This window comes from Panacibacter ginsenosidivorans, from assembly GCF_007971225.1.
In the GTDB taxonomy this organism is placed as follows: domain Bacteria; phylum Bacteroidota; class Bacteroidia; order Chitinophagales; family Chitinophagaceae; genus Panacibacter; species Panacibacter ginsenosidivorans.
This window is the reverse complement of the sequence record NZ_CP042435.1, coordinates 807400-865070: the sequence shown is the minus strand read 5'-3', so window position 1 is coordinate 865070 and position 57671 is coordinate 807400. Positions and strand designations below refer to the sequence as shown.

The window sequence follows — 57671 nt, the reverse complement described above, 5'->3', positions numbered from 1 at the left end:
TCACTTCCCATATAATAAACAGGTACAAAATTGTATTCAGGTAATTGTTTTTTTAATGTTGCAGCAAGCTCTATTGTGTGCAGTATCTTGTAAATAAAGTATAGAGGACCGGTAAAAATATTCGGTTGGTGTGCTGTTGTAATAGTAAAAGTATTCTCATTGTTCAGCAATTCCATATTATTACCAAGCGCCTTTGTTTTTGGCAAAGCGTCATATTGCTTTTTCAGCTCCTGCACCAGTACAGCTCTTTGCTGGGGAAAAAGTCTCCTTGCTTCAATAGATTGTTTAATACCTGCCTTACTTACTCCATATCGGTAAAAGGGTTGCAGTTTTTCATCTGCATTCAGGTAATCAATGACTAAGTCTGAAAAATAGTTCGTTTGGCTATAAGCGAGATACGTACAATTTGCTTCCATGCAACAGAATTGGGCAGCAATTTAATCTCTTTCTTTTTTGTATGTACAACCTTTTAGCAATCTTTCACAATTCGAAAACAACTGTGCACTTTTTGAAGCCGGCATTCTGTATTGTTATGAAACTTTCGTTGCGTCGCACACTTCAATATTCTGTAGAAAGCCGGACAGTGAAAAAAGTGTACAAGAGTGCGACGCAACGACAGCCAAATAGTATTCCTGCCGGTGGGTACATAAAATTTTAATGGTTACAAAACCCATCCTTTGCGGTATTAATTGCAAGTGGCATAATTTTTATATAATTTATACACAAATAAACTTTATGCAAAACTGGTTAAGAACATTACTTGCAGGCTATGGCGCTTATAAATGGGGCGGTGGGTGCCTTGGAACAGTTGTAATTTTTTTGCTGATATATTGGGCGCTTGGTCATTGCTAAACTAAGCTTTGCATTGCAAGTGAGCATCGCTCTGAATTATTTCACCTTTTATCAATGATTATACTATTTGTCTTGCAATAAAAACAGCTATTTTCTTATCGAATGCAACACAAATGTTATTCCTTCTGTCATTTGATGCAGATACACTGCTAGAAAATTATTAGTCATCCGTACACAACTTAATCCCTTTTAATAACGTATTTATAAGTACAGGTGTAAACCTTTACGTGAATACCAAAATCCTATTTTATGATTATCATATTAATTATTGTGCTGACTGCCATCGTCCTTAATTCTATTAACTCCTACAGGAATTATTCTATTGCGGAAAAAAATAAAGCGAAACGGCTTCATGAGATTTATTCCGATTAGCCCGGATTCTTTATTGGATTTTTTAGCAGTAGGGTTGATTATCAGCCATTAGGTAAATACAAAAAAATAAACTTCTTATTTAAGGATGAAGTAATTATATGAGCCGCAGGCAATATAACGGGCTTTACATTTTTACATTGATTATTTGCAGCAAAATTCCGTACCTGCGATCAACTTTAGAATATTTTCCTATCTTCCATCGTTAATAAGATAAACCTGCGGAACTATTTTTATGACAGAAATTGAAAAAACGGCAATTGTTACAAATGCCAAACCCGTATATATGCTTGTAAATAAGCTTGGATTAAAAGATACGGACGTATTTGAACGTAATAAGATAATTAAAAAGTATAAGGCCTTTATTTATAAAAATTATGACGGCGGATTTAGAACTGCCACCGTTTACATGTATGAAAATGAATACTACTGCAACCTGTTTAGCCAACAATCACAACGGCCAAGGCCAGGAGGGAGGTATTAATAATTACCCCTTTATACTACCGGTAACTGTGTAACCTCTTATTTATAAAGTAGGTGGCTTTTGCAAAATCGAACGCTAAGCGACTATTTGTAGCCTGCTCATAGGCCAATATTAAATGTTTTGTATTAATTCTAATTAAACCGTAGCCAGGTGGATATGTTTTGACACGTGTACAAACAGGATGGCACAATTTAGCTATTTGCCGGGATAATTATCAGTATGATCAAATTCATATCCCTTTGCCTTTAAGAGGTCTACAAGCTGTTTAAGTTCACTAACCTCCCATGGCTTACGAAACATCTCGTCATGTGAAAGCAAAACAAAATGATTGGGTGTAAAACATCTCTGCGGGTCATTAATACGTTTCTCTATTTCTTCAAACATTTGCTGCACCGTTTGTACAGGCTTTCCACCTGCACTATGCTGCCATTCAAGATCCCATCCAAAAAGGTTGTACCCATTTTTGTGCAATAAGTCAGCCGCCTCTCTGCCGTTAGCAGATATATCGTCTTTTCCGCGGGTTCCTATACGCCATGTATTCCTGCCGGGCATACGTGCATCTTTATCTTTAAAGTTCAGCAGTTCTTGATTTTTATTAAAGTCCTCAAGCACTTTTTGAGGATCTTTATAATAAGCCTCATAATGATTATTTGCGTGAGAGAAACTGTGATTTGCTACTTCCAGCAGATTATCATTATATGCCATTTCAAACTTATTTTTCATTTCCGTATCTGCTTTCATATGCCGCCCAACCATAAACATGGTAGCAGGTATCTTTTCTTTATCCAGCGCGTCTAATATTCCTTCTGTGCCATTGAGAGGGCCATCATCGAAAGTTAGATAAATAACCTTGGCTGTATCAACTTTTTTTAGAGGCAGCGTATCAATAGCAATATCATTTTTTGAATTATTTTGCTGGTTAGTGCAGCCATCAAATAAACCAATTAATCCACACAGCAATAAAATTGTTGCCTGGTTGCCAAAAAAAATTGATTTGAACATAGACTTATTCAATGTTTAACGTATAATCACCTTAATAATTTTCAAATTTATAATGCCTTGTTCATAATCATTGTATAAAACACTATAGCTGTGTTAAATAACCTTTTGTACCTGGCTTAAGTACTTTGTGCATCTTACGTTGCGTCGCACTCTTGTGCTTTTAGTTTGCAATTGAGCGTGCAACGCTATAAATGTTTAATTGTTCATTAAAATTTCCTAACGTACAAGTGAGTGACACAACAGTCGATGCCATATGTTCCAAAGCCCGGTTCCAAAAAAATAATTTACTTTCAACTCCATAAAGTTTGCTATTTTACCGATACATCTTATTTTCGCACTCTTAATTGTTTAATTAAGAAGTTAACCTAATTATTTAAGCCTGTAAATTTCTATTTAAAATGGCAGTTAAAATCAGACTTCAGAGACACGGAAGTAAAAAAAGGCCTTTCTATTTTATTGTAGTAGCCGATGCCCGTGCACCCCGTGATGGAAAATTTATCCAGAAAATCGGAACTTACAACCCACTTACAGTACCAGCAACAATTCAGCTCGACAGGCAGAAAGCCCTTGAGTGGCTGCACAAAGGTGCACAGCCAACTGATACCGTAAGACGCATCCTTTCGTTTAAAGGTGTATTATACCTTAAGCACCTGCTGCGTGGCGTAAAGCTTGGTTTGTTTGATGAAGCTACCGCAATGGTTAAGTTTCAAAAGTGGCACGAAGAGCATGAAGCCAACGTAAGACGTCGTACAGACGAACACAGAAAGGCGCAGCGTTCAAGACGTCCTTATGGACAGTCCGAAAGACGTTATGAGCAAAAAGGTGAAAGTTCAGGTCAGTAAATCAGCCAACAACTTAATCTCTTTTATAATCCCGGTTAATTTTTGCCGGGATTTTTTTGTGTCCCGGTTTTTGTATTTAATGGCATCTTCGTTGCTTCGCACACTTCAGCTATCGAAATATTTAAAACTCACTTTAAAAAGTCCCCCACCGGGGATTTAGGGGGCTTTAAATTGGTTATTTTTAAAGCCTGCATATAAACCATAAGCCGCATGAAAATTTTAAAGAGCCTTTATGCACAGGTTATCATTGCCATATTTATAGGAATTATTCTGGGCATCTGGCTTCCCGATTTTGCTATATCGCTTAAACCCATGAGCGATGCTTTTATCAAGCTCATCAAAATGATGATCGTACCCATCATTTTCTGCACTATTGTTAACGGGATTGCGGGTATGGAAGATATGAAAACTACTGGCCGCGTTGGTTTAAAAGCATTGATCTACTTTGAGATACTGACTACCATTTCCCTTATCCTCGGTTTGGTCATCGTAAACTTTGTGCAGCCTGGCAGCGGTATGCATGTAAATCCCGCAAGTCTTGATGCAAGTGGTGTGCAAGGGTATATAAAACAGGGGCAAACCTCCGGTGGTTTTGTAGATTTCCTGATGCACATTATTCCTGAAAATTTTGTAAGTGCATTGGCAGAAGGAAATATATTGCAGGTATTGTTCTTTGCTGTTTTGTTTGGTGCAGGATTATCACAGATAGGAGATAAAGCTCAACCTATACTTAAAGGTTTGCATAGCTTAACAGATGGTTTGTTTGCAGTAATGCGTATAATAATGCGGCTGGCTCCCCTTGGAGCTTTAGGTGCCATGAGCTTTACGGTTGGTAAATATGGTTTTGAATCACTGGCATCATTAGGAAAACTGATGCTTTGTTTTTATGCTACCTGTGCTGTATTTATTGTAGTAATACTTGGTGGTATTCTTAAAATGTACGGCTTTAATATCTTCAGACTGCTGAAATATATAGGAGAGGAGTTATGGATCGTTTTAGGTACATCGTCGTCAGAAAGTGCATTACCTGCGCTCATTCAAAAATTAAAAAAGCTTGGCTGCAAAGATTCTGTTGTCGGTTTGGTGGTACCAACAGGTTATTCTTTTAACCTTGATGGCACCTGCATTTATCTTACAATGGCCGCCATATTCATCACTCAGGCCATTGATATGCCGCTTACGTTAGGTCAGCAAATTTATTTGTTGCTTGTGTTACTACTTACATCAAAAGGTGCAGCAGGCGTTACCGGCGCGGGATTTATAACCCTTGCAGCAACATTACCTGTTGTTGAGCATATTCCTGTTGCATCAGTTGCATTGATACTCGGCATTGATCGCTTTATGAGCGAATCAAGAGCTATCACCAATTTTATTGGCAATGCAGTGGCTACAATTGTTGTTGCCAAATGGGAAAAGAAAATAGATATGGAAGTTGCAAAAGAAGCAATTGGTTAATTACTTCTTTTCTAAAACGCGTTTCAGTTTATCAAGACTTTGCTCCATGATCGGTCCAAGAATTTTATCGTTGGCCATTGAACCAAAACGTTCCCACGGATACCAGCCTAACTGTTGCTCAAAGGACCATTGCGCAGTGGTAACATTACCTGTAGCATCTTTCATTATAGTAAAAACACTTTGCTGAATATTCCCCTCGCCACTTTTCCAGTTGCTGAAAATGCTGTCTGAAGTACTTCTTGTAAGTGTTACTTCACCACCGCTTCCAATTTTTACTACTGTTCCTACGCCTGCTGTTTTTGCAGAAAGAAAAACAATGGTGCTGCTATCAGCGCCGTCCATCCACAGCTTCCAGTATTTTACATCATTCAGGTATTTGTAAACAGTATCATATGGGGCACTAATATTTGTTGCCCTCGATACTTTAACTGTAGCAGGAAACAACAAACCAATTGCAGTAACTACTACAAACAGAATAAAAAAACTTACGAGTACTAATCTTAAAATGCGCATTTGTATTTTTTGTTTTTCAGCTTAATAACTTTTGGCATCGCCTGTTGTGTCACTCACTTGTACGTTCGGAACTTTATTTATCAGTGAAAAGTGAAAGGGCAAAAGTCAAATCATTTTCGCGATTTCACTTTTTATTTTGTCTATTCATCTGCTACTGTCCGCATAGCAGCACAAGAGTGCGACGCAACGAAAGATTCATGCCTATTCTAATGTTGGGCTCAAAAATATTTATTCCCATTTAAAAACTTTGATGGCTACTGCATATAACAGTACGCCCCAGATAAGCAACACACCTACATCTTTCCAAACATCGAATATAGTGGCGCCTTCAAAAGATATATCACGCATGGCATTGTTGAAATGTGTTAGTGGTAACAGATTACAAAAAAATTGCAACCATTTTGGAAACACATCTATTGGAAAGAATGTGCCCGATAGCAGGAATTGAGGAAATGTAAAAAGGTTTGCAAATGGTGGAATGGTGCTTTCGTTTTTTGCTACGTTACTTACAATAAATCCATAACCCATGAAGACAATAAGGCCAAGTAAAGACAGTAACATTAACTCAATAAACGTTACAACGCCATGCACCAGGGTAAAATGAAAACCAAATACACCTATTGTTACAATAACAACAGAAGCGATCATTTGAAATAAAACACGGCTCATCGCTTCACCCAAAACAATGTAGGTTCTTGTAATTGGTGTTGCAAAAAATCTTTTTAAAACTAACTGCTGCCGAAGATTAAAGAATAAAAAAGCAACCCCAAAAACACCGGCACTGAGCAATGAAAAACCAAGCTGTCCGGGAAGTATAAAATCTATTTGCCGGTAAACACGTCCGGGAACTTTTTGAACTTCTTTATCAACAGTCGCAATCGTTTCCGCGTTAGGATACACTGCATTATTGATGTTGCTGATAACTGAATTTAAAATCGATTGCAGTATTTGAAGATCCTGTGTTTTTACGGCTTCAGAAGTTTTAAGTTTTACTAAGTAAGCTGGGTTTCCAGTATTTTTTTTGATAGAAATGAATGCAGTAAGATTGCCTTTTTCAAGGTCTTCGTTTAACAGGCTATCGGGTTTGTCAACAAAATGAATTCCGGGTACATTACTGATAGCGGCGTAAACGGGGTTTGTAGTATCGCTGCTTTTATCCAGCGCCACATTTACAGAAAATCCTCCTCCTTCGCCAATAAAACCAAACACCAGAATAAAGATCATGGGAAATCCAATGCTAAAAATTACTGCTGATGGACTGCGAAAAGTTGCTTTAAGACTCGCTTTTGTAATGGAGAACATTGCTTTTGCCTGACTATATTTAACTTCCATATCCCTTGTTATTGAAGCGCAAAACTATTTTATAATCTAACCGGTACAAAAAAATATAAAAAAGAAATTTAAATTAAAAGACAAATGACGTATATTTGTACGACAATTGACGGTTATGGCAAAAAATATTAAACCTAAAAAATACAATACAGGTTCTCCTGCAGCCGTAAAGGTTGATGAACCTGTTGCAGAATACAGAGCAACTAAAAAGAGATTGCCTGTTGTAGCTGATTATCCTTATAGAAAATTTGAAAAAATTGCTGCGTTAATTCCTTTTACGCAAAAAGAGTGGTCTAATATATTGCACCTTTCTGAAAGAACTTTGCAAAGATATTCTAAAGATAACAGTAGTTTTGAAGGTATCTATGTAGATAGGATACTTCAGATTGAGCAAATGATACAGATGGGGCTTGAAACATTTACAGATGCTGAAGCCTTTTACAAGTGGTTGCACAGGGAGAAGAAGGTATTAGGGCAAGTACTCAATTTTGAATCGTTATACAGTACACAAGGGATACAAGATATTACAGACCAGCTTGGAAGAATTCAATACGGCGTTTATACATGATAGTTTACAGATTTTCGCATCCAAAATATGCTGATGATATTTCAGGAAATGGTGCCAGGCTTAAGGGTGGCAGATGGAATTTACCCGGTACGCCTGTAGTCTATACCAGTGAAAGCATATCTCTCGGTTTACTCGAAGTACTGGCGAATGCAAGTACTTTAGAGCAATTACAATTAATTCAATTAATAGAGATCGAAATTCCAGATAACATAGGCATTCACGAAATAGCTGTAGGGAAATTAAAAAAAGATTGGTGGAAAGATTTTGAATATACACAATGGATGGGAACTACGATTATGAAATCCAATGCGCCACTAATTATCAAATGTCCATCTGTAGTTGTAGAGCAGGAAAATAATTTTTTACTAAATCCTGCACATGAATCTTTTAAAAAGATAAAATTAAAGGCGAGAAATAATTTCAGGTTTGACGAAAGACTCTTTAAAGTTTAATTGACTGTTAGATCAAAAGGCAGCCTGGATTGAGGTGTTTTAATCATCTCTTTTATTTTGTTTACCTGTTGCAGCATGTTATATTGATCTTTCCCAATTTTATTTTCAATGGTTTTTTCGCTTGCTGATTCAGTATAAGAACTGACATTTGTTAATTCCTCCCAAAACGATTTCTTTTCAGGATATTCTTTTAACCAGTAGCTCTTACTTTTTGCCATTCTTGCTGCACAATTAACGGCATCCTGTAAAGTGCCTGTTCTGTCAACAAGTCTCAAAGAGATAGCACGTTGACCAGTATAAACATGACCCTGTGCTATACTGTCAATAAAATTAATATCAGTTTTTCTGCCATCAGCAACACGCTGTTTGAAAGTGCTATAAATTGAATCTATAGATAACTGCAAAAATCTTTTTTCCGGTTCGGTAAGTGGGCGGTTAATGCCGCCCATATCTGCATAAGGTGCAGTTTTAACGCCATCGAAAGTGATGCCGAGTTTATCGTTGAAAAGTTTCTGCATATTAGGGAGTAAACTAAATACACCAATTGAGCCGGTAATAGTGCTTGCATCTGCAAAAACAGAATCAGCATTGCAGCTAATATAATAACCTCCGGATGCGGCATAATCACCCATACTAACAACAACCGGTTTTTCTTTTTTTGCAAGCGTTATCTCTCTCCAGATCGCATCACTCGCTAACGAACTACCGCCTGGTGAATTAACACGAAATACGATCGCTTTTACATCATCATCCAATCTTGCTTTTCTGATAAGTTCCACGAAATTATCACTGCCTATTTCCCCATCCTGACCTTTACCACCTACTATATCTCCGGATGCATAAATTATTGCGATCTTGTCATCTCCTTTGCTATTTTTGAAATTTACTGCTTTTGCATATTTACCCAATGAAACAAAATTGATCTTATCGGCTTCTTTAATGTTTAGTTTTTTTATTAGTTCATCTTTTACTTCATCGTCATATTTTAATCCATCTACCAATTTATTTGCTAAAGCATCAGAAGCAGTTCTTATGGTGCCGTCAATAGAAAGCTGATGTAACGTAGCCGTATCAATTTTCCTGGCCTGAGCTGTTGTTTCGAGAAAAGTTGCGTACAGATCGTTAAGCATATCTGTGGTCTGAAGGCGATTAGGATCAGACATTTTTGTAAAACGGAAAGGTTCTGTAGCACTTTTAAATTTACCTGCATAAAATACCTGTGGCTCTACGCCAAGTTTATCCAACAAACCTTTCATGAACAAAAGTGTTACTGAAAACCCGTCCCAATCAATACCACCCTGAGGATGACAGTAAACTTTATCTGCTGCTGTAGAAACATAATATGACTTTTGGTCCAATGTTTCTCCATAAGCAATTACAAACTTTTTACTTTCCTTAAAATCAACTACAGCTTTACGTAACTCTTCACTGGAAGCAAAACCGTTAGCGTTATAACCACCTTTTATATAAAGACCCTTAATAGTACTATCTGTTTTTGCATAATGCAACATGCGCACTACATCATATAAACCGGGTGCATTACCAGATTCATTACCAGATAATGCAGAAAGTGGATTATCTTTTTCCTGCTCGTTATATGCAACATTCAGATCTAACACCAAAACACCTTTTGAGCCAACCTGCGGTTTATCTGGCTGTAAAACACTTGTCAGTATCCAGAAGCCAATAACGATTGCAAGTAAACTGAAAATGGTCAATGCCACGAACGAAGCAAAAAATATTTTTAGGAAACTCTTCATAGTTCTCTTTTGTGCATTTCAAAAATAAAGATATTTGAACCCTTTTACTATTTCTATTTATGAATAAAGCATACCTGCTGACAGGCGGCAATTTAGGCAACCGTTCGGACAATCTGTTAACGGCGTATAATTATATTAAACAATACTGTGGCGAAATAGTTCGTAAATCGTCTATATATGAAACAGCCGCATGGGGTTTGGAAAATCAGCCTGACTTTTATAACCAGGTACTACTTATTAATACAGAATTAAAGGCTCACAAACTTATTGAAACATTATTGCGTATAGAAAACATAATGGGACGGGAACGGGCAGTGAAGATGGGCCCACGCACCATTGATATTGACATTCTTTTTTTCAACAACGATATTATTAACGAGCCCAACCTTATAGTTCCCCATCCACGCATGCACCAAAGACGTTTTGTATTGATGCCACTTGCAGAAATTGCTCCCGATTTCGTACATCCTGTTTTTAATAAAAGCGTGGCCCAATTACTCGAAGAATGTGCAGATACCCTGAATGTGTATAAAATTGATTCCAACAACTGATTGCAGCACTTAATTTTGAATATCAGCCTTTTTGATGAAGACGACATTTTGTTAAGAGCAGTTATGAAAATAGGTTAGTTATATTTTGCTGCGTAAAGAAATAAAGCAGAAGAGTGCGACGCAAGGAACGAAGCACATTGATTTGTTGCCTGGTTCAAAAAAAGAAAAATCCGGTTCACTAATGAAATATCATTTCATAGCCATTGAAGGAAATATTGGAGCAGGTAAAACAACGCTGGCGCATTTGCTGTCGAAGAAACTGAATGCACGTTTGGTTTTAGAAGAGTTTGATGAAAACCCTTTTCTGCCAAAGTTTTACGAGAACCCGAAGCAATATGCTTTTCCGCTTGAATTATTTTTTATGGCAGAGCGTTATAAGCAATTGAAAGATATGCTGCGTACAAAAGATATGTTTCAATCGGTAACCGTTTCTGATTATTTGTTCACCAAATGTCTGTTGTTTGCAAAAGTAAATCTGCCTGAAGAAGAGTTCCGGTTGTATCAAAAGCTGTTTGATATTATGCACCAGCAGATCATTTTTCCCGATATAGTTATTTACCTGCATGCGCCTGTGGCTAAATTGCAAAAAAATATAAGGAAGCGCAACCGCAGTTACGAGCAAAGTATACCTGATGAATATCTCTTTAACATACAGGAAACATATACAGGTTATATAAAGCAGCACAACATAAAGACTATTTTCATTGATGCATCCAGCGCGGATTTTCTTGACAATGAAAAGCACCTGAAAGTAGTGCTGGATGCGTTAGAGAGCGATCTTGATGACGGGCAGCATTATTTTACATTACCGTGAATTTTTGTGAACCCGGCTTTTATTTTTCATAGCATCAACTGTTGCGTCGCACTCTTGTACATTTGCACTTTTATCTACAGAGCGGGTATTAATTTTTATTCATGTCATTAACCAGAAAGCAGGATCCTTTAGAAGCGGTAAAAATACCAGAGTACAGAAGCCTTATGGCCGGCCGTTTTATTTTCATTATGGGGCTACGTATGATGGGTACATTGGTTGGCTGGTGGATATACAATTTGACAAATGACCCGTTGGCAATTGGTTTGGTTGGTTTGTCTGAAGTAATTCCTGCCGTTTCGCTTGCACTATACGCCGGTCACGTAATTGATCTCAGCGAAAAAAGAAAAATGATATTACGCGGCGTGTTGATCTATGCACTATGTGCATTGATTTTATTAATGCTTTCTACAAAATTTACATCAGCACATTTAACTAATCACTGGATAGCGGTTTGTATATATGCAGTGATATTCTGCACAGGCATTACACGTGCATTTACAGGGCCCGTGTTTGGAGTACTTGTTGCGTATATCGTTCCAAAAAATATACTGCAGAATGCAACCACGTGGAACCAGGGTGTATGGCTTACTGCATCTGTAGTTGGCCATGCGATGGGAGGATTACTAATATCGTATGCAGGAATAACAGGAACATTAATAGTGATCTGCTCACTTATACTGGCAGCTTTTTTTGTAATGCTGCAACTAAAACCCAAACCAGCATTAAACGAACCCGGCGAGAAGAAAACATGGGATAGTGTAAAGGAAGGCCTGCGTTTTGTTTTCAAAACAAAAGAAGTGCTTGGCGCATTATCGCTCGATCTTTTTGCAGTGTTGTTTGGTGGTGCTGTTGCCATGGTGCCTGTGTATGCAAGAGATATATTAAAAGTTGGTGCAATAGGTTTTGGTTGGTTGAATGCAGCAATGGATATAGGTTCTATTTGTATTGTGGTAATGCTTACAGTATTTCCATTGCAACGGCAGCAAGGGAGAAAATTATTTTTTGCAGTAGGTGGTTTTGGTACCTGCATTATCATATTTGCATTGTCAAAATTTTTCTGGCTCTCATTTTTTGCATTAATGCTAAGCGGTATGCTCGATGGTATAAGCGTTGTAATTCGTGGTACTATTCTTCAATTGAAAACGCCGGACAATATGCGTGGCCGTGTCATGAGTGTCAACAGCATGTTCATTAATTCAAGCAACGAACTCGGTCAGTTTGAAAGTGGCGTTGCAGCAAAAATGCTTGGTGTTGTTCCTTCTGTGGTGTTTGGTGGATGTATGACCTTATTAGTTGTAATTACAACATGGTTTAAAGCGCCAAGTTTAAGAAAGATGGAATATTAGTTTGCAGGCTATTGTTTTTTATGGCATCACCGGTTGTGTCACTCACTTGTACTTTTATATTTTATGGCAACAGCTTTTCCAGCACATAATAAACAATAGGGCAGAAGGTGGAATTCTTCAAAGTAATATTTGGTCTTTTTAAAATCACATCTTCATCCGTATAAGGAAAGCGGTGACAGTCAGAAGGCCTTACATCGTAAATACTGCAATAATTATCTTCACCAAGAAATGGGCAGGGTTTGCTTTTTACTACGTAATCACCATCTTCATCAATTCTCAGGTAGGTTTCTATAAAATCACTTTCACGCATTTTTAAATGCTTGCTTATACGTTTTATATCAGGTGTTTTAAAACGCGGCGAGTAATTTCTGCAGCAGGCGGCACATTCCAGGCAATTTATTTTTTGAAAAGCTTCTTCATGCAGATCGGGTAATTGTTTCAAAACTTTATTCTTGTCGGCACGATTCAGGAATTGTCTGTATTGTTTCTGGTGGTCTGTAGACTTTTTTTGCCAATTATGTAAAATATCCTCTTTCATGCTTTCAGAAAGTTTTAAATTACTTTTTTGAAGATTTGTATTTCCTTTGCCCAGACAAATTTGAGGCTTTTCAGTTAATTAACTGCAGCCAACCCCTTACAACATGGAAAGTATAAGAGAGCAATGGCTCATTATTTTATCAACACCTCTATATCTCCTCATTATAGGAATAGAAATTCTATTGACGCATCTGCAGCACAGAAAGTCTTATACAGTTAAAGATACGGTTGCCAATGTTTACCTGATGCTGCTGAACGGAGGTTTAGATCTTATTTTCCGTATTGTTTCTTTAACAGTATTGAGTTGGTTTTACAGCAGATCGGCTATAACCTGGCAATCTGCAACTGCATATTGGTTATTACTTTTATTGTCAGAAGATTTTATTTATTACTGGTTGCACAGGTTTGATCATGAAGTACGATTTTTTTGGGCCACGCACGTTACGCATCACAGTTCGCAAAAAATGAATTTTACAGTTGGTTTCCGCTCTTCTGTATTTCAGCCTTTATATAGATTTATTTATTTTATTCCGCTTGCCTTGTGTGGGTTTAAACCACTGGATATAGCTTTTATTTATTCCGCCACACAGATATGGGGCATTTTTGTGCATACTGAGCTGATCAAAAAAATGGGTTGGATGGAATATATTTTTGTAACACCTTCTCATCACAGGGTACACCATGCTTCTAATCCTAAATATCTCGATATGAATATGGGTATGTTCCTGATAGTCTGGGATAAATTTTTTGGCACATTTCAACCTGAATTACCAGAAGAAGAATATGCTCCGTTAAAATATGGTCTTACAAAAAATGTGGAAGAACAAACTCCGGTCAATATTGTGTTTCATGAATGGAAACAATTATGGAAGGATGTAAGGATAAAGGATATAAGCTTTAAAGAAAAATGGAATTATATTTTTGGCCCGCCGGGCTGGAGCCATGATGGCAGCCGGCAAACAAGTGAACAGATGCGTGAAACAGAAAAGCAAGATTGGGGTTATAATAATATTACAGTCGAAGGCGATAATAGCGAAGATCTTCAAATAGCTACATTGTTTGCAAAGGAACCTACCCGTGAAAATAAATGATGACCATCTTGTTGCTGCATAAACAAATACAGTACAAGTGTGCGACGCAACAGGTGATGCTTTTAGATGTAATAGCCGGGTTCATAAATACAAAAACTATGAACTCTAAACTCTCCTTATCTTCGGTACGATAATAGAATAATGAAATACCTGCGAAGATTTTTTCAATACCTGTATTGTGTTTATGCATTAATAACTTTCGTTATTATTATGTTTACTGCATTGCCTTTCGTGGTGGTGTTTTCATTCTTTGGTATAAGAGGGGGCAATATTGTATATATAATTTGTAACATGTGGGCAAGGATCTGGTATGGTTTTATTTTTATAAGGCATAAGGAAATATATGAAACGGCACATGATAAAACAAAGCAATACATTTTTGTAGCAAATCATAGTTCATATATGGATATACCAGCACTTGTACGCTGCATGCACCAGCCTGTAAGGGTTTTAGGAAAACATGAAATGGTGCATTATCCTGTTTTTGGGTGGATATATCGCGCAGCTGCAATAATTGTTGACAGGAGCAGCCCGGAAAAAAGAGCCAAGAGTGTAAGAGCATTGAAGGCTGCTTTAAAACATGGTATTTCCATTTTTATTTTTCCTGAAGGAACTTTTAATGAAACAGAAGAGCCACTAAAAGATTTTTATGATGGTGCTTTTAAAATTGCCATTGAAACACAAACACCAATAAAGCCTTTGTTATTTGTAGATACGATTGACAGGATGCATTGGAGTGGTATTTTTGAATTAACACCTGGCAGGTCAAGAGTTGTGTACTTGAATGAAATTTCAGTGGATGGATACACAGTAAGAGATATGCAAATATTAAAAAGGCAAGTGTATGATAAAATAGAAGAGGGCCTGAGAAAGTATCGTAAATTTAAAACAACGGGTATAAGTGTAAAAGATATGGCCGGTGAAAAAGAGTAATAATGAGTGCAGCTGCAAATAAAATAAATAATAGTTCAGATCTTTTTTCGCAACGGCAAACGGGTGTGTTGTTTGCTGAAATAATTATTCCCCTTGCGTTACCACAGAATTATACATGGCTTATTCCATTCCACCTGCAATCATCTGTACAAACTGGTTCGAGAGTAGAAGTACAGTTAAGAAATAAAAAATATGCAGGAATCATCAAGACTTTGCATACAAATAAGCCTGCTGCATTTGAACCTAAGGAAATACTCAATGTGTTGGATACTGAGCCATTGGTATATCCCCGGCAATTACAATTATGGCAGTGGGTAGCTTCATATTACATGTGCAGTGAAGGTGAAGTAATGCATGCTGCAGTGCCTTCTAATCTTAAGCTTTCCAGCGAAAGTATATTGCTGTGGAACGAAGAGCACGGCCTTGATTTTAGTGATCTTAACGATGAAGAATATCTTGTTGCAGAAGCGCTGGAATTAAAGAAAGAATTACGTTTAAGTGAGGTGCAGCAGATATTGGATGCTTCTCATGTATATCCGGTTATAAAAAAACTGATCGATAAAAAAGTTTGTTATGTATGGGAAGAGCTTAAAGATAAGTACAAGCCCAAAACAGAAACATATATAGCACTCAATCCAATTTATTTCAATGAAGATAAATTAGCTGATCTGCTTAATAATTGGAGTAAAGCACCAAAGCAGCTAGAGTTGATGTTGGCCTATTTACATATCATTAAATCGGAAGGAGAAGTAACACAGACTGCGTTATTAAAAAAGGCAAATGCAAGTTCTGCACAATTGAAAGGCCTGATAGATAAAAATATTCTTATTGCAGAAAAGAAAGATGCCAGCAGACTGCCAATGCTGCCAAGAAATGTATCGGTTGAATTTGTTTTGTCACCAGCACAGGAAGAAGCTTTACAGAAAATAGAACAAACATTTATTGATAAACAAGTTTGTCTTTTGCATGGTATAACATCGAGTGGTAAAACACAATTGTATGTAAAGCTTATTGAACAATATATCAAGCAAGGTAGGCAGGTATTGTATATGCTGCCGGAGATCGCATTAACAGCGCAGATAATACGAAGACTGCAGAAACACTTTGGCGGCAATATAGCTATTTATCATTCTAAGTTTAATCCCAATGAACGTGTGGAGATATGGAATAAGGTAAAGCATGGTGAGGTAAAAGTAGTGTTAGGCGCAAGATCCGCGTTGCTGCTGCCCTTTAAAGATCCGGGACTTATAATTGTTGATGAGGAACATGATACTTCTTATAAGCAGCATGATCCTGCCCCACGCTACAATGCAAGGGATACAGCTATTTACTATGCTTCTTTGTTTAAAGCAAAAGTATTACTTGGCAGCGCCACGCCTTCAATGGAGACTTACCATAATGCTCAAAATAATAAATATGGTTTGGTAGAATTGAATGAACGTTTTGGTGAAGGAAAGCTTCCTGATATTGAGATCGTTGATCTTAAAACAGTTGTTACCAAAGATAAAAGCAAACCAATGTTTTCTTTGCAGATGAAAACTGCGATTGAAGCATCCTTACATGAAAAAAAGCAAGTTATAATTTTTCAAAACAGGCGTGGTTATACGCCTTATATGATATGCAGCGTATGCGGATGGATACCGCAATGCCAGCATTGTGATGTAACGCTTACCTATCATAAGTCTAAGAATAAACTTTCCTGTCACTATTGCGGCACCAATTATCCTGTTTTGCAAACATGTGCTGCATGTGGCAGCCACAACTTTATACAAAAGAATTTTGGTACTGAAAAAATTGAAGAAGCGATTGTTGAAGAATTTCCCTCAGCCCGTGTGGCACGCATGGATTACGATAGTGTAAAAGGAAAACATGATCATGATAACCTGATAAAAATTTTTGAACAACAGCGGCTGGATATTTTAGTGGGTACTCAAATGGTGGTAAAGGGGCTCGATTTTGAACATGTAAATCTTGTAGGCATTCTTGATGCAGATGCATTGCTCAGCTTTACAGATTTTCGTGTTAATGAAAGAGCTTACCAGTTAATGGAACAGGTAAGCGGACGAGCAGGTCGCAAAGATGACAAAGGGAAAGTCATTATACAGGTTACCAACACAAATCATCCTGTGTTAAAATTTGTGCAGGCTCATGATTACAAAGCGTTGTACGATTTTGAAATAGATAACCGTAAATTATTTTTTTATCCTCCTTTCTCCCGCCTGATTCATATTACATTTCGTCACAGAGAAACGCATCTTGCCGAAGAGGCTGCAAACCTGCTGGTGCAAGGTTTGCCAACATTGCATAAATATATTACAGGTCCTGCCGAGCCTGTTGTAAACCGTGTACGCAATCAGTATTTGTGGGATGTATTGTTTAAACTTCCTAAAGATGCTCATCTTATCAATCAATGCAAGATGCAATTACAGCAGCAGGTTGTAATTATTCAGAGCAATAAAAGATACAGGAGTGTAGATATTATTATTGATGTAGATCCGGTATGATTTTTATGAGCCAGACATAAGCAATGCTATTAAACTTTTGTTGCGTCGCACACTTGTGCACTTTAAACATTAGCCGGCAATATTTTTTGCTGTAATAATTCTACTACAACTGAGTTTATTTAATTGTTACAAACAAAGGGAGCTGCCATCTATTTTTATAACGACGGTATTGCTGTTCTTTTGCAGCTGTAACACATGATCAAGGACAAAGATCGGTATTACAAGTTTTCAAGAATTGGTTAAAGCCTGTCTATTCCTGGACGGGCTTGTTTTTTATTTGCTCATTTGTTTATTGCAGTACAAGTGTGCGACGCAAGGAACGCCTGATAGTAGTAATGCAGCGTGGTTTAAAAAGATTATTCTACTACTTCTTTCTAAAAAATAATCTCATGGGTACACCACTGAAATTGAAATTGCTGCGCAACTGGTTTTCGAGATAATTTTTGTAAGGTGTTTTAATATCATCAGGGAAATTGCAAAAGAACGCAAAGGAAGGAACGTGCGTTGGTAACTGCGTTACAAATTTTATTTTCACAGAATGACCTCTTACCACAGGTGCATGATAAGATTCAATAGCTTTCAGCATTACTTCATTTAGTTTGCTGGTAGGTATTTTACGTGTTTTACTTTCGTAAACATCCAGCGCTGTTTCTATTACTTTAAAAATGCGGGTCTTTTCTTTTACTGAAATAAAGATCACAGGAACATCGTTAAACGGCGCCAGTTTTTCTTTTAATTGTTTCTCATAATCACGGGCAGTGTTGGTAGCTTTCTCAACCAGATCCCACTTGTTTACCAGCACCACAATGCCTTTGCCTTTCCTGGCTGCAAGTGAATAGATGCTTACATCCTGTGCCGTAATACCTTTGGAAGCATCAAGTATGAGCATACAAACATCTGCTTCATCCATGGCACGTATGGCACGTATTACGGAATAAAATTCAAGGTCATCTTTTTCTTTACTCTTCTTACGAAGACCCGCTGTATCAATAAGAATAAATTCTTTGTTGAAAAGATTATAGTGCGTATGAATAGTATCTCGGGTAGTGCCTGCAATGTCGCTTACAATAGTACGTTCTTTGCCTATCAGCGCATTCAATAATGAAGACTTTCCCACATTTGGCTGACCAATGATTGCAAATTTTGGAAGTGGGTTTTCATCTTCTTTATCTGCATCTTTTTCAGGAATAAAAGCTGCAACAGCATCCAGTAATTCACCTGTACCACTGCCGCTCATGCTGCTTACAAAATATACATTTTCAAAACCCATGCTGTAAAATTCTGTACCTGACAGCATCCTGTCATTATTGTCAACTTTATTTACGGTCAATAAAACGGGTTTGGAGGAGCGACGCAAAAGATCAGCCATATCATCATCAAGATCGGTGATACCAACCGCTGCGTCAGTCATGAATATAACCGCATCAGCTTCTTCAATAGCAATCTTTACCTGCTTGCGTATCTCTGTTTCAAACACATCTGCACTGCCTGCCACAAAACCACCAGTATCAATAACGTTGAAAGATTTGCCATTCCATTCAGCAATACCATATTGACGATCTCTTGTAACACCACTTACATCATCTACAATGGCCTGGCGTTTTTCCAATAAACGGTTGAATAAAGTGCTTTTGCCTACATTTGGTCTGCCTACTATTGCTACTGTAAAACTCATGATTTTTAGATTTCAGTTTCCAGGTAACAGGCTCAAGGAAATCACATCGAAAACCTGATCGCTGATACCTGAAGGCTTTTTAATATCCATATTCTTTCAAATGCATTTCATTGTCTCTCCATTTAGGTCTTACTTTTACGAAGAGCTGCAAAAATACTTTTTGTTGAAGAAATTTTTCGATATCCTGTCTTGCCAGTGTACCTATTTGTTTTATCATCTTGCCACCTTCGCCCAATAATATTCCTTTCTGACTTTCTCTTTGTACTATTATATCTGCCTGTATTTTTACCAGTGTTTCTTTCTCTTTAAATTCATTTACCATTACTGCCGTGTGGTAAGGTATTTCATCTCCAAACAATTCAAAAATTTTCTCTCTTACCATTTCGCCGACAAAGAATTTTGTGGGCAGATCGGTCATATCATCTTCCGGATAAAATGGTTCTCCTTCTGGTAAAAATTCAAGAATAGCATTTATTAATTCCTGTATGTTATCATTTTTCAGTGCTGATATTTTTACCAGCTTTTTACAATAAGGTTGCTGACTATAAAAATTTTCTGCTGCTGTAATTCTTTTCTCACCGATCTTATCAACCTTATTCAAAACTACAATAGCCGGAACTTTTAATTTCAGGGAAGTAAACAGGTTATTGTTTTCTTCCACACCTTCTGTCGTATCAACAAGCAGTAATGCCACATCTGCATCTTCTAATGCACTTTTTACAGACTGCATCATTTTCTCCTGCAGTTTATAACGTGGCTCAATAATGCCCGGGGTATCAGAAAATATGATCTGGTATTTTCCGGGTTCTGTTACAAAACCTTTTATACGATGTCTTGTTGTTTGCACTTTTGGTGAAACAATAGCCAGCTTTTCGCCGAGCAATGCATTTAATAAAGTGCTTTTGCCTGCGTTTGGCTTACCAAATATGTTTACGAATCCTGCTTTCATTGTTAACCGCAAAGGCCCAAGATTGCCGAGTTGTTTTATTGTTCAATAAAGTTATAAAAGTACAAGAGTGCGACGCAACGGCAGCTTAATACTTTTACTGCACCCTGGCCCATAATTGTATAAAAGAAAAAAGCCTCACAAAGAGGCTTTTACTTTTAGTTGCGAGGGAAGGGTTCGAACCTCCGACCTTCGGGTTATGAGCCCGACGAGCTACCGCTGCTCTACCTCGCGATATATAATTTTACTTATTGTTTCGCGATTTGGGGTGCAAAGATAGGAGCAGGCAGGTTACGAACCAAACTTTTTAAACGCTTATCAGTCTTTTTTCTTGATGCTCGATCCGCCACTTGCATCAACACTGGTTATAACGCCGGTTCCTTTATAATTGATAATAGAACCGCCACTTGCATCCGCTTTCAATTCTTTATTCACAGAAAGTGAGATGATTGAACCGCCACTTGCTTCCACTGCACAGGTGTTTACTTCAAACTCAAAATCTTTAAAAATACTTCCACCACTTGCATCAATATTTATACTGTTAAATGAACCATCAATTTTATAAATGCTGCCACCGCTGAGTTCTGCATCCATTTTATTCCCTTTTATTTTTCCTTCTATAATACTGCCGCCGCTGGCTTCACTTTTCAGATCGTTTACAGAAATTTCATCTGTAATTTTTGCGATTGAACCGCCCGATGCATCTAAATAATCAAGGTCTGTCACCGTTACATAAGCCTTCAGTTTTTTGTTACCCCAGTTCCAGTTATTCCACATTTTGCCATCTACACGGATCTTTAAAATACCATCCTTTACTTCTGTAATGATGCGTTCCGTATATTTTTCATCTTCAGCACTAACAGCTACGGCCTGTTCTTTGCCTTGTGAGAGATACAATACAATACCACTACCCACAGCAACACCATGAAAACTGCTTACTTTTCTTACCTGCGCATTGGCATCATACACAAGATTCTGCGCATGTAGAGTGCCCATTATCATTAATGTAAAAAGGCTTCCTATAATTTTTTTCATTGTTTAATTTTTAGGTGGAACGGCTGACATGAAAAATTGTTACAGCTAATTTAAAATTTCTGTTATTACTTTGCAGCTATAACGGTAAGATATTTGAAATGATTTGTTGACGATCTGTATTACTGCTATCATCGCCTGTTGTGTCACTCACTTGTACGGCTGGTAATACTAATCAGCAATTATTCAACCATTTTTACTATTTCCCGGGGTGCTTCCTTCAATGGAGGCTGAGATTACACCCGTAGAACCTGAACAGGGTAATGCCTGCGAAGGGAAGGTGAACACTACATGCATGTTCCTCTCCATCAGCAATTTTCCCTGTTCCCAAATTATTGAACGAAAAAATGAGTATTATGAAAAAGCTTTTGGGAACATTAGCAGCTTTTGTGCTGGCTGTAACAACATTTGCACAAGTCAACATTTCCGGAACAGTAAAAAACAAAGAGAACAAACCACTGGAAGGCGCTACCGTAACCTTGCGTATCAATGACAAAAAAGAAAGGACGGCACTTACCAATAATGCCGGTAGTTTTGAATTTACCAACGTAACTGCTAATGCTGTCTGCAAACTGGTGGTGGAATATGTAGGTATGCAAAAAGAGGAAGAAAGTTTTACCACGACAGACAATAAAACTTTCGATATAGTTTTAAATGATCTTGCCTTTTTACTTGAGCCATTGGAAGTAAAAGCTATTAGGGCTTCTGATAGAGCACCATTTACAAAAACAGATATTTCGAAAAAGGATCTTGCAAAACTCAACCAGGGACAGGATATTCCATTCCTGTTGAATCAAACACCATCGGTAGTCGTAAATTCTGATGCCGGTACCGGTATTGGTTATACAGGCATTCGCATACGAGGCTCAGACGCCACACGCATCAATGTTACGCTCAATGGAATTCCTTATAATGATGCAGAGAGCCAGGGCACTTATTTTGTTGACCTTCCTGATTTTGCTTCTTCAATAAATTCTATACAGGTTCAAAGAGGCGTAGGAACTTCTACAAATGGAGCAGGCGCATTTGGCGCTACCATTAATATGAGTACCAATGAATTCAATGAGACTGCTTACGGAGAATCCAACAATAGTTTTGGCTCTTTTAATACCTGGAAGAATACAATAAAGGTTGGCAGCGGTTTAATTAGTGATCATTTTACTATTGATGCAAGACTTAGTCGTATAAGTAGTGATGGCTATGTTGACAGAGCAAGCAGTAATCTGCAATCATTTTATTTCTCTCCTGCTTATACCAGTAAGAATACTTCAATAAGATTGAATGTTTTTTCAGGTAAAGAAAAAACGTACCAGTCATGGTATGGCTTGCCCGAAGCTTTGCTGCAAACAGACAGAACCTATAATGCTGCAGGAACAGAAAAACCGGGTGAGCCATACGATAATCAGACAGATAATTACCAGCAGGATCATTACCAGTTATTCGTGAACCAGGTTTTGAATAGCAGTTGGAGTTTAAATGTTGCTTCTTTTCTAACAAGAGGAAAGGGTTATTATGAAGAGTACAAGGCTGAGCAATCTTTTGAAGATTATGGATTGGAAAATGTAGTTATTGGTTCAGAAACGATAACCGCTACAGACTTAGTAAGAGATCGCTGGCTTGATAATTATTTCTATGGGCAGATTTTTTCCTTGCAATATAAAAAAGCAAAAGATGAATTGACTGTAGGTGGTAGCTGGACCAAATATGATGGTAAACATCACGGCGATATTATTTGGGCGAATGTTGGCATACCTAAAGATTACCGATATTATTTTTTAACTGCCAATAAAAATGATGCAAATGTTTATGCCAAATGGTTGCATCAGGTAAGCAGTAGTTGGAATGTGTTTGCAGACCTGCAATATAGAAGAGTGGTGCATGATATGAATGGGTTTGAGGATAATCCTGAATTGATGATCAAACGTAATTTTAATTTTGTAAATCCAAAAGCAGGTATAAGTTATTTCAACAACGGCTATCATGCTTATCTCAGTTATGCTTTAGCGCATCATGAACCCAACCGCGATGATTTTGAAGCTAACCCATCACAGCAGCCTGAATATGAAACATTGCATGATGTTGAATTGAGTATTGATAAAAAAACATCACAATTTAACTGGGGTGCCACTTTTTATTATATGTATTATAACAACCAGCTGGTGCTTACAGGTAAGATCAATGATGTGGGTAGTTATACAAGAACAAATGTTCCCGGCAGTTACAGGATGGGTGTGGAATTGCAAGGTGGGGTTGTGATCGATAAGTGGGTGAATGCTGCTGCCAACCTGAGTTTGAGCAGGAACAAAATAAAATCATTCACAGAGTATATTGATGACTGGGATGAAAACAAACAGCAAAGTGTTGAACATAGTAATACAAACATCTCTTTTTCACCTTCTGTAATTGCAGGTGGTAGTATAAATATTTTACCTTTTAAAAATACAGAGCTGAGTTTATTAGGGAAATATGTTGGCAGGCAATATATGGATAATACACAAAACAAGAACCGCAGCCTGAATGATTATTATGTGCAGGATATAAGGGCTATTTATAATGCAAAAAATGTGTTGTTTAAAGAATGGAATTTTATACTGCAGGTGAATAATGTGTTCAACAAAAAGTATGAACCGAATGGTTATACCTATCCTTATTTTTATGAAGGATCATTGGTGAATGATAATTATTATTATCCAATGGCAGGGACCAATTTTATGCTTTCTGTAAATGTGAAATTGTAGTAATTAATTATTGAATAAAATAAATAGGCATGAAAACTACGCAGCAATAGCCGCGTAGTTTTTCCAGCTGACTTTATCAAAATATTTATGCTTTTAAATAAAATGCTTATGCATACGATCAATTGTTCCATTGGCTTCTACTAAAGCTGTATAATGTTTTTTGTTATCTTTAAAATGCACTTTGTATTCATCTTTTGTTATGCCTTTGGAATCTTTTATTATTTCCCGGTCTTTTGTAATTATTGCTCCTGTATGTTTCTGCATAATTGCATCGGTAACAGCAGCAGGTAATTGAGCATCCTTAATTTTATCTTCATAACTTATAAGAATTCCTTTGCTGTCATAATTAGCTTTTTCGTCATACCCTTTACCAGCAAGTGTTACAATATACCTTGATGGTGTTTCATCATTTTCATCATTCGTGGCATCAGTAAAAACGGTGAGATTTTTTTTGACTTCTATTTTAGCCGGAACTGTTGCACAGAGGTCTTTAAACTGATTTGATAACAGGTTTAATTTCATGTTTGAGGCAGGTGTAGTAAAGCTTATTTTTTTACCACCTGCAGAAGCAGCAGATACTATCAATATTATTGCAGCAGCGGAAAGCATTATTCTTTTCATTGTTTTTGTTTTTAATGATCTAAAGATTTTTAAAACAGTACTACGATGAAAAGAAAAATCGTTGGTTTACTTTAATTAATTGTATTAACCGTGCATTAACGTTAAGAGAAAAATATAATAAAAATGAAAACGAAATGCTGCTATAAAAACAGGACGTACAAGTGAGTGACACAACAAAAGTCTAATAGTAATACTGCAGTTAAGTTCTATTTCTAATTTAATTGCACAGAAGGTAGTCGGTACAACTGACCATCGTATACAAATAATTCTTCAATGGTATAATCCCAGTATTTATACAGAGGAGACTTGGCAAGATAAGTATCAATTTCAGCTTTAGTTTCCGCATTGATGGTGATCCAAACGGTTTGAGATTCCATGCTTACAGCATAACTATCAATAATATTTTTATTGATAAGATAATTGATATAGGTACGATGAGGCGGAACAAGATTCATGAATTGTTCATCCATATCAAAATGAATGATTGCCTGGAATTTTTTCATAACACACAATTTTTAATCAGGGCAGGCTATCGTTAAGGATTAAATTTTCCAATCAACTATGTTGTTGGAAAAATCAGCACGGTACGGTGTAGTGATACGAATATAATTATCAGTATAACCTTCCATCATGCCGTTCTTTTCATGGCTTTCAAACAACACTTTACGGGTTTGTCCGCTGTGTTGTTCAGTGAAGAACTGCATCTTCATATAACTCAAGTTACGTAAAATTTTATTTCGTTCGTGGCGCATATTAACCGGAACCACCGGTTTTATTTCAAGCGCTTTTGTATTATCTCTTTCTGAGTACGTAAATACATGCAGGTAAGAAACATCCAGCGAATGAAGAAACTCAAATGTTTCGTTGAAATCTTCTTCTGTTTCACCAGGAAAACCAACGATCACATCCACACCAATACAACAATGCGGCATTAATGTTCTAATCAAGCCAACACGCTCGGCATACAATTCTCTTTTATATCTTCTGCGCATGGCAGCTAAAGTTTTGTTACTGCCGCTTTGCAATGGAATATGAAAATGTGGCATGAACTTATTGCTGTTGCTTACAAATTCAATGATCTCGTTTGTTAATAGATTCGGTTCAATAGAAGAAATGCGGTAACGTTCTATACCTTCAACCTCATCCAATTGCTTTATTAATTCAAAGAAATTTTCTTCGCGGTTATTAATACTGATCGTTTCGCTAATCCCATCCGGCCCTTTACCAAAATCGCCAAGATTAACACCAGTCAACACAATTTCTTTTACACCATTCGCGGCCAGTTCTTTTGCATTGCGTAAAACATTTTCAATAGTATCGCTGCGGCTTTTACCACGTGCCATCGGAATGGTGCAGAAAGAACAATTATAATCACAACCATCCTGCACTTTTAAAAATGTTCTTGTTCTGTCATTTAAAGAATAGGAAGCATAAAAGCCACTTACAGTTTCAATATCGCAACTGGAAATTTTTGCTGAATCTCCTTTTGCAAGCTCACGTATATGTGCACCAATATTAAATTTTTCAGCAGCACCTAATACAAGATCCACACCGGGGATTTCTGAAATTTCTTTTGGTTTTAACTGCGCATAGCAGCCTGTAATTACAACCAGGCTCTCAGGAGATTTGCGTTGAATGCGACGCACCAACTGGCGACATTCTTTATCTGCATTGTCTGTAACAGAGCAGGTGTTGATCACATACACATCGGCAAGGTCATCAAAATCTTTTTTCTCAAAACCATCATTTTCCAGCATACGGCTGAGTGTTGATGTCTCCGAGAAATTGAGCTTACAACCCAATGTATGAAATGCAACTGTTCGCCTCTTTTCCATAAAGGCGCAAAGATAAGAAGGTTTGTGGTTTATCGTTTTTCGTTTAGCTTTTCACTTTTTAGGTTTTGGTAACCGGCTTTTGTGCATGTGGCATCTTCGTTGTGTCACTCACTTGTACTGCATATGTTAATTCAGCAATAGAGATATTTATTATTTTTATTGCTTATGAAAAAAGCATTGCCTTTGATTCTGCTGGTAGTATTGGCCGTTATTGCTTTGTCTCTTAAACAATGCAACAACATAACCAATGATGTAAGGCCAACAATAAAAAATAAAAAGCAAACAGATACTACACAGCAGGATTATTCAAAGCGCGGTTTAAACCGGAATCCATCTCATATTAATTACTCCAAACATGCACGGTGCCGTATGGATTGCCGGCATATTGATGAAGCTGAAGTGAAACAAATATTAAGAGAAGGAAAGATCAACTATACCAAAAGCGAGCTGAAAGGAGAGGACTGTAAAAAGAAATACGCTGTGGAGGGCAATACAAAGGATGATCAGAAAGTACGGATTATATTTGCACCTTGTGCAGATGAAGTAACAGTAGTAACGGTAATTGACCTGGGAAAAGAATGGGTGTGCGACTGTGAATAGTTCAACGGTTAATGTTTTTGTTGCCATTTTTAACGAATGATGAAGTGCTTGCGACGCAACGAAGACGCCATGAAAAGCTACTGCTGGTATCTAAAAACCTGCCATCTTAAATCCAAAATCCGAAATGAAAATCCTATTCTATTCTTAAAAATGATCTTCAATTTTCCACTTTACAATTTTTACGATAGGTTTGCGACACTTTTAAAAAACCAAAACCGGTATGAATTTTAAAAAGACCAATGTTATTACGGGTTGGATAGTAGGTTTGTTTGCCTGTACTGTATACATAATGACCAGCGAAGCTGGCGGCAGTTTCTGGGACTGCGGTGAATTTGTGAGCAGTTGCTTTAAACTCCAGATTCCCCATCCGCCCGGAGCACCGCTTTTTGTAATGCTGGGCAGGATCTTCGTTGTACTTTTTGGCGATGATCCAAATACGGCCGCCAAAGGTGTAAATGTAATGAGTGCACTGGCAAGTGGTTTCAGCATTCTTTTCCTGTTTTGGAGCATTACCCATTTTGCCAAAAAAATGGTGCAGCCTGATAATACAAAGCTGCTTACTTCTACGCAACTCGTAAGTATTATGGGTGCCGGTATTGTTGGTGCATTGGCTTATACTTTTTCCGATTCATTCTGGTACAGTGCAGTAGAAGGTGAGGTATATGCAATGAGTTCTTTTTTTACTGCGATTGTATTCTGGGGCATTTTAAAATGGGATAGTCAGGCCGATGAACCTGGCTCTGATAAATGGATCGTTTTTATCTTTTTCATGATTGGGTTGTCTATTGGTGTGCACTTGCTCTGTTTGCTTTGTATTCCTGCAATTGTGTTGGCATATTATTTCAGAAGAAGACACTTATTTAATTATACAGCCATTCGTAAATATTTTATCTGGACTATTATTATTGGCGGTGCCGCAGGATTTATATTGGCTTTATTAGGTGCACAGTCAGAGGTGAATGCGGATCGCGGCGTTACAATGGATGGTACAGTTGCAGCATTACTCTTGCTGGGTGCTGCCTTGGCAATCGGTCTTTTGTCTCTTATAGAACGAATAAACAAGGACAAAAAAGAACTGTATGGAGGCACTTATATATTTCTTGTTTTAGGTGTTATTATAATTGGTATAGTTCAGATTGGTGTAATTCAGTACACGATAAAAGGGGCCGGTCAGTTTGATATTTTATTTGTAAACAGTTTTGGCCTTCCATTCTTCTCTGGCTTTACATTTTTCTTTTTACTTATTGCTGCAGCTACCTGGTATGCTTTGCGATTTGCTGCTAAAAAAGGTTGGCCTTATTTGCGCCTGGCGGTTTGGTGCTTTGCATTTCTTTTAATTGGTTATAGTACCTATTTGACTACAATGATCCGCAGTAATGCTGATCCTTCCGTAGATATGTATAACGTTGATAACCCAATGAGCCTTGTGGGTTACTTAGGCAGGGAACAATATGGAGACTTCCCTATACTTTATGGACAAACATTTAATGCAAGCCCCGCTGATTATGCGCAGGGTTCTGCCAAATACACCAAATCAAACGGCAAATATGTAGCAAACGGAAACGATGTAAAATATGTTTACCGTAAAGAAGATAAGATGATTTTCCCACGCATGTGGGATGCCAGTAACGATCAGGGCCATGCCGATTATTACGCATACTTTCTGCAAATAGGTAAGGGACAAAATGGTGAGTATGAACGCGGTCCGACGTTTGGCGAGAATTTAAAATTCTTTGTAAGCTACCAAACATACTTTATGTATATCCGCTATTTCATGTGGAATTTTAGCGGTAAACAAGATGACCTTCAGGGTGTGTTTACAGGTAATGTAAGAGATGGCAACTGGATATCGGGTATACCAATTATAGACAATGCGCTTTACGGAGATCAAAGTGTGTTGCCAGACAGTCTTAAACAGAATAAAGCACATAACACCATGTTTATGTTGCCCTTTATTCTTGGGCTGATTGGTATGTTCTACCATTTTAAAAGAAAAGGCAGTGATGCACTGGTAAATATGATGTTGTTTATAGGTACTGGCTTTGCCATTATAATCTACCTTAACCAGCCTGGTTATCAGCCACGTGAACGTGATTATGCATATGTAGGATCTTTCTACGCTTTTGCTGTGTGGATTGGATTAGCTGTCCCTTATTTTATTGATCTTGCTTGTAAATGGGATAAGAAACTAATACAGGATGTACTCGTTGGTGGTTCTGTAGTGGCTTTTATATTTATGTTCTCTATTGGTCTTTCAGGTTATGGAGGTACAGCAGGTATTACTGTTGGCCTGGGTTTCTTTGTATTGCTTGCTGCTGTTGCTGCAGGTGTTCCTTTTATTTTAAAAGCACTAAAAAGTCCGAACATCATTACTTATGCTGCTTTGATCATTTCCCTGCTGGTGCCTGCCTTAATGGGGGCTCAGGAATGGGATGATCATGATCGCAGCAAAAAGCAATTGCCACGTGATATGGCCAAAGACTATCTTGAAAGCTGTGCGCCAAATGCAATTCTTTTTACTTTTGGTGATAATGATACTTACCCGCTTTGGTATGCACAGGAAGTAGAAGGAATACGTACAGACATAAGGGTTATTAATACAAGTTTATTGGGCATTGATTGGTATATTAACCAGCTTAGGTATAAAGTCAATAATAGTGATTCTATTGATGTGATCTGGACGCCGGCACAGATCGAAGGCCGTAATCGTGATTATATTATTTACCAGCCTAAACCACAGTTCCCTGAGAACAGATACTATGATCTGTACGACATGATGAAATCTTATGTAGGCAGCAATGATCCTGATAAGATGGTTGCCAATGGCGAAGATCAATACAACACTTTCCCTGTACGCAAGGTTTCTGTACCTGTAGATATCAATACTGTACGGGCAAATGGCACTGTAAATGCAACAGACAGTGTAGTAAGTGAAATGCGTTTTGATATTCCTCCAAAGAATGCGTTAATGAAAAATGATCTTGCTGTGCTCAACATTATTGCAGCTAATAAATGGAAACGTCCTATTTATTTTACTATGCCTTACGATGATCTTGGTTTCCAGAATTACTTAAGAAAAGATGGTATGACGTATCGTTTGGTTCCTGTAGAGAATTCTTCTGTAAATACCGATTGGGTATACAAGCTTGTAATGGATCCCAAAAAATGGGGTTATGGTAATGCAAACCTGCCTGGTGTTTATTATGATGAAGAGAACCGCAGGCATTTGAACGACATAAGAAAAACAGATATAGAGCTTGCTTATGATCTTATTATGAAAGGTAGAAAAGAAGATGCCCGAAAGGTATTGGATCGTACAGACAAAATGATATTGCAGGAAAATCTGCCTTACGGAATGGCATCCCGCAATAACGATCACAACAGGCTGTCTATGGCATTTCTTGAAGCCTGCTATCGTTCTGATGATACGCAACTGGCTGCAAAAGTATTGGCTGGCGTAAAGAAAGACCTTCAGCAGCAGATGCGTTATTATGATGCGCTTACAGATCTGAAGGCGGAAAATATGGATTATGAAAAACGCAATACTGCAAACCTTTTGCAACAGCTGGATCAGATAGAAAAAGAATATACAGGTTCCAAAGGCGCAAATCCCGACTTGAATAATGGCGTTATTGGCACAGACTCAAATGCCTTACCAAAAGATACTAATAAATAAAGCTTATAGGCACTTAACAAATAAGATCCCTGCATGATAAAATGCGGGGATTTTTGTGCCTGGCATTCGAATATTATTTAGGCTTTTGTTGCGTCGCACTCTTGTACTTTTAAATAGCTATCAGCTGATAGCTACAAGTTTTGGGCTTTCATATTTTGTTCGCACATAGCTAAACCCACGTTATTTGTTCATTAAAAATTCAAACGTACAAGTGAGTGACACAACCAAAGATGCCACAAACACTGCAGCTTGTTAATTAATAAACTAACCAAATAAAAAACTCCCTTTTATTAAGGGAGTTTTTGCATAAATTAATAATTCCTTTATGGAAATATACCCAGCTCTGCATAAGCTGTACCCACTTTGTCAATGGCAACAACATAAGCTGCAGTACGCATATCAGGAATAGCAGGGTTTGCTTTCCAGCAATTCATGATTTCATGAGTAGCTTCTATCATAGTTTCTTCAAGACCGCTGTGCACCAGGTCAACTTCGCTTGGTCCATGTTCAATGTAAGTCCTTTCTTTTGCATTAACAGACTTTCCGGTAAGTGTTTCTAATGCACTTAGTAAACCTTTATTCTGGTTCTCGGTAAAACGTTTTTCCATTCTGCCATAACGAACATGGCTAAGATTTTTGAGCCATTCAAAATAAGAAACCGTAACGCCACCAGCATTCAGATACATATCAGGGATAACGAGGGTTCCATTCTTTATAAGTATTTCATCAGCTTCTGGTGTAAGAGGACCATTCGCTGCTTCGCCAATGATCTTTGCTTTTACATTGGCAGCATTGTCTTTATTGATCACATTTTCCAAAGCAGCGGGTATAAGAATATCGCAGGCAAGCTCAAGTGCATCGCCGCTTTTAGCAAGATTGGTGGCACCGGGGAAGTTAAGAATAGAACCTGTTTTCTTCCTGTGGTGAAAAACCTCGTCTTCGTTCAAGCCATCTTCACTAAAGATTGCACCTTCATATTCTGCAATAGCAACTACTTTGGAACCATTTTCGCGGAAGAATTTGGCAGAGTGGTAGCCCACATTACCTAACCCCTGTACAACCACACGTTTTCCTTGCACGCCCACTGGTAAGCCAATACGTGCCATTACATCCGGCATGTTACAAACTTCACGCACACCAAAGAATACCCCCAATCCTGTTGCTTCTTTACGACCGCGAACGCCACCTTGCGTAACAGGTTTACCGGTAACACAGGCAAGACCATCAATTTCGCCCGGTTTCATACTTTCGTAAGTATCAACGATCCAGGCCATTTCACGTTCACCGGTGCCATAGTCAGGAGCAGGAACATCCGTACCTGGACCAATAAAGTTCTTGCGAATCAATTCAGCAGTGTACCGGCGGGTAATTTTTTGTAGTTCAAACTCACTGTATTTGCGTGGATTGATTTTGATACCACCTTTACCACCGCCAAATGGTACGTTTACAATTGCACATTTGTACGTCATAAGGGATGCAAGTGCCATTACCTCGTCCTGGTTTACTTCATCGCTAAAACGAATGCCGCCTTTGCAAGGCGTTTTATGCTGACTATGTTGCACACGGTATGCTTCAATAACTTCAATAGAACCGTCGTCTCTTTTAATAGGAAAACGCATTTGGTAGACTGCATTGCAGGCTTTTATCTGCTCCAGCAAACCCTTTTCCCACCTTGTAAATTTTGCCGCTTTGTCGAAACTTTTTACAACGCTTTCAAAAAAACTATACTGTTGATCTGACATATAAATGATGTTTAAATATTAGAAGATGATTTACAGCTAATTAACATTTGTTATTGGTGATAAGAAAAAAAATATTTATCAAACTTTATCTTATTTGGTCATCGCCTGTTGTGTCACTCACTTGTACGTTCCAAACTCTGCTGAACAATGAAAAAAGCGTACAAGAGTGCGACGCAAGAGCAGCTAAATACATACACTGCAGACGGGCAACAAAATTTATCCTTTCTTTTCCAGCGCCTTTATTTTCCTGTCTAGATTTATCAAATAAATAAAAAGCCCGATCAATATAACAACAACAACCGCCATTACCACATATAATTTTCCTTCACTGCGCATGAAATCTGTTGGGTCTTCTGTTTTTGCATTTGTGTCTTGCGCAAAAACATAAACCTGTATAATACAAAGTGCAACAGTGCATGCAATATTTCTCAGTTTATTCATGAGACAGTTTCTTTTCAGTTAGTATTGCTAATCTTGTACGTAATGTTGAGATCCAGACGCCCAGTAAAATCCAGCCTATAATTGCAGGAAGAAATACCATTTCCATTTCTGGTGTTGTGTCGTTAGGGTTTAATCCCGGGTTTCCTTCGCTTCCCTGCCCGCCAGGGTGTAAGGATTCTGTAAGACGTGGCAGTATCCAGATAGTAGGAAATAGCATGGCAAAAGCAAATATGTTATACACCGCGCTAATGCGGGAACGCTTGTCCATATCTGTCATAGAACCACGTAACACAAAATAGGCCATGTAAATAAGTATTGCAATGGCGGCTCCATTTTGTTTGGGGTCGCCACTCCATGGCTGTCCCCATTGATAGTTTGCCCATATAGCACCCGTTATAAGCCCCAATATTCCAAACACTACACCGGTTCTGGCAAATTCAAGAGAATAATAATCAAAACGGGGATTTGGCGTGCGTAAGTATTTAATGGCATAAATAACCGAAACAATAAAAAGTGTTTGCATGCAGAACCACATAGGCACATGAAAAAATAAGTTGCGGACGGTTTGCTGCATGCGGCCGTCAAGCTTAGGTACTTTAACCAAAAAACCCATCGTACAGGTGTACACAAGTAAAATAAAAGAAAGTATTTTCCACCAGTATTGACGAATCATACAATAATTTTTCAGTAGTAACAGGAGGTTATTTGGCAAGCCTGTTGCAAAATTCTGCGGGGCAAATTTAGGGGAAAGCCTTTAGAACAAATGATTAGCAGCGTAAAAATTATAAGAATACTCAATCTTTCCATAGAAAAGGGAAAAGTATAACCGCTAATGCAATTATTAATAAGTCTAATGCTACTAATAAAAATACCATTTGCCACAAACCGGCTTGCAGTACAGGTGCAAAAGCAGCTTTTGCAATTTTACTTAATAAAAGTATTTGCGGAATGATAATAGGAAAGCCCATGATAGCCATTAATGCAGCCTGTTGCTGGGCTTTAGACGCTATTGCTGCAAGAAAAGTAAATATTAAGCTAAAGCCTATTCCACCAAGAAAGCCAATTCCTGCGAAAGCAATGATATGTAAAAGCGGATTGCCAAGTAAAAGCATGAATACAAAAAGACTAAGCAAACTCATCAGCATCATGAGCAATGCATTAAAGACAAGTTTGGATATAATAAAATCTCTTGCACCCGCAATAGAGTAATAATAAAGCATGCGACCTTTACTATCCTGTAGAAAGCTTTTAGCTACTGCATTTACACAAACAAACAATTGAATTACCCAAAAGAGGGCATTCCAAACTTCTTCCTCCGGCTGCCCCATAGTGAGATAAACTACGAATATAGTAGAAGCTACATATAGCAACACGCCATAAAAAGTATATTGCTGTCTTATTTCAAGCAACAGGTCCTTTCTTATAAGTGCAGGTATTTTTTGAGATCCGGAATTATTCAATGCTTTTCTTTTTATAATTTTTCGTGATAACATTTCCGGCAACGTGGTTCGTACAAATCTTTTTCACCGAGTACAACCAGAGATTCAGGACCGCTTTTGCGATAAGAATAACTGGCAATATTGCCACATTTTACACAGATCGCATGAAGCTTGGTTATATAATCTGCCACAGCCAATAGCTGAGGTATTGGTCCAAATGGCTTGCCCTGGAAACTCATATCTAACCCTGCAACGATCACCCTTGTACCTTTTAATGCCAATGTTTCACATACCTGTATCAATTGAGGGTCGAAGAATTGGGCTTCATCAATACCAATTACATCAACATCATCGGCCATCAATAATATTGTTTGCGAATTATCAACCGGTGTTGAAAGTATTGCATTAGCGTCATGGCTAACTACCTGTTCTTCGCCATATCTTACATCTACAGATGGTTTAAATATTTCTACCTTAAGATGGGCAATTTTAGCACGCTTAAGCCTTCTTATTAATTCTTCTGTTTTGCCACTGAACATAGAGCCACAAATAACTTCTATCCAGCCCCTGCGTTCTCCAGATATGTGTGGTTCTATAAACATTATGCAAAACCTGGTATTCGTTACAGAAAAGCTTAGTACTTTTAATCAGTCAACATATATAAAGGTGGCACAGCAATTGCGTGTGGCCATCTTATTAATCGTCAAATGTATAATATCCCATGGAAAGAGTTGATACTCTTATAAAAAGATTGCTTGAACTTCATGAATCACATTCAGGTAATTCAGCTATGCTGGTAACCGCACAAATGCTGGTGCACGAACTACAGGAAAATAATAGGGAAGCTAGTGCCGGTAATAAAGTATCTGTAATACATCCTGGTATTAAAGATGCAGATGTTCAGTCTTTAATAATTGCACAGGCTATTGCAGATAAAGTTCCTGAAAAAGAAGAAGCGCGGCCCGTAATTAGTGTATACCAGCCTGCCTCTGAACCTGTAAAAGAAAAAGCTGCTGAGATAAGAGAAGAAAAACAAAAAGTTGTAAAAACATATGCGCCGCTACCAAAAATAGAAGAAATTCCAACCTTTGCTTATCAACAAAAAGATGTATTTGAATTAAATGACAGCATTTCTTCGTCGGGTGAGCAAACGCTTAATGACCGGCTTAAGACTGAAAAGAAGGAGTTAGCAGCCATCTTAAAAGAAAGCCCTGTTAAAGATCTTAAGAAAGCTATAGGGATTAACGACCGCTTTGTTTTTATAGAAGAGCTGTTTCGTGGTGATGAAAATATGTACGAACGCAGTATTAAAACTATCAATAGCTTTACTATTTTTCCTGAAGCTGAATATTGGATACAACGTGAATTAAAAACAAAGATCGGGTGGGATGAGGAAAGCTTAACAGTAAAACATTTTGATCAGCTGGTAAGAAGGCGCTTCTCTTGAATATATTGCATAACCCCGGCTGTAGCGCCGGTCTTAGAACGCACATAATTGCCTGCCGCAGCAGCGCAATACTCATACAGATCTTTATCTTCTATTAACTCATTGAATATTTCTTCCAGTTCCAGCGCGTTCTCTACAGAAAAACCGCCTTCCTTTTCGAGTAATTCTACTGCTTCAATGTATTTTTCGTATTCAGGCCCAAATACAACTGGCTTATTATAAACAGCTGCTTCTAGAACATTGTGTACACCATCACCTCCAAATCCGCCACCTATATAACAGATGTCTGCATACTTATACAGATATTTAAGTGTACCAATATTGTCAATTATGAATGTGTTGATTTCAGGTTCCACAATCTGAGTGCCAATGGCTGAATAACGTACCGAATGATGATATAATGACTCGCATTCTTTTAAACGATCCTCACCAATATCATGCGGGGCAATAATAAAGCAATAATCTTTATAGCTGTTTACATAGTGATCAAGCGCTTCGTCATCATCTGTCCAGGTGCTGCCTGCAACAATTACTTTCTTATTTCTGCAAAATTCTTCAATGGATGTTATGGGTTTAAATGTTTCTGCTATTTCTAAAACCCTGTCAAACCTTGTATCGCCGCCTACTGAAGTGTTAATGATCTCTATACTTTTTAATAATTGCAGCGACTCTTCATTTTGTAAAAATAAATGTGTAAAACACTGCAGCATTTGCCTGTGAAAACCTCCGTACCATGCAAAGAATGGCTGACTTTTTCTGAATATACCTGATACAAGCAGTAAAGGAATGTTCCTTTGTTTTGCTTCTGTGAGATAATAATACCAAAATTCATACTTAACAAAAACTACAAGAACAGGCTTAACTGTTTCATAAAAAAGAGCAGCATTTTTTTTACTATCCATGGGCATGTAAAAAATACGATCTGCAACGCTGTTATTTTTTTCATTTTCATAACCGGATGGGGAGAAAAAAGTTAGCACCAAACAATAGAAGGGGTACTTTTTTTTCAATTCTTTCATTAACGGAAGGCCTTGTTCAAACTCGCCCAGCGAAGAACAATGCACCCATATTTTTTTTCGCGTATCGTTTTGCAGGCTGCTATGAATGTTTGCAAATACATTTTTCCTTCCTGCAATCCACAGTCGTGCTTTGCGGTTAAATAAAGCGGTAATGCGTGCAGCAAGAGGATATAATTTAATGAATAGCAGGTAAGCAGTTTTTCCCATATCTAAGCTGCAAAGAAAGTGATAAACTAAATTTAAAGCTTCTATTTTTTGTACCCAGCTGTATATTATTAATTTAACATTGGTTGCGTCGCACTCTTGTACGCTTTATCAACAAGCAACACATTATTATTTTAGTTGATTCCAAAGGTTTTATTAATGTTCTCTTTCAGAATTTATTTTTAGTTTTACATTGAAAGACCAAGATATCCAATATTCTAATCTCCGAAAAACTGTGCGTATGCGTCATTTAGAATTATCATCCATCCTTTGGCCAATAATTAATATTGCGCTGCTTATTCTTATCATGTATGTTGTAGTAAAATTATCAGGCAAAGGAACTGCCCAGTAAAATTATTTTATTACAACATTAGAATTATGTTGTTGCTCAATCTTCAGAACCTTGAAGTGAGTGACACAACATACAATGCTCAAAGTACTCTAAGCCGGTAACATAAAAATTGCCTTAACCATTTATTGCCCAAACAACAATAATGCGAATGATGCGTTTTTACGTTAGTTTTGCCGCACTTAAAATTGACGTATGAGAGCTATCCAGATGGTGGATCTTAAGACGCAGTATCAAAAGATTAAAACCGAGATTGACACTGCAGTTATTGATGTACTTGAGAGTTCTGCTTTTATTAATGGCAAACCTGTGCAGCAATTCGCTGAAAATTTATCGGAATATCTTGACGTAAAGCATGTAATTCCATGCGCTAACGGAACCGATGCTTTGCAAATTGCAATGATGGCTTTAGGCTTGCAACCGGGTGATGAAGTTATTACACCTTCGTTTACTTATATAGCTACAACGGAAGTGGTAGCATTACTTCGTTTAAAACCTGTGTTTGTAGAAGTAGATGCAAAAACTTTTTGCATGGGGTCTGAATCTTTACGTAAAGCAATTACGCCAAAAACAAAAGCAATCGTTCCCGTGCATTTATACGGTCAGGCTGCAAACATGGAAGCGATCATGGAAATTGCGAATGAACATAATTTAGCAGTGATCGAAGACAACGCCCAGGCAATTGGCAGTGATTATATTTTTAAAGATGGCACAAAAAAGAAAACCGGGACAATTGGAACAATAGGAACAACATCTTTCTTCCCTTCAAAAAATTTGGGTGGTTATGGAGATGGTGGTGCCATCTTTACTAATGATGATGCTTTGGCCGCGCAAATGAAAATGGTTGCCAATCATGGCCAGAGTAAAAGATATTATCATGATGTGGTTGGTTGCAATTCAAGATTAGATACAGTGCAGGCAGCGATTCTTAATATCAAATTACGTGAGCTTGATAATTACATAGCCGCACGCAGAAAAGCTGCGGATTATTATGATGCTGCATTTGCAAACAATCCAAAGATTACTACACCATATCGTGCACCATATACCAATCACGTGTTTCACCAATACACATTAGTGCTTGAAGGAGTGAACAGGGATGGATTGAATGAATACCTTGCATTAAAGCAAATTCCTTCCATGATCTATTATCCAGTGCCTGGTCACAAACAAAAAATGTTTGACTCTTTTAACCTGCCTGATGTTGAATTAGCAACTACAGATTGGCTTACAGAACGCGTAATTTCATTACCCATTCATACAGAGCTTGATGAAGAACAATTATCTTATATTACAAGTTCTGTGTTAGAATATATTAACCAATAAAGCAACCAACATTCTATGAGTAAAAAGCGTGTACTTATTACCGGGGCGGCAGGTTTCCTGGGATCGCATCTTTGTGACCGTTTTATTAAGGAAGGGTTTCATGTAATTGGCATGGACAATCTTATCACCGGTGATCTTAGAAACATCGAACATCTTTTTCCTTTGGAAGATTTTGAATTCTATCATCACGATGTTACAAAGTTTATTCACGTTCCCGGTGAGTTGCATTATATCTTACACTTTGCTTCGCCTGCAAGCCCGATAGATTATTTAAAAATTCCGATTCAAACTTTAAAAGTGGGTTCGCTTGGAACGCACAACTGTCTTGGTTTGGCGCGTAGCAAGAATGCAAGAATTCTTGTTGCATCAACAAGCGAAGTATATGGAGATCCGCAGGTGCATCCGCAAACAGAAGAATATTGGGGCAATGTAAATCCTGTTGGTCCGCGTGGTGTGTACGATGAAGCAAAACGTTTCCAGGAAGCTATTACAATGGCATATCACACCTTTCATGGATTGGAAACACGCATCGTTCGTATCTTCAATACGTATGGTCCGCGTATGCGATTGAATGATGGTCGTGCATTACCTGCATTCATCGGTCAGGCATTGCGTGGAGAAGATCTTACGGTGTTTGGTGATGGTAGTCAAACACGCAGCTTCTGTTATGTTGATGATCTCATCGAAGGTATTTATCGTTTGCTCATGAGCGATTATGCAAAGCCTGTGAACATTGGTAACCCTGTAGAAATTTCATTGAAAGATTTTGCCGAAGAAGTGTTGAAGCTAACAGGTTCTTCAGTAAAACTTGTTTACAAGCCATTGCCTGTTGATGATCCGAAACAACGCCAGCCCGATATTACCAAAGCAAAACAAATTCTTGGATGGGAGCCGAAAGTGAGTCGTGCAGAGGGTTTGAAGAAAACGTATGAATATTTCAAATCCTTGCCAAAAGAAGAATTGGTAAAACTTCCAAAAGAGTTTATTTCAAAGAAGTAATTTTTTGTACTTAGCTTTTGAATAAATATGAAGCTTTCGTTGCGTCGCACTCTTGTACTACAATAACATAACTCTGCAGATAAAATGATCGTTCAGCAACTACTCAATAAAGAAACCAAACTTGCCGTAATAGGTTTAGGCTATGTAGGTTTACCTATTGCATTGGCATTTGCAAAAAAGATAAGTGTTATTGGTTTTGATATGAATGCTGAACGCATCAAAATGTTGAACGATCACATCGATCCCAGCAAAGAACTGGACAAAAAAGCATTTGCAGATTGCAATATAACTTTTACAAATGATTTGGAAGTTTTAAAGCAAGCTTCTTTTTTTATTGCTGCAGTTCCAACACCTGTTGATGATCATAAAGTGCCTGATATTTCTTTATTATTGAAAGCATGTAAAACATTAGGCAGCGTTATAAAGAAAGGAGATTATATTGTTTTTGAATCAACAGTATACCCCGGTTGTACAGAAGAAGATTGTATTCCTGTAATGGAAAAAGGAAGTGGGTTAAAAGCAATAGAAGATTTTAAAATCGGCTATTCACCAGAACGTATAAATCCAGGTGATAAAGAACATACACTAGAGAAAATTATAAAAGTAGTTGCGGGTTGCGATGAAGAATCATTGAACAATATTGCAACTGTTTATGAAATGGTTGTAAAAGCGGGAACCTACAAAGCAAGCTCCATCAAGGTTGCAGAAGCGGCAAAGGTTATTGAGAACACCCAACGCGATCTCAATATTGCATTGATGAATGAACTTTCCATCATCTTCGATAAAGTTGGCATCAACACATACGAAGTATTGGAAGCTGCAGGCACCAAATGGAATTTTTTAAAATTCCAACCCGGGCTTGTTGGCGGTCATTGCATCGGTGTTGATCCATATTATCTGACTTATAAAGCTTCTGAGCTTGGCTTCAATTCACGTGTAATTACTGCAGGTCGCTATGTAAATGATACAATGGGCAATTATATTTCCAAGAAGATCATTCAGCACATCATTCAACACAGTGGCAATGTAAAGGAGTCGAAAGTGCTCATCATGGGCGCAACATTCAAAGAGAATGTAAGCGATATACGTAATTCAAAAGTTGCAGATATTGTAAATGTATTGCAGTCTTATTATATCAATATTCATATCGTTGATCCTTACGCATCTTCTGATGAACTAAAGCATGAATATGGTTTCGGTCTTACAAGAGATACAGACAATGATTACGATGTAGTAATTCTTGCTGTTCCACATACACCCTACAAATTACTTGACGAAAAATATTTCGCTTCCATTACAAAGCCTCATGCCCTTATTGCAGACATAAAAGGTTTATATAGGAATAAAATTGCTAACCGTTATTACTGGAGTTTATAAATGGAAAAACCTGTTATCATTGTTTCAGGAAAAAATGGTCAGCTTGGTAATGAGCTGAATGATATTGCCAACAACTATGCTCTATTCGAATTTCATTTCTTCGACAGAACAGAACTTGATATTGCAAATACAGAAGCTATCAACACCGCATTTGAGAAGTTTAAACCAACATATTTCATCAACACTGCTGCATATACAGCGGTTGATAAAGCTGAAGCTGAACAGGAGCAGGCATATCTTATCAATGCAGAAGCAACAGGTAATATCGCAAAAGCATGTAAAGCTTGGAGCACAAAGCTTATACACGTTTCCACTGATTATGTTTTTAGCGGAAAAGGCACAAAGCCATATAAAGAAGATGATGCGACTGATCCTGTAAATTATTATGGTTACACCAAATGGATCGGAGAGCAGCTTGCATTACAAAACAATCCGCAGACAATCGTCATACGCACATCATGGGTATATAGTGTGTACGGAAATAACTTTGTAAAAACGATGATGCGGTTAATGAAAGATCGCACAGATATTAATGTTGTTAACGATCAATATGGTTCTCCAACTTATGCAAAAGATCTTGCCGAGGCTATCATACAGATCATTGTACAAAATAATTTTCAGCCCGGCATTTATCATTTCAGTAACAGCGGCGAAATAAACTGGCATACCTTTGCAAGTGCTATAAAAGATGCAAAACATTTTAACTGCAATGTCCATGCAATTCCTTCTTCGCAATATCCTACACCTGCAAAACGGCCTGCATACTCTGTTATGAGTAAAGAGAAAATCGTTAACGTTTATAACATTCAATTAAAGCCGTGGCAGCAAAGTCTTGCAGCGTGTCTTGGTAAGTTGTAATTTTTTTTGAACCCGGGTTTTGTATTTCAATTAAACATTCGTTGCGTCGCACTCTTCAACGTTCAGATCAATATTGAACAGGAAGTACAAGTGAGTGACACAACAAGCGATGCTATAAAATACTTCGGCTTGTTCCATAAAATAAATCAATAAGTTTGTAACACATTATAATTGTTATGCCTCTTAAAGTTGGAATTACCGGTGGAATAGGAAGTGGAAAAACTACCGTGATCAATATTTTTAAAACGCTTGGTATTCCTGTGTTTGACGCAGATGCTGCCGCGAAAAAAGCCATGCATGAAAATATAGATGTGAAAAAAAAGATTATTGAATTGTTTGGTGAGAGTGCTTATATAAACAATGAACTTGATAGAAAATATATTGCCGGTATAGTGTTTAATGATGCACTTAAACTGGAGCAATTAAATGCGATTGTGCATCCTGTTACGATTGCAATGGCGGAAGAGTGGATGCAACAACAAACGTCTCATTACGTGTTGAAAGAAGCAGCTATATTGTTTGAATCGGGTGCAGCAGCAGGATTAGATTATGTTATTGGCGTATTTGCGCCCCAACATATAAGAATTCAACGGACAATGAATCGTGATAAAGTGAGCAGGGAAGAAGTGTTGAAGCGTATGGCAAAGCAAATTGACGAACACATGAAGATGAAACTTTGTGATTTTGTAATTACAAATGATGAGCAACAGTTAGTGATTCCACAAGTGTTGAAGGTGCATGAAAAATTATTGTCTATAAAAAATGAACGTGATGCAAAAGGTTAACCTGTTGGAAAAATTTGAATTGTTTACAGATCATTGGTCACCGAAGATTGTTGGTGAGCTAAATGGTCAGCACATAAAGCTGGTAAAATTCAAAGGGCCTTTTACATGGCATCATCACGATCATGAAGATGAATTGTTTTATGTAGTGAAAGGAAGTTTTATAATGGAGCTGCGTGATAAAGATATTGAACTTAATGAAGGTGATTTTCTTATAGTGCCTCGTGGTGTTGAACACAGACCAAATGCACCGGAAGAAGTTTGGGTAATGTTGTTTGAACCCGCAACAACACTAAATACAGGTAATACAGAAAATGAATTCACAAAGAAGGAGCTTGACATTATATGAAAAAATGGCGCTGGGTATTTATAACGATCATTGCCTTTTTTATTGCGTTCTATTCCTTCGCATACTTCTTTGTAATTCCAAAAGCTGCCATTGTTTCTATGCCGTATAAATGGCGGAATATTGTTGTTGGTCTTAAGCGCAGCGAATATGTATTTTATATCGGAAGACCGGCGGAAGATAGCACCACTGCAAAAGCAAACAGCGATAAATGGATCATGCGTGATGAAAATTATATTTTTCAATTACAACTTCATTATAACACCGACAGCATTGCCGATCATGCAACAATAACTTATGTTTTCTCCAATTATCTTTTTCATAAAGAGGGTAAGTTGAGTGAAAAGAAACTGGAATAGTAAAGAGTGAGTGGTCAGTTGTGAATAAATATGCACAATTCACTACTCGACACTCACCTGATGATCTTATAACACCATCTTTTCAATTTCCCTTCAAAGTCAAATGGGGTCGTTGCTTTGGTAATATCTTTCACAGATGCAGCATTGATCTTATCCTGCTCTAAAATAAATTTCGTATAGTTGGTGCTAAAGTAAACAACGCCTTCTTTTGTTGTTGCATGCAACACATCATTCAATAATTCCACATGATCTCTTTGAATGTCGAGAAAATCTTTCATGCGCTTACTGTTGCTGAATGTTGGCGGGTCCATAATCACCAAATCAAAACTATCCGGCTGTAATGTCTTCAGCCATTGCTTTACATCAGCGTGAACAAATTGATATTTGGTTTTGTCTTTAAAACGATTAATTATAAAATTATCTTCTGCCCATTGCAAATATGTTTTAGAAAGATCAACAGAAGTTACAGATGCAGCTTCGCCTGCAGCGGCATAGACCGAGAATGAACCTGTGTAGCAAAATAAATTCAATACACGTTTATCTTTTGATTGCTCTCTTACCATTTGTCTCGTGATACGATGGTCAAGAAACAAACCGGTGTCTAAATAATCGGTAAGATTTACCAGGAACTTTAAACCATTCTCCTCTACAGTAAAAAAATCTTTTTGTTCATTGAGCTTTTCATACTGGTCTTCTGTGCGGTGACTCATTTTTTTTCTTTGCCGTACATAGATCTTTGATTCAGGAACATCGAGCAGTTTGCCAATTAATGCAATGCATGCATCAAGCCATACATCATGCTCTTCATCAGTCATACCATGATGGCGCAGGTATTCTGCCAGGTAAACTTTGTCTTCATATAATTCAATGCAGAAAGGGAATTCGGGCATATCATGATCATACACACGATAGCATGCGATGTTCTGCCGCCTGGCAAGTTTGCTTTTGTGCTTATATACTTTCAGCAAACGGTTCTCAAACATCGAAAGTTTTTCCGCTTCCGTCATTTGAAATTATCTTTTACCAATAAGAAAATAAAAATGAGGACGCCAACAGTTGTTATCAGCCACGAAAGAAAATATTTATTGATATATGTTTGCGGTATATTATTGGTCAGCATACTTTTCTTCGTAATAAGATATGCGATCATTCTTTGCATAATCAATATCGTAAAAAAGCTGATGCTTATGGTCTGATACATTTGCGGGTAATTCACAATCATGAAATAAAACACTACGACCATCAGGATTGTTGTGGCCATCGTAATTTGCGAAAGCCTGATAATATTTCCCGAAAGCACTTTTGCTTTTTCTTCATCGGTAAGTTTATTAAATGCACGCAGCAATAACCATCTCGAACCAAAAACAGAAACGATCAGAATAATAAAAGAATAATCCATGCCATGATTTTAAAGGATGGCAAAGATTATTTTTCTTTTATGGAATAACAAAAAAGCTTTTATGTAGCAGGCTGCAGTAATGCTATTGAGCTTTCGTTGTGTCACTCACTTGTACGTTCTGAGCATTATTGAACAAAGCGTACAAATGTGCGACGCAACAGGCGATGCCATACGCATATTCGCTGGGCTCATAAAACTACAATGGAATATTTAGAAAAGATTTTACTGCTGTTAACTCCGTTCTTCCAGATGTCTTACCCGCTATTGTGTATAGCTGTTTGTAATACATTATTTTTTTATTATCGTCGCCGGTTCTTCCTGCGGCAACACCTGCACCATACAAACTATTAAAGCGATTGGGATTTTTGTTTAACACAGCTTCATACTCATGCAATGCATTTTCGTTTTGATTTAACTGTAACAACATATCTGCATATAATTCTCTTGCAGGCAATACTTCACCCGGCGTTACAGGATGCTTGGTAGTGCTGTCTTCCATATCGGCAGCGGTTTTCATCAATTGTAAGGCTTCTGTTTTTTTGCCTTGTGCAAGTTGTATCCATGCCTCACCAGTCTTTATTTGAATAGCCGCCTGGTTGGCTTTATAAATATCTTTCTGTTGTAGTAATGTATCATGAAGTGCATTTAATTTTACTAACTCATATTTTGCGGCATCAATCTTTTGAGATTTTACAGAACCTAACAAACGTGCAAAATGAATAATAGCTTCCTGCCACGGGAATTTATTCCATGCCAGATTTAGTTGGGGCAGTTGCAGGTTAGCAGCGTCATCCCAATTCTTCGTTTCAAGCGCAATACGTGCGGGAATAGCTGCAAACGCATAAGCAACTTTAGAGTTTGCAGGATGCACCTCTTTGATCGTTGATAAATAGTCCAACTCTTGTTTTGCAGAATCATCATTACCTTTCTGTAGGTAAGCATAGGTAAGATAGTCGAGCCCATGCAACTCTTCATCCCAATGTCCTTTAATGCCGGATGCCTCTGCATAACATTGCGCCGCAGCAACAGATTCAAGATTTGATTTGATGCATTCATCCCACAACCCAAGCCTTGTAAAAATATGCGATGGCATATGTAGTGCATGCGCAGATGATGGCGCCACTGCTGCATATCTTCGTGCAGCAGGTAATGCAAGTGTTGCTAAACCAGGATAATCATACGTGTGAATGATATAATGTATAATGCCCGGATGATTTGATTCTGCAGCATATAATGCGTTAAGTATATCGCCTGCTTTTTTTTGATTTGTATAAGTCTTGTCGGTCGGGTCTGCAGCAGCATCTAAAGCAAGCGCATAAAATATGGCAGCTTCTTTATCCTGCGGATAAGTATTGTGCAACTGCTCCATTGCTTTTTCAAAGTTAATGCTCCTTGCACGTGGATTTGTTTTATCCCAATCATCGTAGTAAGCAGCAATTGCATTGATATACGCCGATTCTTTTCCTGATTTTTTATTAATTGATCTTGCAATTGCAATTGCCTCGGCGCCTTTCTTAAGATCGGTATCTGACGGCGCTTCCCATAACGGATGATAACTGCACATGGCTACACCCCAATATGCCATGGCACATTCCGGCGCTTCATCAATTATTTTGGCAAAGACTTTTTCTGATTCATCATACTCAAAAGAATGTAGCAGTTCTATAGCAAGGTTGAAATCTTTTTTTACTTTTTCATCGCAGCTGATTTCAAAATCAACCGTACCAAATTCCTTACCGGGTGATCCACAGGAAATCAGTTCTCCTCTTTTAAGATTTAATTGTGAGATCTGTTCTTTTGAAGGATTAGAATCATTTTCACATGCTACAACTATGAAAGTTAATAGAAAGAATAACAGCCATCGTTTTATAGAAAAGTTCATATACAAAACTTTTGAAAAATTATAAGTTAGCACTGGCGCAATTAATCTATTAAAGCTATTAAATATTTTTATTTTAGAATATTTATGTAGCGAACTGTAGGAATGCTATTGGGCTTTGATGGAAGCAAAGATGGGGAGCGTGTCTCCACGCAGCATGGCGAAGAAGAAATTTATAAGAACTAACTTTATGGAGTAAGAAAATACTAATTGAATGAGAAATTATTTGTTGAAAATACTTGAAAGCTATTTTTCTGAGATATTAATCATTGAAGGAAAGCTAATTCTGTCGGCATCATTTTTAACTACAAAGAAAGATGAAATTGTTAAAGAAAAGAGATTGAATAAGGAAATAGTAAGTGCAATAACTAGTTATAGAGATTTGTCGTTGATAAAAGCTGAAATGAATTTATTTACTCCTAATTGTATTTACTCAACAACCACAGATAATCTTGAAAATGAAATAAAAGATGTTATTAGTCAACATTGCTGTTTCGCAGTGTCACAAGCATATGAGGTTTTTGAAAGTTTTCTAATTGAAATTTTGACCGAATTTTTATTAAACAATCAAGAAAAATTAAAGCTTTTCAAATTTGTGACTGAAGATATTATTCTCATTAGAGAAACTATAAGAAATATGGTTAAGCTAAATCAAAGAACTAATAACAAAGGGTTACTTTCAATGATCAGAAAAATTTCTTCTTATTTTAGAAAACATGAATCTAATAATATTTATAAAGTTAATATAACACAATGGTTTGATTTGGTCTCAATGATAAGACATACACTTGTCCATAATCGTCAAATTATTTCTCCACGGTTATTAAAATATTTGGATACAAATAAAGCGAATGAAATGTTTGACCGACATTTTCAAAGAAAAAAAATGGGAAATCATGTTTGTGTATTCCTCGAAAAAGATATTACTTCTGATATTATAAATTGGTTAAACACATTCGCACATTTCATTTTTATTAGCCTTTCAATGGAATCTAAATTACCTTTAGATGTGCCACAGTATATACCAACACCTTTAAACCTGTCAAGGTTTTCATAGTAGATTTTGCGCCGTATTGTGTGCCTTCACGCAACACTTACGCCTAAATAAAAGCTCCACATTGTTCAGAAAGTACAAGTGTGCGACGCAACAACCGATACTACATTTACAACAGCTTGGCTCATAAAAATTTATTGGATCATCTTCTTTATATCATTCAGCTTCATTAAAGCTTCAACAGGAGTGAGGCGGTTAATATCCATATTTTCCAACACAGTTCTTATGTCTGCAAAAGTTTGTGAGTGTGCATCAAAAATAGAGAGCTGCATTTTGGTGGTGCTTAATCTTTTTACGTTATCTTCAGTCTTTCTTACTTTATGCGTGGTGGGCTCATCATCAACATGTTTTTCTTCAAGCTGGGCAAGTATTTCATTGGCTCGTTCGATCAACGCCGGCGGCATGCCCGCCATCTTTGCAACATGAATACCAAAACTGTGTGTACTGCCGCCGGGTGCAAGTTTGCGCAGGAAAATAATTTTATTACCAACCTCTTTATTGGTAACATGATAATTCTTCACCTGTGGCAATTTATTTTCAAGCTCGTTCAATTCGTGGTAGTGTGTAGCAAACAATGTTTTTGGTTTTGCATTGGATGCATGCAGAAATTCAACGATGCTCCATGCAATAGAAATGCCATCATACGTAGAAGTGCCGCGACCAATTTCATCAAGCAGGATCAAACTGCGTGCAGAAATATTGTTGATGATGCTTGCCGTTTCATTCATTTCCACCATGAAAGTACTTTCGCCACCGCTGAGATTATCACTGGCTCCAACACGTGTAAATATTTTATCAGTGATAGGAACGTATGCAGACGATGCAGGAACAAAACTTCCCATGTGCGCCATCAATGTTATCAACGCAGTCTGGCGAAGAATAGCACTCTTACCACTCATGTTTGGTCCGGTAAGAATAATGATTTGTTGCTCCTGCGGATTGAGCAAAATATCATTTGCAATATAATGTTCACCAACAGGTAAATTTCTTTCTATAACAGGATGGCGACAATCTTTTACATTCAGTTTAACGCCTTCGTGCAGATCAGGTTTTTTATAATTGAAATGCAATGCATTCTCTGCAAAGCAAATGATGCAATCAAGAATTGCAAGAATATTTCCGTTGACTTGTATGGAAGCAATATAATCCTGTAGTTCTATTAATAACTTATCATACAACTCAGATTCAATAGCTGAAATTTTATCTTCCGCACCCGTTATCTTTTCTTCGTACTCTTTTAGCTCAGGTGTTATGTACCGTTCGGCATTGGCGAGTGTTTGTTTGCGGATCCAATCTGCAGGCGCTTTTTGTTTGTGTGAATTGGTTACTTCTAAAAAATATCCAAAGACATTATTGAAACCAATTTTCAATGTAGTGATGCCTGTGCGTTCTGCTTCTTTTTGTTGTATCTCTAATAAATATTCTTTGCCACCACTCGATATATTTCTCAGCATATCTAACTCTGCATGTACGCCATTTTTTATCACGCTTCCTTTGTTCAAAGCAACCGGAGGTGCTTCTACAATTTCATTAATGATCTTATTCGAAATGTAAGTGCATGGATTCAATGCATCACCCAAACGTTTTAAATATTCATTGTTTGATGCAGTGCAGATCTGTTTTACCTGGTCTGTTTGTTGTAAACCTTTTGCAAGATGCAATACTTCCCTTGGGTTTATTTTCTTAACGGGAATTTTGCTCACCAGTCTTTCAACATCACCGCATTGTTTAATAAGATGCTGAATATTTTTCCTGATATCTGTTTCTTTAATGAAATATTCAACAAGATCAAGCCGCTCATTTATTTTTTTGATGTCCAGCAAAGGCAATACCATCCATCGTTTCAACAAACGTGCACCCATCGGGCTTACTGTGTTGTCTAAAACTTTTAATAGATTATTTCCCTGTTCTGCACCACTGTTCAGTAATTCAAGATTACGAATTGTAAAACGATCCATCCATAAATGATCATCACGTTCTATGCGTTGAATGGTTGTAACATGTTGCAGGTTCGGATGTTCTGTTTCTTTTAAATAATGCAACACGGCGCCTGCAGCAACAATACCGCAATGCATATTCTCCACACCAAAACCTTTCAGCGAATGTGTTTGAAAATGTTTTAATAGTAGTTCTGTTGCGAATGCTTCATCAAAGATCCAGCTCTCTAAAGTGTAAGTATAAAAACGCGTACCAAATGTTTCTTTAAAATATTTCTGGCTGCTGCGTTGAAAAATTACTTCGGCAGGTTTAAGACTTTGCAGTAATTTATCAATGTATTCCGTATCGCCTTCTGCTGCAAAAAATTCACCGGTAGAAATATCAAGTAATGCAATGCCTAATTTGTTTTCTGTAAAATGTACGCCTGCTAAAAAATTATTACTGTTATGTTCAAGCAGTTTGTCATTCGTTGCAACACCTGGTGTTACCATTTCTGTTACGCCACGTTTTACAATTCCTTTTGCCTGTTTTGGATCTTCCAATTGATCGCAGATGGCAACACGATAACCTGCTTTCACCAACTTATGTAAATAAGTATCCAATGCATGATGCGGAAATCCTGCCAACTCACTTGATGATGCGGCTCCGTTATTTCGCTTCGTTAGTGTGATGCCCAACACCTGCGATGCTTTGATGGCATCTTCTCCAAATGTTTCATAGAAATCACCCACTCTGAACAGCAATATTGCATCGGGATATTTTTGTTTGATAGCCCTGTGCTGTTGCATTAAAGGTGTATCTGTCGCCACTTTTGCCATAGTGGGCAAATATAGAAAGACGCCCCCGTCTCCTAAAGAGGTGAAACGAAATGTGGATAAAGAGTTTAAGCCCCTAACCCCTAAAGGGGAATTAAGAAAAAAATGGGAAAAACACAGGAAAAGAAACCGCAAAGACGGAGAGATGCAGAGTTATTTTATGAGCCCGGCATTTGTATTTCATAGCATCATCTGTTGCGTCGCACTCTTCATCTGAAAGTAATCCTATTGAGCAAGTCAACCACATAGCCACATTAGAAACACATAGTAACACATAGAAACCTATGTGAAGTGCTATGTGCCTATGTTTCTATGTGTTTCAAAACTACTTTGCAATAATGCAGAGATTTTAATTGAAATACTTTTGCGTAAAGTCCCCCACCGGGGGATTTAGGGGGCTACTTCCCCCACCAGGAACACGCTGCCACACACTAAGATCAAATCATCTTTATGAGCATGCGTTAATACTTCCGTTAGTGCAAGATTGACTTCAGGAAATTCTTTCCCTTGTAAGCCAATAGCGGTGGCCCTTTGAGCCAATTCATTTTCAGGTAATGCTCTTGGTATCTGCGCTTTCGTAAAATAATAACTGGCAAATTTTGGCAACAACGATAAAACCTTTTCTACGGCTTTATCTTTTACCATGCCGATGATAATATGCAATTGATTATAAGTAGATAATTCAAGTTGCTCTACTATTTGTTTTATGCCGTCTTCATTATGACCAACGTCAAGAATTACTGCAGGGTTTTCATGAATCAGTTCCCATCGACCATGCAAACCGGTCAACTTTTTTGTTTTAGATAAAGCTTCTTTGATTTGCTTATCAGAAATGTTCCAGCCTTTTGTTTGCAATAGCTGTAAAGCTTCTAAAACTGTAACGAGATTTTTTGTTTGATAGATACCTGTAAGATCTAAAGCATATTCCTCATGTTCATCATTGTGTTTATCAACAACTGTAGCTAATAATTTATGATGATCATATTTCCATTCGATAGCATATCTTTTTTCCTGGGCAAAGATCAGTTGGGCATTTTTTACTGCAGCAACTTTTTCAAATACTGATTTTGTTTCTGGCAGGAATTCTCCAACAACAACAGGAATATTTTCTTTTATAATTCCTGCTTTTTCGTAAGCAATTTGTTCAAGCGTATTTCCCAACAAATTCATATGGTCCCAGCCAATATTGGTAATCACTGATATTTCAGGAGCAATAACATTTGTGCTGTCTAATCTTCCCCCCAAACCAACTTCAATAACCGCTACATCCACTTTTTGTAGTGCAAAATATTCAAAAGCCATGGCAACCGTTATTTCAAAGAAAGATGGTTGAATCGTCTCAATATGTGGTTTTATTTTTTCAACAAAGTCAACAATGAAACTCTGTTCACACATTTCTCCGTTCACTTTTATTCTTTCCCTGAAATCTTTTAAGTGTGGTGAAGTATATAAACCTGTTTTATAGCCTGCTGTTTGTAAAACGGCAGCAAGCATATGGCTTGTAGAGCCTTTACCATTGGTGCCCGCAATATGTATGCTTTTAAATTTTTCGTGTGGATTATCAAGTATTTCACATAAAGCAATCGTATTAGTTAGATCTTTTTTATATGCTGCCGCACCAATACGGCTGAACATGGGCAATGTGTCGTATAAATAAGCTATTGTTTCTTTATAATTCATCCCCGAAAGTTAGAAAGTTTGAAAATAAAAAAACCTGTAAGATTTTCAATGCCTACAGGTCTATATAAAAGTCAGAAAAAATTTTATCCTTTGGGGTTTTCAAATTTGATCTGTATGGTACCGCTTTGTACTTCTGTTCCTTTGGAAAATTTTATCTGTTTTGCTCTTTTTAAAGCAATGGCATTAATATCCGGGAAAGGACTGCCTTGTTTCATTGTTGCAGAAGTTACATTACCCTCTTCATCAACTGTTACATTTACATATACAATACCTCCATATTTGTAGGTGTCTTCAAACCTTGTATTCCTGGCGGAACGGCCGGTTAAGCCATTGGTAATTCTTATACCGCTTGTTCCTGTACCACCATTGCCTTTATAACTATCAGAGTTCGGATTACCGTTTGGTTGTCCCTGGTCGCCTTTACCGCCTGCTATACCCTGGTCTTTTGCTTTATTATAAGAATCTGCATTATTACCTGTGCCAGTGCTGCTTTTACCCCCAGCATATACCGCTTTTGGTTTTACAACTTTGGGTGGCGTGTTTACCACAGGTTTTGTATTGTTATTTTTTGCAGTAGTATTTTCTGTTTTTGCCGGATTCTTTTTTACTTCCGGTTTGGGAGAAGTATGTATTTCAGGTGCATCCGGTTCTTTATTATCTGCTACTTCCGCTTGTGTTTCTGCCGCAGCCTGCGTTGTTTGTGGGGCTGCAACCGTTGTATGCTCTGCATTACTCATTTCGTCGGGAATTTGCGGCGGTACATCACCAAGACCGGTTTCGCTGTTGCCGAGATTTACTTCTATGCCTTCATCAACAGGCGGCGGAGGCGGTTGTGGTATCGTCCAGCTGATAAAGAATAAAAAGAATACAGCCACTGTTATAACAGTAGTGTAACTAAAGGCTTTTATATTTTTCTGCCTTTCAAACTCGGCGTGTTGTTGTTGAATACTTGTCATTCCAAACTATTTAAGTGATCCACATGAACCAGCAGTACAAGTGTGCGACGCAACATAAGCTACATGTCCATTCTTCAGCCAGGTTCATATAAGTCTTATTACAAAAATACCCAAGCATATTCATTTATGCTGTTATAAAGATGCTAACACGTGTGTATTACATAACTTATTATAGACAAGCCAATATTTTAACAGAATTGTGAAATATACGGTTTGCTAAGGTTTGCTTGCTGATACAACAATTTTAACGGGATTACTACCCATATAATAATTGAATATCAGACTGCCACCTGTAGTACTCCTCAGCTTTTTTATTATTTTATCATCAACTGAAATATTGTAATAATTTCCTGGTTGAAGATTGTTCAACCGATAATTTATATTGCCGGCATTTGTATCTTCTGAAGATTGTATCCACGACATTTGGTTAGCTTCCCATGTTTGTATGTCAAGTGTGCACTTTTTATTCGGTGTTGTTTTTACTTTCAAAGAAGCTGTATTATCGTTTTTGTTGAAGTAAGCGAGTTCATTGCTGTTACTAAAAAAGCCGAAGTCTGTTTTGGAAATAATTTTAAAGTGATCGTTTGATACTGCATAATTATCCATGTTAAGACCGATCAATAATTTTTGATTTCTATAATTATATTTTACCTGTGTGCCAGCCAGCTCTTTTGTAATATGAGGGTCAAGATAAAAACGATTGTAAAGTGGATTGATACCATAGATAGCCTGGTATAAACCAACAACAGAAAGACTGTTGCCGGAAAGAATATCATCGCCAAGACCATCTTGTTTAGCGCGTCCATAACGTTGAAAAGCTAATCCGTCTTTGGCATATTGTGCCAATACATTCTGCACATATTTTAAAGCGATCTCCGGTTTGTAAGATGCATATGCTTTAACGGCCACAGAGCCCCACGACAGAAAGATATCGCCATTTTCATAATTCGGAAAAGGAAATTGCCAGTCATTCCCTTCACCAGGTTCGTAACTGTACATGCAAAGCGGCCAGAAGAAAAGTTGTTCTTTCTGCATTTGTGTTTCTATATCGTTAAGAATTGTTTTTGATCGTGCACTGTCATCGCAAATGCCATAAGCAATTGCCATAAAATTTACAGGTGTAACCATGTTATTTCCATGTATGGAACCATCTTTGTCTCTCCAGTGGATGTAACATTTCTTCTCATCGTCCCAAAAGCCACCTTGTGAAGTTGGTTTATTAAAACTTGCTTTCAACTTTTCAGCGAACTGATAATAATATTTTGCTTTTGAAATGTTGCCTGATTGTTTTTCTATATCTGCCCATAAAACGAGAGCATGATAAAGCTTGGCATTTACAAAAGCATTTTCGTAAGATGCCCATATAATATCTATCCAATCACTTCCTCTTTTTTGTGTATGACTATCGGTCATCATTTCAACAAGCCCATTATTGTTGCTGTCTCGTTTCAAGATCCAATCTAATGCTTTCTCGCATGCCTGTTGTTGTGTCTTTACCCATGCTGCATCTCCTGTTTGATCATATAATTCCGCAACATTTGTTACGAAATCAGGGTTGGCATCTAACAGGTACCCCCACTGCGCTTCGTAAAAACCTTTGTCAGTAAATTTCCCCGGCATTGCATCTTCATTGCTATATGCCCATCTTGGCCAAACTCTTCCTTCAGGAGTAATGGCATTCTCGCGGTAGAAGTCGAGGCATTCCTTATATCCTTTTAAATAATTGCTATCATTTATTCCAAGACCCATCTGTGCAATATATTGTTCATGTAAACAAATAGGTCCGTAAGGTGTATGCCAGCTATTGCCGCCGAAATGTTGTTTATCAATAACGCCAATTCTTGCGATAGTATTTAATACTGCATTCACTTCTTCGCCGTTTATGCCAACAAGGTTTCCACGGTCAAATTGTTCTTTGAAATCGAAATAAGAAAGTGTGATGCTTTGTGTTGTTTTACCCATACTGATTTTGGCAGGTTCCCAAACATCTGATTGATCTCTTATAAATAATCTTCTGTGTGTACCGGAATCAAAGCGTGGTATCAATTTATTTTGTGCAACAGCAACAGTATAAGCTAATTTATCATCTGCCGTACGGCTATAATCCATAGCAACCTGTTTGCCGGGTGCATTCACGGAGATGGTAAGACCATTGCCCGTTTTGCTGTTCCAGAATTGTGATGAATTACTATATACGCCATACGTATCTAATTTTTTATTAAAAAGATAGAACCATGCTAATCCGCCATAATCCTGGTAGGCGCCATTCCATGTATCCATATTCTTAAACATAAAAACAGGCAGTGCCACCTGTTCTGCTGTGATTGATTTCGATAGGGTTCTTTCGATATTAAATTTTATGTTACTACTGGTTATAACGAAAGTCCATGTTTCGTTTATTGAGAGCATATTGTCCCCATATTTAATTCCGGAAACAGCGATCGTATTATTTGTAATTTTTACCGAGGGCTGGGATAATAGTTTCAGGGTTGAATAAGTAGCAATCTTTGTTCTTATACTTGAATAAATACCGGCATCTCCTTCAATTATTGATTGCCCGTGCAGTGTCAATGAAGAAATATTTGCTTTTCCATTATAATCCAGTATCATTTTTATTTTATCGTTGCCAAACATTATTCTTTTCTCCTGCATATCATTATTGATAGCTACATTTTGTGCAACACAGGTAGCTGATAAACTAATAAAATAGGTAACAAATAAAAAAAATAAAGTCAAACGTTTTTTGCTCAGCATCTCAAGTTGTTTGTTTGATCAAATATAGAGTAGTGTATGGATAGTTAATGAAGATGGCTATATTTCCTGCAAAAAGATTGTAGTTATAAACTGATGCCAATAAAATTACTTGTATTCTCTTCCCCATATGTCGCCGAATTTCCACTTCACAAAAGTGATTTTAAATGTTTGTGGATAAATTATATGCATTACAATCATGAATGATAAACATATTCCTGCAGGTATCCTTTTTGCATTACCAATTAAAAAATCTATGAACAGTATCAACAAACAACAGCCTGAAGAAAATATGAAAGATCTTCATGGAGAGGAAGCCGTAAAGAAAATGAAGGAACTTACCGATAAGGCATCGTCATGTTTTTTTTGCACAGACATTCAAACGGGTAAACCATTTTCGGTAAGACCTATGGCATTACAGGAAATAGATAATAATGGTACATTCTGGTTTCTAAGTGCAACAGATAGTCATAAAGATCATGAATTAATGAAGGACCCACATGTGCAGCTTTTATTCCAGGGTTCTGACTATTCTGATTACTTAAACATTTACGGTGAGGCAACGGTAAGTAAAGACAAAGGAAAAATTAAAGAATTGTGGAAGCCTATTATGAAAACATGGTTCACAGAGGGAATTGATGATCCACGCATCTCTGTAATAAAAGTAGAACCATCCGACGGATATTACTGGGACACCAAGCATAATATGGCAATAGGATTAATAAAAAGAGTTGCCGGAGCAATTATGGGCAAAACATTAGATGATTCTATAGAAGGAAAGCTAAATGTCTGAACTGGAAAATCTGAACCAGGATTTGGAGAGATTAAAAGGATTATGAGGATTTAAAGAAGTTTTCAAAGTATTGCGTTGTACGAAACCTGAGATAGTACAATGAAGTTCCAAAGCTCAATTCAAAGTAGCACTAAAGCCAAATCAAAACGCAAGAAAGAAAAGTGTTGTATATCTTTTCTTTCTTGACTTTTTCTTGTTACTTCTTTTGTGTCAAGACAAAAGAAGTAAATAACAACTTCAAACGAACAAAACAATTCCAATCAATAAAAGAAATATCTTTAAGCAACATGCTTACAGATATGAAAATCTTTCTTCTCGTTTTTTTAGCTGCAACAACAAACGCATTTGCACAAACAAAAGATGAACGTTTGCAACTCGCAAACGAAATGGAAAACTCCATTCAGCACGAAATGCTTAACAAGTGGTATCCGCGATGCATGGATACATTATACGGAGGTTTCTTAAGCACATACACCTACGATTTCAAACCAACAGGAGATCAAAATAAATTCATCGTAACACAAGCGCGTCACACATGGTCAACAGCACAAGCAGCTATGCGATACCCAGATGTTGCTTACTATAAAACCTGCGCAGCAAATGGTTATAAATTCCTGCACGATGTGATGTGGGATAAAACCTATGGCGGCTTTTATACCATGGTTGACAGAAAAGGAAACGTAATTGATTCCACCAAGAATGCTTATGGCAATGCATTCGGTATTTATGCAGTGGCAGCTTATTGCAAACTCACCAATGATCCTGATGCTATTTACTTTGCACAACAGGCATTCATGTGGTTGGAGCAACACAGTCACGATAATGTGTACAAAGGTTATTACCAGCATATGCAACGTGATGGCACACCTATACAAAGAACTGCATCAACACCATCTACAGCAGAAACAGGATATAAAGACCAGAACAGTTCTATTCATTTGCTGGAAGCATTTACGGACTTGTATTCCGTTTGGCAGAGTGCCATTGTACGGGAACGTTTATACGAAATGCTCCTGCTCATCCGCGATACAATGATCGGCAACAAAGGTTATCTCACGCTTTTCTTTCAGCCCGACTGGACACCTGTTTCTTACAGCGATTCATCTGATGCATCTATCAAAGCGCACCGGGGTCTCGATCATGTTTCTTTTGGTCACAATGTGGAAACAAGTTATCTCTTGCTCGAAGCG

General features: G+C 37.5%; 50 protein-coding genes, 1 tRNA gene and 1 riboswitch (2 of these 52 only partly in view). Of the genes, 25 read left to right on the top strand and 26 right to left on the bottom strand.

Translation table 11 applies throughout. The features are described 5' to 3' along the window. Positions 1-416, bottom strand: the 5' end (the start) of a protein-coding gene (gene bshC / locus FRZ67_RS03570; protein ID WP_147188223.1) for a bacillithiol biosynthesis cysteine-adding enzyme BshC. It extends 1186 nt beyond the left edge of the window; only the first 416 of its 1602 coding nucleotides appear in the window; its start codon is at positions 414-416; the stop codon falls past the left edge of the window. Between the two features lie 1040 nt (positions 417-1456). Here bshC and FRZ67_RS03565 point away from each other — a divergent pair. Next, positions 1457-1705, top strand: coding sequence for a hypothetical protein (locus FRZ67_RS03565; RefSeq protein WP_147188222.1), 249 nt, complete (start codon positions 1457-1459; stop codon positions 1703-1705). A 195-nt stretch (positions 1706-1900) separates the two neighbouring features. Here FRZ67_RS03565 and FRZ67_RS03560 read toward each other — a convergent pair whose 3' ends face one another. Further along, positions 1901-2707, bottom strand: a complete 807-nt coding sequence (locus FRZ67_RS03560) for a polysaccharide deacetylase family protein (protein WP_147188221.1) — start codon at positions 2705-2707, stop codon at positions 1901-1903. A gap of 398 nt (positions 2708-3105) precedes the next feature. On the opposite strand from FRZ67_RS03560, the gene rpsP reads away from it, so the two are divergent. Then, positions 3106-3549 carry a 30S ribosomal protein S16 gene (gene rpsP, locus FRZ67_RS23845; RefSeq protein WP_147188220.1) on the top strand — a complete coding sequence of 148 codons (444 nt, stop codon included), beginning with the start codon at positions 3106-3108 and terminating at the stop codon, positions 3547-3549. Between the two features lie 210 nt (positions 3550-3759). Further along, positions 3760-5004 (top strand): dicarboxylate/amino acid:cation symporter, encoded by a 1245-nt coding sequence (locus tag FRZ67_RS03550; RefSeq protein ID WP_147188219.1) that lies wholly within the window; start codon positions 3760-3762, stop codon positions 5002-5004. Here FRZ67_RS03550 and FRZ67_RS03545 read toward each other — a convergent pair whose 3' ends face one another. Further along, on the bottom strand, positions 5005-5517 hold the full coding sequence (locus FRZ67_RS03545) for an SRPBCC family protein (protein WP_147188218.1): 513 nt from the start codon (positions 5515-5517) through the stop codon (positions 5005-5007). Positions 5518-5745: 228 nt separating this feature from the next. After that, on the bottom strand, positions 5746-6849 hold the full coding sequence (locus FRZ67_RS03540; protein WP_147188217.1) for an ABC transporter permease: 1104 nt from the start codon (positions 6847-6849) through the stop codon (positions 5746-5748). A gap of 115 nt (positions 6850-6964) precedes the next feature. Here FRZ67_RS03540 and FRZ67_RS03535 point away from each other — a divergent pair, with 115 nt between their 5' ends. After that, positions 6965-7417 (top strand): Xre family toxin-antitoxin system antitoxin, encoded by a 453-nt coding sequence (locus FRZ67_RS03535; protein WP_147188216.1) that lies wholly within the window; start codon positions 6965-6967, stop codon positions 7415-7417. Beyond that, the gene (locus FRZ67_RS03530) at positions 7414-7869 is read left to right on the top strand and encodes an RES family NAD+ phosphorylase (RefSeq protein ID WP_147188215.1); all 456 of its coding nucleotides are present in this window, start codon (positions 7414-7416) and stop codon (positions 7867-7869) included. The genes FRZ67_RS03535 and FRZ67_RS03530 overlap by 4 nt, the downstream gene beginning before the upstream one ends. On the opposite strand, the gene sppA is transcribed toward FRZ67_RS03530, so the two are convergent. Continuing rightward, a complete protein-coding gene (sppA, locus tag FRZ67_RS03525) occupies positions 7866-9629 on the bottom strand; it encodes a signal peptide peptidase SppA (protein ID WP_147188214.1) in 1764 nt (587 codons plus the stop codon). The two genes, FRZ67_RS03530 and sppA, sit on opposite strands and share 4 nt — an antisense overlap. 59 nt (positions 9630-9688) lie before the next feature. On the opposite strand from sppA, the gene folK reads away from it, so the two are divergent. From folK to FRZ67_RS03510, 3 genes are all read left to right on the top strand, one after another. After that, complete coding sequence (gene folK / locus FRZ67_RS03520; protein ID WP_147188213.1) at positions 9689-10180, top strand: 2-amino-4-hydroxy-6-hydroxymethyldihydropteridine diphosphokinase; 492 nt, start codon at positions 9689-9691, stop codon at positions 10178-10180. A 181-nt stretch (positions 10181-10361) separates the two neighbouring features. Continuing rightward, the gene (locus tag FRZ67_RS03515; protein ID WP_147188212.1) at positions 10362-10994 is read left to right on the top strand and encodes a deoxynucleoside kinase; all 633 of its coding nucleotides are present in this window, start codon (positions 10362-10364) and stop codon (positions 10992-10994) included. Between the two features lie 101 nt (positions 10995-11095). After that, entirely contained in the window at positions 11096-12340 is a 1245-nt protein-coding gene (locus tag FRZ67_RS03510; protein ID WP_147188211.1) for an MFS transporter, read from the top strand. Positions 12341-12401: 61 nt separating this feature from the next. Here the strand turns inward: FRZ67_RS03510 and FRZ67_RS03505 are convergent, their stop codons facing one another. Next, positions 12402-12878: a YkgJ family cysteine cluster protein gene (locus FRZ67_RS03505; RefSeq protein ID WP_147188210.1), complete on the bottom strand. Its 477-nt coding sequence runs from the start codon at positions 12876-12878 to the stop codon at positions 12402-12404. A 103-nt stretch (positions 12879-12981) separates the two neighbouring features. Between FRZ67_RS03505 and FRZ67_RS03500 the strand changes: the two genes are divergently transcribed. The 3 genes from FRZ67_RS03500 to priA all read left to right on the top strand — a co-directional run bounded on the left by FRZ67_RS03500 (position 12982) and on the right by priA (position 17405). After that, a complete protein-coding gene (locus FRZ67_RS03500) occupies positions 12982-13968 on the top strand; it encodes a sterol desaturase family protein (protein ID WP_147188209.1) in 987 nt (328 codons plus the stop codon). Between the two features lie 141 nt (positions 13969-14109). Beyond that, positions 14110-14901: a lysophospholipid acyltransferase family protein gene (locus FRZ67_RS03495; protein ID WP_147188208.1), complete on the top strand. Its 792-nt coding sequence runs from the start codon at positions 14110-14112 to the stop codon at positions 14899-14901. 2 nt (positions 14902-14903) lie between these two features. Next, on the top strand, positions 14904-17405 hold the full coding sequence (priA, locus tag FRZ67_RS03490) for a replication restart helicase PriA (RefSeq protein ID WP_147188207.1): 2502 nt from the start codon (positions 14904-14906) through the stop codon (positions 17403-17405). Between the two features lie 364 nt (positions 17406-17769). On the opposite strand, the gene der is transcribed toward priA, so the two are convergent. The 4 genes from der to FRZ67_RS03470 form a co-directional block, all read right to left on the bottom strand. Further along, complete coding sequence (gene der / locus FRZ67_RS03485; protein WP_147188206.1) at positions 17770-19080, bottom strand: ribosome biogenesis GTPase Der; 1311 nt, start codon at positions 19078-19080, stop codon at positions 17770-17772. 79 nt (positions 19081-19159) lie between these two features. Beyond that, positions 19160-20029, bottom strand: a complete 870-nt coding sequence (era, locus tag FRZ67_RS03480; protein ID WP_147188205.1) for a GTPase Era — start codon at positions 20027-20029, stop codon at positions 19160-19162. Between the two features lie 159 nt (positions 20030-20188). Beyond that, positions 20189-20260: transfer RNA gene (locus FRZ67_RS03475), tRNA-Met, on the bottom strand. Positions 20261-20344: 84 nt separating this feature from the next. Then, complete coding sequence (locus FRZ67_RS03470) at positions 20345-21061, bottom strand: head GIN domain-containing protein (protein WP_147188204.1); 717 nt, start codon at positions 21059-21061, stop codon at positions 20345-20347. Between the two features lie 194 nt (positions 21062-21255). Next, positions 21256-21354: riboswitch (TPP riboswitch) on the top strand. Positions 21355-21414: 60 nt separating this feature from the next. On the opposite strand from FRZ67_RS03470, the gene FRZ67_RS03465 reads away from it, so the two are divergent. Then, positions 21415-23796 carry a TonB-dependent receptor gene (locus tag FRZ67_RS03465; RefSeq protein ID WP_147188203.1) on the top strand — a complete coding sequence of 794 codons (2382 nt, stop codon included), beginning with the start codon at positions 21415-21417 and terminating at the stop codon, positions 23794-23796. Between the two features lie 93 nt (positions 23797-23889). Here FRZ67_RS03465 and FRZ67_RS03460 read toward each other — a convergent pair whose 3' ends face one another. From FRZ67_RS03460 to mtaB, 3 genes are all read right to left on the bottom strand, one after another. Continuing rightward, positions 23890-24417 (bottom strand): hypothetical protein, encoded by a 528-nt coding sequence (locus FRZ67_RS03460; RefSeq protein WP_147188202.1) that lies wholly within the window; start codon positions 24415-24417, stop codon positions 23890-23892. 212 nt (positions 24418-24629) lie between these two features. After that, complete coding sequence (locus tag FRZ67_RS03455) at positions 24630-24920, bottom strand: hypothetical protein (protein ID WP_147188201.1); 291 nt, start codon at positions 24918-24920, stop codon at positions 24630-24632. Positions 24921-24959: 39 nt separating this feature from the next. Beyond that, a complete protein-coding gene (gene mtaB, locus FRZ67_RS03450; protein WP_147188200.1) occupies positions 24960-26252 on the bottom strand; it encodes a tRNA (N(6)-L-threonylcarbamoyladenosine(37)-C(2))-methylthiotransferase MtaB in 1293 nt (430 codons plus the stop codon). 165 nt (positions 26253-26417) lie between these two features. On the opposite strand from mtaB, the gene FRZ67_RS03445 reads away from it, so the two are divergent. Then, the gene (locus FRZ67_RS03445) at positions 26418-26852 is read left to right on the top strand and encodes a DUF4258 domain-containing protein (RefSeq protein ID WP_147188199.1); all 435 of its coding nucleotides are present in this window, start codon (positions 26418-26420) and stop codon (positions 26850-26852) included. A gap of 220 nt (positions 26853-27072) precedes the next feature. Next, positions 27073-30528, top strand: coding sequence for a glycosyltransferase family 117 protein (locus FRZ67_RS23535; RefSeq protein ID WP_225975498.1), 3456 nt, complete (start codon positions 27073-27075; stop codon positions 30526-30528). 323 nt (positions 30529-30851) lie between these two features. On the opposite strand, the gene FRZ67_RS03430 is transcribed toward FRZ67_RS23535, so the two are convergent. The 5 genes from FRZ67_RS03430 to FRZ67_RS03410 form a co-directional block, all read right to left on the bottom strand. Beyond that, positions 30852-32270: a Glu/Leu/Phe/Val family dehydrogenase gene (locus tag FRZ67_RS03430; RefSeq protein ID WP_147188198.1), complete on the bottom strand. Its 1419-nt coding sequence runs from the start codon at positions 32268-32270 to the stop codon at positions 30852-30854. A 216-nt stretch (positions 32271-32486) separates the two neighbouring features. Then, positions 32487-32711, bottom strand: coding sequence for a CcmD family protein (locus FRZ67_RS03425; RefSeq protein ID WP_147188197.1), 225 nt, complete (start codon positions 32709-32711; stop codon positions 32487-32489). Further along, entirely contained in the window at positions 32704-33384 is a 681-nt protein-coding gene (ccsA, locus tag FRZ67_RS03420; RefSeq protein ID WP_147188196.1) for a cytochrome c biogenesis protein CcsA, read from the bottom strand. Before ccsA ends, FRZ67_RS03425 begins: the two co-directional genes overlap by 8 nt. Positions 33385-33505: 121 nt before the next feature. Continuing rightward, entirely contained in the window at positions 33506-34204 is a 699-nt protein-coding gene (locus tag FRZ67_RS03415; protein WP_147188195.1) for a heme exporter protein CcmB, read from the bottom strand. Then, complete coding sequence (locus tag FRZ67_RS03410) at positions 34183-34752, bottom strand: thymidine kinase (protein ID WP_147188194.1); 570 nt, start codon at positions 34750-34752, stop codon at positions 34183-34185. Before FRZ67_RS03410 ends, FRZ67_RS03415 begins: the two co-directional genes overlap by 22 nt. A gap of 119 nt (positions 34753-34871) precedes the next feature. On the opposite strand from FRZ67_RS03410, the gene FRZ67_RS03405 reads away from it, so the two are divergent. Further along, positions 34872-35597: a DUF8457 domain-containing protein gene (locus FRZ67_RS03405; RefSeq protein WP_147188193.1), complete on the top strand. Its 726-nt coding sequence runs from the start codon at positions 34872-34874 to the stop codon at positions 35595-35597. Here the strand turns inward: FRZ67_RS03405 and FRZ67_RS03400 are convergent. Then, positions 35570-36823, bottom strand: a complete 1254-nt coding sequence (locus tag FRZ67_RS03400) for a 3-deoxy-D-manno-octulosonic acid transferase (protein WP_147188192.1) — start codon at positions 36821-36823, stop codon at positions 35570-35572. The genes FRZ67_RS03405 and FRZ67_RS03400 overlap by 28 nt on opposite strands. 541 nt (positions 36824-37364) lie before the next feature. Here FRZ67_RS03400 and FRZ67_RS03395 point away from each other — a divergent pair. From FRZ67_RS03395 to FRZ67_RS03365, 7 genes are all read left to right on the top strand, one after another. Next, positions 37365-38495, top strand: a complete 1131-nt coding sequence (locus tag FRZ67_RS03395) for a DegT/DnrJ/EryC1/StrS family aminotransferase (RefSeq protein ID WP_147188191.1) — start codon at positions 37365-37367, stop codon at positions 38493-38495. A gap of 15 nt (positions 38496-38510) precedes the next feature. Continuing rightward, on the top strand, positions 38511-39494 hold the full coding sequence (locus FRZ67_RS03390; RefSeq protein ID WP_147188190.1) for a UDP-glucuronic acid decarboxylase family protein: 984 nt from the start codon (positions 38511-38513) through the stop codon (positions 39492-39494). Between the two features lie 84 nt (positions 39495-39578). Further along, on the top strand, positions 39579-40871 hold the full coding sequence (locus FRZ67_RS03385; RefSeq protein ID WP_225975497.1) for a nucleotide sugar dehydrogenase: 1293 nt from the start codon (positions 39579-39581) through the stop codon (positions 40869-40871). Beyond that, complete coding sequence (rfbD, locus tag FRZ67_RS03380) at positions 40872-41729, top strand: dTDP-4-dehydrorhamnose reductase (RefSeq protein ID WP_147188189.1); 858 nt, start codon at positions 40872-40874, stop codon at positions 41727-41729. Positions 41730-41905: 176 nt separating this feature from the next. Next, positions 41906-42514, top strand: a complete 609-nt coding sequence (gene coaE, locus FRZ67_RS03375) for a dephospho-CoA kinase (RefSeq protein WP_147188188.1) — start codon at positions 41906-41908, stop codon at positions 42512-42514. Beyond that, positions 42501-42860: a cupin domain-containing protein gene (locus tag FRZ67_RS03370; protein WP_147188187.1), complete on the top strand. Its 360-nt coding sequence runs from the start codon at positions 42501-42503 to the stop codon at positions 42858-42860. The genes coaE and FRZ67_RS03370 overlap by 14 nt, the downstream gene beginning before the upstream one ends. After that, positions 42857-43216, top strand: coding sequence for a hypothetical protein (locus FRZ67_RS03365; RefSeq protein ID WP_147188186.1), 360 nt, complete (start codon positions 42857-42859; stop codon positions 43214-43216). The genes FRZ67_RS03370 and FRZ67_RS03365 overlap by 4 nt, the downstream gene beginning before the upstream one ends. A gap of 53 nt (positions 43217-43269) precedes the next feature. Here FRZ67_RS03365 and FRZ67_RS03360 read toward each other — a convergent pair whose 3' ends face one another. The 3 genes from FRZ67_RS03360 to FRZ67_RS03350 all read right to left on the bottom strand — a co-directional run bounded on the left by FRZ67_RS03360 (position 43270) and on the right by FRZ67_RS03350 (position 46497). Continuing rightward, positions 43270-44223: a class I SAM-dependent methyltransferase gene (locus FRZ67_RS03360; protein ID WP_147188185.1), complete on the bottom strand. Its 954-nt coding sequence runs from the start codon at positions 44221-44223 to the stop codon at positions 43270-43272. Continuing rightward, a complete protein-coding gene (locus tag FRZ67_RS03355; protein ID WP_147188184.1) occupies positions 44220-44615 on the bottom strand; it encodes a hypothetical protein in 396 nt (131 codons plus the stop codon). The genes FRZ67_RS03360 and FRZ67_RS03355 overlap by 4 nt, the downstream gene beginning before the upstream one ends. 196 nt (positions 44616-44811) lie before the next feature. Beyond that, positions 44812-46497, bottom strand: coding sequence for a tetratricopeptide repeat protein (locus FRZ67_RS03350; protein ID WP_147188183.1), 1686 nt, complete (start codon positions 46495-46497; stop codon positions 44812-44814). A gap of 211 nt (positions 46498-46708) precedes the next feature. On the opposite strand from FRZ67_RS03350, the gene FRZ67_RS03345 reads away from it, so the two are divergent. After that, the gene (locus FRZ67_RS03345) at positions 46709-47551 is read left to right on the top strand and encodes a hypothetical protein (RefSeq protein WP_147188182.1); all 843 of its coding nucleotides are present in this window, start codon (positions 46709-46711) and stop codon (positions 47549-47551) included. A gap of 131 nt (positions 47552-47682) precedes the next feature. Here FRZ67_RS03345 and mutS read toward each other — a convergent pair whose 3' ends face one another. The 4 genes from mutS to FRZ67_RS03325 form a co-directional block, all read right to left on the bottom strand. Then, positions 47683-50304, bottom strand: a complete 2622-nt coding sequence (mutS, locus tag FRZ67_RS03340) for a DNA mismatch repair protein MutS (protein WP_147188181.1) — start codon at positions 50302-50304, stop codon at positions 47683-47685. Between the two features lie 387 nt (positions 50305-50691). Beyond that, positions 50692-51981, bottom strand: a complete 1290-nt coding sequence (locus FRZ67_RS03335; protein ID WP_147188180.1) for a bifunctional folylpolyglutamate synthase/dihydrofolate synthase — start codon at positions 51979-51981, stop codon at positions 50692-50694. An 83-nt stretch (positions 51982-52064) separates the two neighbouring features. Continuing rightward, positions 52065-52937, bottom strand: a complete 873-nt coding sequence (locus FRZ67_RS03330; protein ID WP_147188179.1) for an energy transducer TonB family protein — start codon at positions 52935-52937, stop codon at positions 52065-52067. A 216-nt stretch (positions 52938-53153) separates the two neighbouring features. Further along, the gene (locus FRZ67_RS03325; RefSeq protein WP_147188178.1) at positions 53154-55691 is read right to left on the bottom strand and encodes an alpha-L-rhamnosidase-related protein; all 2538 of its coding nucleotides are present in this window, start codon (positions 55689-55691) and stop codon (positions 53154-53156) included. Between the two features lie 196 nt (positions 55692-55887). On the opposite strand from FRZ67_RS03325, the gene FRZ67_RS03320 reads away from it, so the two are divergent. Then, entirely contained in the window at positions 55888-56481 is a 594-nt protein-coding gene (locus FRZ67_RS03320) for a pyridoxamine 5'-phosphate oxidase family protein (protein ID WP_225975496.1), read from the top strand. 299 nt (positions 56482-56780) lie between these two features. Next, a protein-coding gene (locus tag FRZ67_RS03315; protein ID WP_225975495.1) for an AGE family epimerase/isomerase crosses the window boundary here: on the top strand, positions 56781-57671 show its 5' portion. The gene runs 438 nt beyond the window's last position; the window shows 891 of its 1329 coding nt (coding positions 1-891); the start codon lies at positions 56781-56783; its stop codon lies beyond the right edge, outside the window.

Excerpts from the sequence above, each read along its gene's own strand:
- FRZ67_RS03565 (WP_147188222.1), top strand. The coding sequence starts at position 1,457 with ATGACAGAAATTGAAAAAACGGCAATTGTTACAAATGCCAAACCCGTA.
- FRZ67_RS03560 (WP_147188221.1), bottom strand. The coding sequence starts at position 2,707 with ATGTTCAAATCAATTTTTTTTGGCAACCAGGCAACAATTTTATTGCTG.
- rpsP (WP_147188220.1), top strand. The coding sequence starts at position 3,106 with ATGGCAGTTAAAATCAGACTTCAGAGACACGGAAGTAAAAAAAGGCCT.
- FRZ67_RS03550 (WP_147188219.1), top strand. The coding sequence starts at position 3,760 with ATGAAAATTTTAAAGAGCCTTTATGCACAGGTTATCATTGCCATATTT.
- FRZ67_RS03545 (WP_147188218.1), bottom strand. The coding sequence starts at position 5,517 with ATGCGCATTTTAAGATTAGTACTCGTAAGTTTTTTTATTCTGTTTGTA.
- FRZ67_RS03540 (WP_147188217.1), bottom strand. The coding sequence starts at position 6,849 with ATGGAAGTTAAATATAGTCAGGCAAAAGCAATGTTCTCCATTACAAAA.
- FRZ67_RS03535 (WP_147188216.1), top strand. The coding sequence starts at position 6,965 with ATGGCAAAAAATATTAAACCTAAAAAATACAATACAGGTTCTCCTGCA.
- FRZ67_RS03530 (WP_147188215.1), top strand. The coding sequence starts at position 7,414 with ATGATAGTTTACAGATTTTCGCATCCAAAATATGCTGATGATATTTCA.
- sppA (WP_147188214.1), bottom strand. The coding sequence starts at position 9,629 with ATGAAGAGTTTCCTAAAAATATTTTTTGCTTCGTTCGTGGCATTGACC.
- folK (WP_147188213.1), top strand. The coding sequence starts at position 9,689 with ATGAATAAAGCATACCTGCTGACAGGCGGCAATTTAGGCAACCGTTCG.
- FRZ67_RS03515 (WP_147188212.1), top strand. The coding sequence starts at position 10,362 with ATGAAATATCATTTCATAGCCATTGAAGGAAATATTGGAGCAGGTAAA.
- FRZ67_RS03510 (WP_147188211.1), top strand. The coding sequence starts at position 11,096 with ATGTCATTAACCAGAAAGCAGGATCCTTTAGAAGCGGTAAAAATACCA.
- FRZ67_RS03505 (WP_147188210.1), bottom strand. The coding sequence starts at position 12,878 with ATGAAAGAGGATATTTTACATAATTGGCAAAAAAAGTCTACAGACCAC.
- FRZ67_RS03500 (WP_147188209.1), top strand. The coding sequence starts at position 12,982 with ATGGAAAGTATAAGAGAGCAATGGCTCATTATTTTATCAACACCTCTA.
- FRZ67_RS03495 (WP_147188208.1), top strand. The coding sequence starts at position 14,110 with ATGAAATACCTGCGAAGATTTTTTCAATACCTGTATTGTGTTTATGCA.
- priA (WP_147188207.1), top strand. The coding sequence starts at position 14,904 with ATGAGTGCAGCTGCAAATAAAATAAATAATAGTTCAGATCTTTTTTCG.
- der (WP_147188206.1), bottom strand. The coding sequence starts at position 19,080 with ATGAGTTTTACAGTAGCAATAGTAGGCAGACCAAATGTAGGCAAAAGC.
- era (WP_147188205.1), bottom strand. The coding sequence starts at position 20,029 with ATGAAAGCAGGATTCGTAAACATATTTGGTAAGCCAAACGCAGGCAAA.
- FRZ67_RS03470 (WP_147188204.1), bottom strand. The coding sequence starts at position 21,061 with ATGAAAAAAATTATAGGAAGCCTTTTTACATTAATGATAATGGGCACT.
- FRZ67_RS03465 (WP_147188203.1), top strand. The coding sequence starts at position 21,415 with ATGAAAAAGCTTTTGGGAACATTAGCAGCTTTTGTGCTGGCTGTAACA.
- FRZ67_RS03460 (WP_147188202.1), bottom strand. The coding sequence starts at position 24,417 with ATGAAAAGAATAATGCTTTCCGCTGCTGCAATAATATTGATAGTATCT.
- FRZ67_RS03455 (WP_147188201.1), bottom strand. The coding sequence starts at position 24,920 with ATGAAAAAATTCCAGGCAATCATTCATTTTGATATGGATGAACAATTC.
- mtaB (WP_147188200.1), bottom strand. The coding sequence starts at position 26,252 with ATGGAAAAGAGGCGAACAGTTGCATTTCATACATTGGGTTGTAAGCTC.
- FRZ67_RS03445 (WP_147188199.1), top strand. The coding sequence starts at position 26,418 with ATGAAAAAAGCATTGCCTTTGATTCTGCTGGTAGTATTGGCCGTTATT.
- FRZ67_RS23535 (WP_225975498.1), top strand. The coding sequence starts at position 27,073 with ATGAATTTTAAAAAGACCAATGTTATTACGGGTTGGATAGTAGGTTTG.
- FRZ67_RS03430 (WP_147188198.1), bottom strand. The coding sequence starts at position 32,270 with ATGTCAGATCAACAGTATAGTTTTTTTGAAAGCGTTGTAAAAAGTTTC.
- FRZ67_RS03425 (WP_147188197.1), bottom strand. The coding sequence starts at position 32,711 with ATGAATAAACTGAGAAATATTGCATGCACTGTTGCACTTTGTATTATA.
- ccsA (WP_147188196.1), bottom strand. The coding sequence starts at position 33,384 with ATGATTCGTCAATACTGGTGGAAAATACTTTCTTTTATTTTACTTGTG.
- FRZ67_RS03415 (WP_147188195.1), bottom strand. The coding sequence starts at position 34,204 with ATGTTATCACGAAAAATTATAAAAAGAAAAGCATTGAATAATTCCGGA.
- FRZ67_RS03410 (WP_147188194.1), bottom strand. The coding sequence starts at position 34,752 with ATGTTTATAGAACCACACATATCTGGAGAACGCAGGGGCTGGATAGAA.
- FRZ67_RS03405 (WP_147188193.1), top strand. The coding sequence starts at position 34,872 with ATGGAAAGAGTTGATACTCTTATAAAAAGATTGCTTGAACTTCATGAA.
- FRZ67_RS03400 (WP_147188192.1), bottom strand. The coding sequence starts at position 36,823 with ATGGGAAAAACTGCTTACCTGCTATTCATTAAATTATATCCTCTTGCT.
- FRZ67_RS03395 (WP_147188191.1), top strand. The coding sequence starts at position 37,365 with ATGAGAGCTATCCAGATGGTGGATCTTAAGACGCAGTATCAAAAGATT.
- FRZ67_RS03390 (WP_147188190.1), top strand. The coding sequence starts at position 38,511 with ATGAGTAAAAAGCGTGTACTTATTACCGGGGCGGCAGGTTTCCTGGGA.
- FRZ67_RS03385 (WP_225975497.1), top strand. The coding sequence starts at position 39,579 with ATGATCGTTCAGCAACTACTCAATAAAGAAACCAAACTTGCCGTAATA.
- rfbD (WP_147188189.1), top strand. The coding sequence starts at position 40,872 with ATGGAAAAACCTGTTATCATTGTTTCAGGAAAAAATGGTCAGCTTGGT.
- coaE (WP_147188188.1), top strand. The coding sequence starts at position 41,906 with ATGCCTCTTAAAGTTGGAATTACCGGTGGAATAGGAAGTGGAAAAACT.
- FRZ67_RS03370 (WP_147188187.1), top strand. The coding sequence starts at position 42,501 with ATGCAAAAGGTTAACCTGTTGGAAAAATTTGAATTGTTTACAGATCAT.
- FRZ67_RS03365 (WP_147188186.1), top strand. The coding sequence starts at position 42,857 with ATGAAAAAATGGCGCTGGGTATTTATAACGATCATTGCCTTTTTTATT.
- FRZ67_RS03360 (WP_147188185.1), bottom strand. The coding sequence starts at position 44,223 with ATGACGGAAGCGGAAAAACTTTCGATGTTTGAGAACCGTTTGCTGAAA.
- FRZ67_RS03355 (WP_147188184.1), bottom strand. The coding sequence starts at position 44,615 with ATGGATTATTCTTTTATTATTCTGATCGTTTCTGTTTTTGGTTCGAGA.
- FRZ67_RS03350 (WP_147188183.1), bottom strand. The coding sequence starts at position 46,497 with ATGAACTTTTCTATAAAACGATGGCTGTTATTCTTTCTATTAACTTTC.
- FRZ67_RS03345 (WP_147188182.1), top strand. The coding sequence starts at position 46,709 with ATGAGAAATTATTTGTTGAAAATACTTGAAAGCTATTTTTCTGAGATA.
- mutS (WP_147188181.1), bottom strand. The coding sequence starts at position 50,304 with ATGGCAAAAGTGGCGACAGATACACCTTTAATGCAACAGCACAGGGCT.
- FRZ67_RS03335 (WP_147188180.1), bottom strand. The coding sequence starts at position 51,981 with ATGAATTATAAAGAAACAATAGCTTATTTATACGACACATTGCCCATG.
- FRZ67_RS03330 (WP_147188179.1), bottom strand. The coding sequence starts at position 52,937 with ATGACAAGTATTCAACAACAACACGCCGAGTTTGAAAGGCAGAAAAAT.
- FRZ67_RS03325 (WP_147188178.1), bottom strand. The coding sequence starts at position 55,691 with ATGCTGAGCAAAAAACGTTTGACTTTATTTTTTTTATTTGTTACCTAT.
- FRZ67_RS03320 (WP_225975496.1), top strand. The coding sequence starts at position 55,888 with ATGAATGATAAACATATTCCTGCAGGTATCCTTTTTGCATTACCAATT.